This is a genomic window from Pedobacter mendelii (genome assembly GCF_014635725.1).
GTDB lineage: Bacteria > Bacteroidota > Bacteroidia > Sphingobacteriales > Sphingobacteriaceae > Pedobacter > Pedobacter mendelii.
Map to the genome: position 1 here is coordinate 1 of NZ_BMDJ01000011.1, position 57,671 is coordinate 57,671.

Below are 57,671 nucleotides of genomic sequence, written 5' to 3' on the forward strand. Positions count from 1 at the left end.
GACTTAAAAGATCGATTCTAAAAAGCCTTTTTGCACAACAACTTCTGCTTTTTTCAAGCAACAACTCTGGGGGTCAATTTAAAATTGGCGAAAGGGGGTCAAATTTATTGGTATATGCACATTACCCCATTTTCAATCATTTCGGCATCTTCCCAATACTCTTTTTTGTCTTGGTTAAAATTGTCAGAATACACAAAATCTTTACCTGTATTATAAGGCGGATCTATATAAATACACTTAATTTGCTCTCTATAACTTTGGCTTAATAATTTTAGAACCGCCAAGTTTTCACCCTCAATAATTAAGTTTTCGCTTTTATCAGGATTTAGACTTAAGTTTTCATCAAAAACCAAAGTTGCATCAGTTGGTGTAAAAGCTTCTCTTTTGGCGTTGCTTTTACCAAACCAACGAAATTCATAACGCTCAATTTCATTTACGCTTTCAGGATCAACTACCTTTTTCAGTTCACTTAGATTCAATTTACCATCATTGGTAAACAAATCCGGCATCAACATTTTCAGTTTTTCCAATCGTTCTTTATTCCAATCGTGAGATTGTACATTTTCTAATGGATTTTCTTTATAGTCTTGATCACTCATTATTTTTCTGTTAGGGCATTAATATCTTTTACAGCTTCATTCTTAAAGTATTGGTATTCCTTTATTGGGGCTTTGTACTGCACCTCTACGCCAAGCGTCCGGAAGTGTTTTACTGCACATTGTATTTTATAGACTTCACTTTCCTTTAAAGCTTTTTTATCATCGATGCTGTTTGTCCCCTTAGTTTCTACCACGAAATAAAATTCACTTTCCTTGCCGTCTCGCAATTGTTTTCTCTTCATTACAATACCAAAATCTGGCTCGTAATCTCCAATTGGAGTAGGTATTTTATAATAGCTGGGCAATTTTAGAAAACATATCAGCTCATCATCTAAATCGGCACCTATAGCAAATTTCCGTTCTACATCGCTATCTATCAATTGTTTGTCAAAAACTCCTCTATTTGGTGTAGTCACATAACCACTTTCATCTATATTTCTCACAAAATCACCAAAGTCAAAAGGAAATGTTTCGCTTGTTAAATGGTAATCTAACCCTCTTAGCATTTCTTCTAGCTCTATATTTTTAATCAATGCAGCAGCTTGATGAATGTATTGGGGTGGATTTTTTGCAAAAGCATTTATACTGCCAATATTTTCAATTATTCTAAAAGTGGTTATATAAGATAATCCTGTATTTTCACTTAGTTCTTCTAATAAATCTAGGGCTGAATAATTTGCTTTTAATTTATATGATTCCGTTCCTCCAAACTCATCGACAATGCCACTTTCGCTTATCGAACCAATAGATCGGCTAGTTACATCGGCTTGATAAGCTGCTATTTTTATAGTATTTAGTGCCTCTTTACTTCTTTCGATCAAAGCCTCTTCATCAAAAGCAACAGAAAAGCTGGTTTTTTTGGACAATGCTTTCCAAAACCGCTTAAATGCTTGATTGACTGTTTCATTTTGGTTACGTTTAAAACTGACTTGGTTCTGTGGCTTTCCTTTGTGTGTGTGGGTCATTCCTGCACCTGCAGAAGTAGTGCCGTACACCTCCTTAATTTCTTCCTGATACTGTGTTACAAATGTTTCATAGGTTTCATTAGGGATAACGGTAAGTTGATTAATACGTTCATCATCTGTAATTTCCAAACTGTCATAAACACGTTGCCCATTTTGATTAACGCAAATGCGTAAACCACGGCCGATTTCTTGCCGTTTTTTTATTTCTGAATATGAGTTATTTAATGTGGCTATATTGAAAATGTTCGGATTATCCCAACCCACACCCAGAGCAGAATGTGAAAATATAAATTCAATTCTATTGGCTACAGAGTTACCGTAGGATAATAATTCCTCCTTATCCTTTAAAATAGCATCAAAAACATCTGAGTTTTTACGCATTGAAGTTTCATTGTCGGTGAACTCTCCTTTACCTGTCTTAGCGAAATAGAATCCTTGTATGGCTTCAATATCGCTAGCCGATGGTGTTTGCCCATCATGAAACTCGGCATAAATGCTTTTGCATTTTTCGATGAAGAGATTTTTGATAATTGGATTGTCACTTACATAATTCGCAACCTTATCAATAAATATAAGAGAGAGGCATTTGATACCTTTTTCTTGTAATTTTTGCTTTTTGGTGAAGTGGCGAATCATCAACCACTCTAGCTGTAATGCCCAGATACTTTCTATATTGCCCGATGTTTGTTTTTCAAAAATCTGTGTTCCGTTGGTAAACGTAACCGACCATTTACCTGTGCGCAAACTTTTGTTAATTCGTTCAATATTATAATTAAGATAACTTGGATTATTAGTTAATTCGCCTAAATTATCTCCATCTTTTAACCATTTGGTTTCTTTAAAATCTATACTTCCATTTGCAGATTGATGCCAAGCTTTAATTTTTGCACGAATTGGATTTTTACCATTTTGTATTTCCGTCAATTCCAGCTTAAGGGTCGCTTCATCATTTTTTTCGGTAACGGTTAATACTTCAATTTTTTTAACCAACCCTTGTTTATAGCTGTCGTAAGGTGTCAAACGATAAATCAAATTTTTAACCACTTTGTGTGTAGCAGAATATCTAAATTTGAACAATGGATTAAGTTTTGCAATTTGCTTTACAGAATTTACCGTATCCATTCCCTCTTGTGGTTCGTCCATCACAACAATAGGATTCGTTCTGCCAATAGCATCTATAAATGGGATATTTGCAAATAAATCTTCCCTTTTTGCCTGATTTAGGATTTTATCTTCCGAATTAAAAGAGGCTAAAGTCATCACCATGATTTGAGGATATTGCTCTTCTATGAAGTTGGTTACCTTGTTTAATTTCTTACTGCTGTATTCAAAAGACTTGGGAACAAAGCCGTAAATATCTTCTAATTGCCTTTCAAATGTCTTTAGCGTTTTTAATACACCCTGACGAATAGCAACGGATGGGACAAGAATAATAAACTTTGTAAAACCATAATGTTTAAATAGTTCGCAAATGGTTTTAATGTAAACAAGGGTTTTACCAGTACCTGTTTCCATCTCGATAGTAAGCTCGTTTTCACCAGTAATTTTTGCCGTATGATGATCAATTGCATTTCCATTTGCAACCGCACTAATATTTTCAGCTATTTGCTCAACTGACAACGTACAATTATTTGATCGAATGCCCTCAAAACAGGCATTATCAAAAGTATTTTTAATATTACCATCAAATACATCAATAACCGACTGAATTGCAACCTCTTGGTATTGTAATTCTTCTAACTTAATTTCCATTACTTGTTATCAACCGTTTTTAAGTATGTAATTTCTTGTTCAACTGCTAACAATATTTCTTTAATATATTTTTCATCTACCAGTTGATTCGCGACATGTTTACTCATAAATTTCACAATAAGCTCCTTTTCGTCTATATTGAAAGTGTTTGCTATAATTGGCAACATTTGTCGAGCTATTGGTCTTTCTCCACGTTCCAATTTGCTTAATGTACTTTGATCTATATCGAGTATAGCAGACAGCTTCCGTAAAGGCATATTTTCCCTTTCTCTCAATTGCCTGATATACACACCTAAATTTTCTTCTTTCATCTTGATTGTATTTTCTGGACAACTATGTCAAATATAAATAATATGCGATGGTAAAAGACTTTTAGATTATGAAAATTTACTAACATTAGAATGGTTTAAACTTAACACCTAGAAGCGTAATAACATACCGACCGACACAGGCATGAGTACCAGCCTTTAAATAAATCTTAAAACTGTTTTTTGAAACCCTAATAGTATTTCGACCGATACAGGTATAAGTGATAACCTCAGAACGATGTTAAACTCAATTTACAAAGTATTGCTATATTTTTATAGCAAAAGCGAGCTAAAATATAGCAAAACTATATATTAGGAAGAGTGGTATGGATAAGTAATTACAGCAAAAGAAAAAGATGAGCTACAGAAAATGAGTAGCATTTGGATTTGATATCCAAAGTCTATACCCCCCTCGCTGGCGCACGCGTGTTGCGTATGCATTTACCCCAACTAAAATCCAAATAAAACAAGGCAATACTTTGTTTAAAAAGACAATTTCTAACGTACTTTTCTAAGCATCTTCACCAACAAGATTACCTAAGGTAAAATAAAAACTGGCAAGCTATTACCTGTAAACTAAAATGCCTGCGTACATCCTGATTTATATTGATTATAATAATCTGTCGAATTTGGATATTGAGCAATAAGATCATTTATGTAAGCAATTTTGGCATTAAGATAATTTACATTTGCTTGCCTAATTTGAAAATCTGAACCACCCTGCGACTTAACTATTATATAGCAGGTACTCGTTTTACATTTATCTGCTGTGGTTTCAGTTAAATCAACCCCCCTCGCTGCCGCGTGTGAATAAATTGCAAAAAAAAGAAATCATAATATTAGTAAGTACAAATTCTAAATGAAGAAGATATAGTTTGTAAGTTCAGCAAAATATAATAGATAGGTACTTACCTGCTGTATGGGGATTCAATACTACTAGCTTAAAATTTAACTAATACTTTATACTGTATCGGGTATCTTTCGTATATCTATCTTCTCTAGATTTCAAGAAACGCCAGAAAACCTTGCAACCATTTATCGTGCGTTCTAAACCCTTTACAATAGCCTTGAGCAATGTTAGAAGTAGAGTTATTCTTAAAATCTGTATCTCAGTCAAAGTACCCAACCATGATTCCGGACTTCCAACAAAGACATCATAAAAATTTTTCCTGCTATTAACTATGGAATCCCTGACGTTCTGCGCTTCCAATTCTTTAATCTTCAGTTGCTTTTTTAATAATATATTTTCTTCCCGAAGATTTTTAACCATGCTAACATTTTTATTTTTAGTTAGATTTTTATTACCTCTAATTTTTGCATTTATTTTAACCACGGCAGAAACAGAGTTTATGAAGTTAGTTAGCTTCTTTTTATTAAATTCAGAACAATACATATCAATATACCCCGAAGTCCATATACCTCGTTTATTTTGAAATGCAAGTAGTTGTGCTTCTTTTTCAAGTTTATCTGTTTTAGAAGAAATTTGGTCTAGCCATACAATTCCATTTACTAAAAGTGTTCTGCGTATTACTGACTCTGACAGTTCGATATTACCCAATATTGTAATTCTTTGAAACATTTTCAGATCCGCTATACGCATTCCTTTTATCGATGTTTCATATTGAATTCCAGATACATCATCAATATAATATGCAACCATTTTATCAGTTACTAAATTAGAAAGCCTTAGCTCAGTATCTGCTTTACTTAGGTCTACAAAGCCAAACAATAACACATTAAATACAAATAAAAAAACAATACAAGAGATTGGTTTTTTCGCTTGGTTTTCTTTCGAACAATAGATTCTAGATTTCAACATACATTTAGTTTTAGGAAGAGTTAGGAAAAACTATCATTATCAACCGAGGTCAATAATTTAAAAAAGCTAACATTAAGAGCGAAATATGGATGATATTCTAAAGAAAAACAGATCAGTTTTTCTTTTTCTAAATCTAAATAGAATAATTAATAATCAAAAAAATTATTTAACATTTTTTAACAAAATCGGTAACATTTAAATTACAGTTTAGAGTTTAAGTGTCTGGTCCGCAAAACTAATATATCGCATTGCTGTAACCTTATATTAATTGCTCAAAAAATCTTTTTCCCCTCGCTGGCGCACGCGTGTCGCGTGTGAGAAAAACATCACTAGCCAATACTAGCGCACGGTTGGATTTTTGCACCCGGCAGCAACCGAAAAGTAGTAAGCAGAACATTTTAGCCCCGATTGACGCGTAAAGCCCGCAACGCAGTGAGGACTTGAAGCAAAAGCGGGACTGGAGCTTGCCTAAGAATTGCCAGCCATTGCGCTTCAAATAAAAATATAACTGCATCATATTTGGAATCGGCAGCAGCCTCAAATATCCCTCGCTGGCGCACGCGTGCCGCGTGTGCATTTACCCCAACTAAAATCTAAATAAAACAAGGCAATATATTTTGTTTAAAAAGACAATTTCTAAAGTACTTTTCTAAGCATCTTCCCTACCGCTAGCGCACGTGTTTAACGTGTTTACCAGAAATCTTATCTTACTATTAAATAGCTATTAATTGACAAATATCCCCAGAAGCAACTTTTATAGATTTGTCCACGATGATTATGCTCCCTTTAAGTATTCCAAAATAGCGCATTTGATTATCATCCGACTCGAAATAAAATGTATTATTAGGATCCTTAATAATTTTTTGAGCGATATGAAGCCTTCGTTGCTTGAAATCTTCTGCAGGCGATATAAATCCAGAAACCCTTCCAGGATTATCTAATGTATCTAAAACATAGTTTTTTGGTATTTCTAATTCCCTTATCATAATGAAAATTTTATACACAAAATTACTAATATTTTTAGCAAATCAATATTGAATTATCAACTCTCCTATTACTAGTAAGGGAACGTCATTTATATGCTTTCATTCAGGCTTCTGCCTTATTGATTTGTCATAACACTCATAATGAACAAAATGATAAATGAATATGTGGATGTGCCGCGGTTCTTTTAATGAAGAAAGATATTTATTAATTTTAGAAAAGCTAAAACTTAGTGAAATGAAAAAACTTTTAATTCTATTTTGTACCCTTTCTATTTTTACAACATGTAAAAAGGATACTGTGGATGGTGACAAACTTTTCGGTAGATGGGAATTAATTTCTACTACCGAAGGATTATCTGGCAAAACAACTACGTATGCATCCGGCCAAGGCAATATATTAACGCTTACAGATAATGCTTATACAGAAACTAGAAGCAATATAGTTATCCGTGAAGGGAAATACTCCACCATTCGCAAAGAATCTATGCTTACCAAGCAAAAAGAAGATTTCTTAATTTATGAAAATTCGGGTGGAAATACTTTTTTCACAATTGCTGACGGTAAATTATCATTAAATCTGGATGCATTTGATAGTGGGGGCTATTCCTACAAGAGAGTAAAGTAATAATTCCTTACAGTCTTTCGAAAGCATCTAGATTTAAACTTACAATATATTAAAAAACTAAATACCAATTAATTATATAACGGTCAAATGCCTGCTGACGTGTCGATTATGGCCATCTTTTTTACAAGTAACTAAATTAATATAGCCAGTAATTTGTTCTTTATTTTCAAACATCTTGGATTTCCATATTGTTTAATTTACGAAAGACATAAAAAAAACGGCTGCACATGTATGCACAGCCGTTAAAAATTTGAATTAAGATTATTAATTTTATTAAAATAGTTTCATTCAAATGAAAAATGACATCTTCACCAATACCCCAATTAAATGGCATTAGTTAATTCAAATTTAAAAGAAGACAACCCGTTTTAACTGGCTTATAATAGATTAATTTTGTTAATACACCCAACCAATTATGCCTTCATATTGCCAATCTTTATTGCCAGTGCCAAGTTCGTTAAAGTCTTTTGTATACAGCCTATCAAAAGTTCCTGTCTTTTTAAAATATGAATGTAGTGGAGAACTTAACAATACCTGAGTAGCTGACATATAGCCCATGATACCTTCAGGCACATAATATAAAGGAGCATTAGGACTATTTGAGTAATAATGATCGCCTGTGTTTCTGTAATATCTGTATAGTGGTACTGTAAAAGTACCTGTTGGTCTAAACTCTAACCTACATACCTCACCTTCAAGGGACCAGTTATTTACAGGAAAAGGTCCTATATCTGTTCTCATTTGGGCAAGCAAAATATTTGCTTCTGCGCCAAGCGTAAAGAAATGCTTTGCTTCATAGATTGAAAATAAACGATAAAAAGGGACCAAACCATTAACGGTTCCAGTAGGAACCGTTACGGCAAGCCTGTTCTTTTTTGCACTGTCAAGTGAAAAGCGATTAAGGCTATCCGAAGTAATGCCAGTTTTTTCTTTTCCGATTGTAGATTCATCTGAGATTGATGCATCTTTTTTACAACTTGCGAGAGCGCCAATAAATAATAGCGCAAAAATTAGATTTTTGATTTTCATAAAAATTAAGATTTTTTTTAAATTTCCTAAATATACGGTTACGTAAATTAAATTAATATTAATATAGTAATAAATATATTATATATCTGTATATGTTTGTTTTACATATATATAAACTTAATAACACACATCGAATGCTGATTATTTAAAACTTGATACTGTAATTTGATTATGATAAAAATAATCCAATTTTGAAATTATAAGGTAGGGTTGTAAGGATTATTGAGCTTACTTTGCTAGCGCAAGCATGAAGCCATTCATTTAGTCGCCTAAACTATTTATTTTTAATTTAATTGCAAGGCCATAAAAAAAACGGCTGTACATATATGCACAGCCGTTAACAAATTTTAATAAAAGTTACTAATCTTGTCTAAAAAGTAATTGCAATATTTTGCTAACTAAAAAGCTCACCGCAGCACCTAAAGCTGCTAACAGTATAGTTTGTAAAATACTACTCTGTACCTGTCCGATCATGCTAAAAGAAATCCCACTTAGCACGCCCATTTTAGTTTCTGAACTATTCATCTGCCTTCATATCTGTAGCTTTTATAATCCCGGCGGCTAATGCTACGTACCTTGCAACAATAAGCAGCTTGTTAGGCAGTTTTAGGGGTGCAGCTAAAATGATACCGGCTGCACTGCTTGCAACACTTAAATACTTCTTAATTGTTGGCATCCAACAGTTTTGGTCTGGCTTCAATTGAATAGCTTTCTTTTCAGTTTTCATGATGATGACTTAACAGATGTAATTAATAAAAATACTTCTTCACCCTTTTCAAGCACCGGGTAAACCAGGTCTTCTAACCGTTCTAGCGCAATCCTGCTGTAATTTCCCTCACCCTCACCAATACACTTTGTAACAGGCGCTATACATCCCTGAAGTTCTCTCAATGCAAAATTGGCTGGATGAATTAAAATCCCTTCGCGATTCGGAACAATGCTTAATGCCAACTGCAATCCATGTTTGGTATGATGCCTTTTAATAAGTCTGTACCTTCCTTCAGGAATACAACTAACATTTCGCTTATTATTTCTCCAAGGCAACTCTATACTTTCACAAACAAGCTTACCATCAAAAAATATTTTACCATTTGTGCCACCCTTAAAATAGGTTCGGCTAAGAAAAAGCTGCATTACAAACCTTGTATTTGTACTAGCGATAAACCATTAAATGCGCCATTGCTTAAAGGATAATCGAAATTATTTACACGTTGGTAAAAGTTAATGCCTAAAAGCAAAAATAAAGGGCTTGTTGCAGGTTGCTGCAATTGACAACTAAAAGCGATTGCAGGGATAGCGATTTCCTTTACATCTAGTACGGCACTTTCACTTGTACTTAATTCAAAAACTTCATTTTCAAAATTTACTGAGGCAAAAGCGGCGCTCAGTTTGAAATGAGTAGAACCTTGTGGTGAATTAATCATATCCCTTGCGCTAAAAGCTGGCAAATTTACAGTTGCAACACCAGCCGCCCTATCGATTGCCGTTATGTACTGCACATTTACAGTGGTACCTACATTTGCATTGGCATTAAATTCGAAACCAGTTAGCAGTTCTGTTTCAGCATCCAACACCATTCTTAACCCACGCTCATTAATAGAATCTGCCTGAATCACTTTTAACATTCTTGGCATCAATCTATTGCTCACATTTTTATCAGCAATTTGACTGGTTAGTGCCTTAAATGCAATGCGCAAAAATTTACTTGCTTTTGTGGCTCTGCCGAATTCCGCCATGTTTTCGCGTGTTCGCTGATACCTTGGGTCACTTGCAATTCTGCTGGCATCAACGCCACCTTTTTCCCTTGCTAAATACCCGTTTCTTGTTTTGTAAAACGTCAAATCCCCGATTCGTCCGTTTAATTTAATTATTCCTTCCTGACGTGCCATAATATATGTCTTACATCTGGATACAAAATTGCACCTTATCTAAAAACATGGTTTCGCAAAAGGAAGGTATTGCACGATTTACTGCTATTATCTATTTTTTGCACCTTTTAGTACTTTTTGTCACTTGTAAAAAAAGCTATTTTTTCAGATATTAGACTTATTAATTATCGTTCATTGAATCACTGCTCGGGTAGGATAGCTTTTCTTTTGCTTTTGCTTTAGTCTCCATCGGTAGATGAAGCGTAGTTGAAGCGTAGATGATCCGCTGTTAAGGGCTTAACTCGGTAAATCAAATTGTATAGCTATGGCACCTCCCAATCTGTTGCGGTTTAATTAAACAACACATGAAAAGAGTATGTATTTATCCGAAAGATGTTAGTATCTTAACTGGAAAAAGCTTAGCGCAAGCACAAAGAGTGCTTAGAAATTTAAGATTTGTACTCAATAAGCGTAAAGATCAATACATTACATTTGATGAATACGCCAATTTTTCTGGAATTGATGTAGAATTGATTCAGAAAATATGTTTGATGCTGTCTTTGGCTTGTACGATAGCCCTCAGTTAAAAAACAAAACCCGCCCCACGTCCCCGGGTTTTGTTATTACTATCCACAATGGTTTTCTACCTTAAAAAGCCTTGCATTTAATAAATGATTTTGAATAGGTAAAATAAATCAATGATGAATCATTCACAACAGTAGAATAACCCCCCTCGCTGGCGCACGCGTGCCGCGTGTGAGAAAAACATCACTAGCAAATACTAGCGCACGCTAAGATTTTTGCACCCGGCAGCAACCGAAAAGTAGTAAGCAGAACATTTTAGCCCCGATTGACGCATAAAGCCCGCAACGCAGTGAGGACTTGAAGCAAAAGCGGGACTGGATCTTGCCTAAGAATTGCCAACCATTGCGCTTCAAATAAAAATATAACTGCATCATATTTGGAATCGGCAGCAGCCCATGCTGGCGCACGCGTGCCGCGTGTGAGAAAAAATCACTAGCCAATACTAGCGCACGGTTGGATTTTTGCACCCGGCAGCAACCGAAAAGTAGTAAGCAGAACATTTTAGCCCCGATTGACGCGTAAAGCCCGCAACGCAGTGAGGACTTGAAGCAAAAGCGGGACTGGATCTTGCCTAAGAATTGCCAACCATTGCGCTTCAAATAAAAATATACCAGCATCATATTTGGAATCGACAGCAGCCACAAAAACCTAGGATAAAATAAAAAATCGTAAGCCATTACCTGTAAACCAAAGCCCCTGCTTATATCATGATTTATATTGATTATATCCTCGTTATAGCCGATGCCAAATTTATCAGTATATCAGTATAAATGTGGATGATTTACTTCCCAATACAGAACTTGGTAAATATATTTTCCAACAAATCATCAGTAGTAACAGTTCCGGTAATCTCCCCCAGATAATGTAACGCCTGTTTAATATCCATCGCTAAAAAATCAGAAGTAACAGGATTACCTACATTAGCCAATACCCGTTGCAAAGCATTTTCCGTTTGCTTCAGTGCTTCAACATGGCGGATATTAGTAACTAAAGTTTCGCTGGTATTAATATGATGCAGATTTACCTGTTCCAAAAGTGTATCTTTCAACTCGTCGATACCCATTTTATCCTTTGCAGAAATAAAAAAAACATGCAGTTGAGCAAATGCCTCACGTTGCTGTGGCGATAACAAATCGGCCTTATTTACTAAAATTAGATACGGTATTTCAAGTTTCGCCAATCCCCTCACCTGCTCCTCTATTTCCGAAACAGTCTGCGCAGCATCCGCCATGTAAATGATAAGCTTAGCCTGCTTCATTTTTTCAAGTGTTCTTTCTACACCCAAAGCTTCAATTATATCTGCAGTATCACGAATGCCTGCCGTATCAATGAAGCGGAAAACAATTCCACCTATGGTGAGCTCATCTTCAATCGTATCACGCGTGGTTCCGGCAATATCCGAAACAATCGCCCGCTCCTCATTGAGCAATGCATTTAACAAAGTCGATTTACCCACATTTGGTTTCCCGGCAATTACAATTGGTACACCATTTTTAATTACGTTACCCATCTCGAATGATGAAATCAGCCGGTTTAAAACATGGTTTATTTTATTTACCAGGTTGCGCAACTGATCGCGATTCGCAAACTCAACATCCTCTTCAGCAAAATCCAGTTCTAGCTCAATCATCGATGCAAAATGTATCAATTGCTCCCGCAACGCTTTAAGCTCATTGGCAAAACCTCCACGCATCTGTTGCATAGCCACATCATGCGAAGCTTTACTATTCGAAGCAATCAAATCGGCAACAGCTTCAGCCTGACTTAAATCGAAAGCACCATTTAAAAAGGCACGCAACGTAAATTCACCAGGTTTGGCAGCCCTCGCACCCTTACCAATTAACAAACTGATAATCTGCTGAATAATATAATTAGAACCATGGCACGAAATCTCGACAACATTTTCTTTAGTGTATGATTTTGGTTCTACAAACAATCCCGCAACCACTTCATCAATAATTCGATCTCCATCCTTTATCAATCCAAAGTGCAAAGTATGACTTTCCTGCTTTTCCAAATCCTTTCCACTAAAAACCGAATTGGCTAAGCTTATAGCATCAGGGCCCGATAAACGTATAACGCCAATAGCGCCCGAGCCCTGCGGAGTAGATAATGCAATGATGGTATCTTGATGATTCATATAAATAATGTGAAAACGCAAAAATAACGCTAATCTGCCACTATATTAGTAAATGTTGCTTTTTATCTCAAAACCTCAACCTCAATCTCAACCTCAACCTCATCCCTCAACCTCACATTTTCTTCTTATCTTAAAACATTTCCTAGGCAATCATGTTTAATCACAAAACCGTAAAACTATGACGAATAATTTACCACTTACCGCAAAAAGATCCATAGAATTATTAGGCCTGATTTGCCTGGTAGCTGTAATGGTGATAGCAAGGGATATCATTATGCCGATTTTAATGGCCTTTTTCATCAGCATTATGCTACTTCCTTTATACCGCTTTCTTAAAAAGAAAAAAGTCCCTGAAAGTTTAGCAATCGTTCTCCCGATACTTGTAGTAGCACTTTTTGTGGGTCTGGTGGTTTGGTTTTTCTCTCACCAGATTGGCCTCTTGGTTAATGACTTTCCACGCATTAAAAGCAATGTAACCCAACACATCAATTCCCTTAGCGATTGGATTAGCCGCATTACCCACTACGATGATAGACAGCAAAGAGCCTTTATTAAGGATAAAAGCGACGATTTAATGAACATGGGAACATCCATGGCCGGCGGTGCAGCGGTAACGCTGAGTGGTATTTTTGTATTTATTGGCCTGCTTCCAATATACATCTACCTGATGCTTTTTTACAAAGACATTCTATTAAAATTTATTTTCATGTGGTTCAAAACAGATGATCATCCTAAAGTGAAAGAAGCCATATACGAAACCGAATCTATCATTAAAAGTTATCTGATTGGCTTATTAATTCAAATCACCTACATGACCATCCTTTTAGGTGGGATTTTAATGCTTATTGGTATTAAACATGCTTTATTAATCGGTGTCATCTTCGCCATTTTAAACCTGATACCTTATGTTGGTGCGCTGATGGGTAATTTAATTGGTGTGCTTTTAACCTTAACTTCATCGCAAGAATTATGGCCGGTAATAACGGTTCTTGGTGTTATTGCTTTCGTTCAGTTTTTGGATAACAACATTCTGATGCCTCGTATTGTAGGCTCTAAAGTAAAAATTAATGCATTATTCGCTATCCTAGGGGTATTTATTGGCGGAAGCATAGCAGGTGTATCCGGCATGTTCCTCGCTTTGCCAATAGTAGCAGTACTAAAAGTTATCTTCGACCGTACCGAGATGTTTAAACAATGGGGTGTTTTATTGGGTGATGAAAAACCTGCCCGTAGCCCAATGAGCTTTCCAAACTTTAGAAGAAGAAAAGCACTTATAAGCAAATCCGAATAACCACATTAAATCTAAACCTTATGAAAAAATTAATTCCCATACTTGGTCTTTGCGCAATAATATTTGCAGCCTGCGGTTCATCAAATGATAAGAAAGATGCAAACGCAGCCAGCGATACCACATTACTTTCCGAAGCCAAAGCAAACAAGGAAAGCGATCCCGTAACCGGAAAAATGAGTTTGATTGGAGCTGCGAAACTAGGGCAACCAATTAACATCAAATTCGCTGTTTACAACAATACTGATACAGTTACAAAATTTTGTAAATGGCATACACCATTTGAAAAATTAATGAGTAAATACCTGGATGTGGCTTTAGAAGATCATACAGACATTGATTACAAAGGACCTATGGCAAAAAGAATGATGCCACCTCCTGCTGATAGTTATACCATGCTAAAAAAAGGAGATAGTACAAGTACCAATTTTAATTTGAACGAAGGATATGCGATCACCAAAGCCGGTAGTTATACGATTAAATACAATGCTGCAACCATAAGTGGTATCATAGTTACAGATAGTTTAAAAATTACAGTAAGCAAATAGCATTAATTTAAAACCATCACAGCATTTAACTGTTACTATATTATATAAAATTGATAAGAAATGGGACTAATAAAAACAGCAGTTATAGGCGCTGCAATTTACGCAGGCGTTAAATACATTACTAAAAAAGATCCAATTACTGGTAAATCCGTAGTTGATGATATTAAGGATAAAGCACCTGAATGGATAGAAAAAGCTAAAGATTATAAAAGAGAATTTGAAAACAAGTCAACTTATGCCCAGGAAGATTTGGGTATCTAAATAATTATTTATTTAAAATTAAAAATGCATCAATACTAACATTGATGCATTTTTTTATAAGTAAAATTTTAACGCTTCCGTTCTTCTAAATAAAAATGCCAAAGTAGCATGGTTGCCAAAGAAGAATAAGGTTTCCAATTTAATGTTGTTGAAATAATTTGTTCCGGGCTTGATGTCTTACCTAAACCTTTAACTTTTTTAAGCGCATTTGCCGCAGCTAAATCTCCCATTGGAAATACATCCAAACGATGCAAAATGAAAATCAGATAGATATCTACCGTCCAATTGCCAATACCCTTTATCTTCATAAGTTCAGCCCTGATTTCTTCATCAGTCTTGTCAACTAAAGCATCTAAATCAAGTGCTTTACTAATAAGATTTTGAGCCAAATCTCTAACATAACTTGTCTTTTGCCGACTAAAATAACAGTCTTTTAATTCTTTATCGGATAAGGATAAGAAGTTTTCTGGTGTGATGTTTATTATTCTATCCTTCAGCTTATTTAAAGTAGCCAGTGCAGAAGCTAGCGATACTTGTTGCTCTAATATGATGTGAACAATAGATTCGAAAGTGTTGAGTCTGGACCAGTATGGCGGATAACCAAACCGATTTATAATTCCTTTCAAATCAACATCTTGCAACGCAACTACATCGCAAAACTGATGGAAATTCTGCTGATTGAAGGTTTGTATCATATTTTCTTAGATGACTTACGAAGTTTAATCTGCTCATCGCCTGTCAAACTTCGTAAGTTTAGCGAGGAGACCTTTACATCTTAAACTTCATAAATCTAGATAGAAGGTCAATTTTATAGATATGAATGCATTCCATTTTCCACACTACCATTTTCCATAAACCCCTACATCCTCTCTGGCGATGTAATGCCTAAAATTAGCATGCCAGCATTGAGAATATCGGCTGTTTTTTTACATAAGTTTAAACGAAACTGTTTAGCATCACCCGCTTCCGTTTTAACAATCGGCGGAACCTCGTGATAAAATTTATTAAACAGTTTAGCCAACTCATATAAATAATTAGCCAAACTTGCAGGACTATGCGCTTTAGCGGCAATTTCAATCTCCAAAGGATATTTTGCCAATTGCATAATCATATCAAGCTCTACTGCCGAAATTCCTGAAAACTGTGGTGTGTTAACAGAGAACCGATAATCAGCTTTGCTCAATAATGACTTTATGCGGGCATGTGTATATTGAATAAACGGACCTGTGTTTCCTTGAAAATCAATACTTTCATTTGGGTCGAACAATAATCGCTTTTTCGGTTCTACTTTTAATAAGAAATATTTCAAAGCACCTAAGCCAATGTTTTTATACAACTCCGATTTTTCATCCTCCGTAAAATCATTAATCTTACCTAAATCTTCTGTTTTTTCCTGCGCAGTTGCTACCATATCTGCAATCAGTTCATCTGCATCAACAACAGTTCCCTCTCTGCTTTTCATTTTACCATTTGGTAAATCCACCATACCGTATGATAAATGATAAAGCCCTGTTGCCCAGCTTTTACCAAGCTTCTCAAGAATTAAAAACAAAACCTTAAAGTGATAATCTTGCTCGTTTCCAACCACGTAAATCGACTCATCCATTCCGAAATCGTCGAATTTCATCTTCGCCGTCCCTAAATCCTGTGTAATATAAACGGAAGTTCCATCAGCTCGTAGAACCAATTTCTGGTCTAGGCCATCGGCAGTTAAATCTATCCAAACCGAACCATCTTCCTTCTTAAAGAAAACACCTTTTGCCAATCCCTCCTCAACCGTATCTTTGCCCAATAGATAAGTATTACTTTCGTAATAAAACTTATCAAAATCTACACCCAAATTTTTATAGGTTACATTAAAGCCTGCGTAAACCCATTCGTTCATGGTTTTCCAAAGCGAAACTACTGCCTCATCGCCTTGCTCCCAAGCCAATAACATTTGTTGCGCTTCCTTAATTAAAGCTGCATTTTTCTTTGCCTCTTCTTCAGTTTGACCATCTGCTTTTAAAGCCTCTATTTCCTTTTTATATTCTTTATCGAAAATCACATAGTATTTTCCAACTAAATGATCGCCTTTTAAACCTGAACTTTCAGGCGTTTCACCATTACCCCATTTCTGCCAGGCTAGCATCGATTTGCAAATGTGTATTCCCCTATCATTTACCAGATTTACTTTAAAAACCTCATAACCGTAAGCTTTAAGCAATTCAGCAACAGAATATCCCAATAAATTATTACGAACGTGACCTAAGTGTAGCGGTTTATTTGTGTTAGGCGAAGAATATTCTACCATAACCTTTTTACCATTAGGCGCATAAGAACCAAAAGCTTCATTTATTACTTCCTCATTAAATTGTTTAAGGAAATAACTTTCAGATATGCTTAGGTTTAAAAAACCTTTAACAACATTAAAAGCGGTTACATTTTCAACGTTTTCAACTAAGTATTCGCCAATAGCTTGTGCCGTCTGTTCAGGAGATTTCTTAGAAATCTTAGTAATCGGAAAAACAACCAGCGTTACCTGCCCTTCAAATTCTTTACGGGTTTCTTGTATATTAATCACACTTTCAGCTACTTCTTCATTATAAAGTTCTTTAATAGCATCAAGCGTTGCGGAAATAATAAAATTCATGGCCAAAAATAGCGATTAAAGCGGAAAGCTGAAAGACCAAACAATATGACTTATCTTAATACTTGCTACTTGCTACTTGCTACTTGATACTTGCTACTTGATACTTGATACTACATTAAATTCTAATAGCTTTGTAACACTAACTAATGTATGAGCAAATCAAATCAAAATTTTCAAGTGAACGTAAAAACCGAAATCGGTCGATTACGCAAATTATTAATTCATAGTCCTGATAGTGGTTTAGGCAAAGTGGTTCCATCGAAAGCACAAGATTGGCTTTTCGAAGATATTGTTCATTTAGATACCATTCGTAAAGGTGAATACGATTACTACATTAAATTACTAATGTATTTTCTAGACCCTGAAAAGATAAAGGGAAAACTTGGAAAAATAGATTCTGAAGAAGATAACCGTAATTTCTACAAACCCAATCACCCTGATTTTCACAGCTCTACCTCTGTAATTGAGATTCAAAATCTTTTAAGTGAAATGCTTGAAAATGAATCCATCCGTAAAAAATTAGTTGCCGCCATTTGCGCAATTGAAGGCTGTACGTATAAAGTTCAAATGGAATTAACAAATACCGACCCAAGAGAATTGGCTGAGATTTTAATTTCCGGAACATTACCAAACGACACCATGATTTTTGCACCAATCCCAAATCTAATTTTTACCAGAGATGTCGGCATAACAATAAATAATTATATCCTATTAAACAAACCGGCAAAAAAAGCCCGTGTTCGAGAAACGCTTTTAATGCGCTATATTTTCTTTAACCACCCGCTTTTTGAAGCCTATCAAAAAAACATACTGGAAATTCCTGATGTTACCATGCATTTCTTGCGCCCCGGAGATGAACCTGCATTCAGCACAACATTAGAAGGCGGTGATGTGATGATGGTAAGTCCAACGCATGTGCTAATAGGCTGTAGCGAAAGAACCTCAGAACATGGCGCTAATGAAGCGATAAAATTATTGTTTGATAATAATGTTGTAGAAAAGGTAACCGTTGTTAAAATACCGAGCAAGAGAGATTACATGCACCTAGATACCGTATTTACGCAAGTTAAACGCAATACCTGGGTAATTCTGAATTCTATTGCGCATTCGCCAAAATATAACCCTCACGAACCAATTAACTTTTTAAAAGAGCCTGAGCAACTGGAGGCAACAACTGCAATTCAATTTACAAAAACCAATCCAGGCGAACCTAAATACTTCGAACATGTAGAAGCTTTGCTTAATGATATTAGTCAGAATGATTTAAAAAGTACCGAACCAACTAAAATTATTTACAGCGGAAATAATCAGTTCCCTTATGATTCCAGAGAGCAATGGACAGATTCCTGTAACCTCTTAGCCATTAAAGAAGGTGTAGTTTTAGGTTACGATAGAAACGATAAAACAGTTGATGCCTTTAAAGCAGCAGGTTTTGATGTTGTTGATGTTAAAGACTTAATTCAGGATTTGGAAAGCGGAAAAGCAAATGCAGAAACCATAACAGATACATTAATTTTAATGCCTTCGGCAGAATTATCCCGTGCCCGTGGCGGTTTCCACTGTATGAGCCTACCAATTTTAAGAGACGATTTATAGATATAAAACGTTAGATGGATGATGGATAATGGCGGATTGACCACATTATCTTGATACCCGATACTCGCTACTTGATACTTAATACTCAATACTTATCACTCATTACTAAAATGCAAACCACCAACCACATACTAATGATTCGCCCTGTTGATTTTAAATTTAACGAGCAAACCGCAGGCAATAATAAATTTCAAATCGCATCTACCGAAAGCGATGTACAAACCTTAGCTTTAAAAGAGTTTGATGGTTTTGTTACTTTACTTAGAGAAAAAGGCGTTGATGTTACCGTTATTGATGATACCTTGCAGCCCGAAACACCCGATTCTATTTTCCCTAATAATTGGGTTTCTTTTCACGATGATGGTTCTGTTTTTCTTTATCCGATGTTTTCAGAGAACCGAAGATTAGAGCGTAGAAGTGAAATTCTGGACGGATTGAAAGAAAAATTTGAGGTAAACCATATTAGCGATATAAGTTTCTACGAAAAGCAGTATGCCTTTTTAGAGGGTACAGGCAGTATGGTTTTAGATAGAACCAACAAAATAGCCTATGCCTGTTTAAGCGTTCGCACAGATGAAGAAGTTTTAAATAACTTTTGCTTGCTTACGGGTTATCAACATATTGCATTTCAAGCGGTTGATAACTCTAACTTTCCTATCTATCACACGAATGTGATGATGTGCATTGGTGATAAATTTGCTGTTTTATGTTTAGATAGTATTAAAAACCCGGAGGAAAAAAAGCAACTGGCTTTGAGCGTGATTGACAGTGGAAAAGAAATAATAGAAATCAGTCTGGAACAGATGAACCATTTCGCAGGTAATATGTTGCAGGTCTCAAACGCGAGTAATGAAAGCTTATTAGTTATGTCAGAACAGGCATTTTTATCCCTAAAGAAAGAGCAGATAAGCAAATTGGAAACATTCAGCAGAATAATTTATGCCCCACTATACACCATCGAGAAAAATGGTGGCGGTAGTGCTAGATGTATGCTGGCTGAGATCCACTTACCTGTTAAATAAAATTTAATTAGTTACCTTTTTTTGCCTGGTAATTGCCATTCTAATTCAAATCTGCGGGAATCAACAAAATCTGCAGGAAATAAAACCATAAGTCTTACCTTTAAAGCGTTTCCCAACAGTAAAAATTTTTTCAATAAAGATTAATTCTCAATTTAAAATTACATTTTTGCAAAAATTATTTAAAAGTAAATGCAGAGTTACTCAGAATTTCTCGATCTAAGCGTTGGCTTTCCACAGGATGGCTTTGATGTTATAGATGATGAATTGTATTTTCAGGATTTAAACCTGATGGAAATGATTGAAACTTATGGCACTCCCCTACGTTTCACATATTTACCCATGGTGAGTAAAAAGATTCAGCAAGCAAAGATTCTTTTCCAAACTGCCATTTTAAAAAACAATTATCGTGGCGATTATAAGTATTGTTACTGTACAAAAAGTTCGCATTTTCGCCATATTGTAGAAGAAGCACTGAAGAACAACATTCACCTGGAAACTTCTTCGGCTTTTGATATGCCCATGGTTGATGCTTTAGAGAAAAAAGGACATTTAACTAAAGATACAACCATCATCTGCAACGGTTTTAAAACATATCAATACAAGCAATACATTATCGATATGTTGCATGATGGTTATACTAACATCATCCCGGTTTTGGATAACAAAGAGGAATTTAATCTTTTTGATGATGAGGTTGATATTGATACACCTTGTAATTTAGGTATTCGCATTGCAGCTGAAGAGCAACCTGATTCGCAGTTTTATACTTCGCGTTTAGGCGTTCGTATGGAAGATATTATCGATTTCTACAACAATAAAATCGTTCATAATCCAAATTTCCGTGTTAAGTTACTACACTTTTTTATCAACTCTGGTATTACCGATTCTCCTTATTACTGGAATGAATTAGAAAAATATGTAACGCTTTATTGTAAGTTTAAAAAGATAAATCCCGATTTAGATACTTTAGACATTGGCGGCGGAATGCCATTTAAAGATTCATTGGTTTTCGATTTCGATTACGAATACATGGTAAACGAGATTGTAAAAAGGATTAAAGAAATCTGTGCCATACATGATGTTATGGAGCCGGATATTATTACTGAATTTGGTAAATATACAGTTGCTGAGGCTTCTGGTATTTTGTACAAAGTTTTAGGCCGTAAACAACAAAACGACCGCGAGCGTTGGTTAATGTTAGATGGTTCTTTTATTACCAATTTACCAGATGTTTGGGCACTTAACCAAAAATATATTTTATTACCAATTAACAACTGGGATGCTGAATATGAGCGTGTTAACTTAGGCGGAATAACCTGCGATGGGCAAGATTACTATAACCAGGAAGCGCACATGAATAGCGTATTTATGCCGAAAACCCGTAAAGTTCAGTATTTAGGTTTCTTCCATACCGGTGCTTACCAGGAAGTATTGAGTGGTTATGGAGGAATTCACCATTGTTTATTGCCAAGCCCGAAACATGTATTAATTCGCAGAAACCGCGATGAAAGTTTCAATTTTGAGGTTTTTGGTGAAGAACAAAATAGTAAACAGGTTCTGAAGATTTTAGGTTATTAGTTTCTAGTTTTAACCGCAAAGGACGCTAAGAATATTTTTACCACTAAGGCGCAAAGAACACTAAGTTAGCCCTTTCAGTAGAAATATTAATTCCCTCTCTTCAAGGAGAGGGATAGTACATAATTTGCCCAAACTTCAAACTTTAATAGGCTGAGGTTTTACAACGAATGCTAAGAAATAAAGTAAAATGAAAAATTTCTTAGCATTTTTTTAAATTACCATCGTAAGGCAAGAATCAATCCTACAACCTAAGGGTTACAGCGACCATTCCATTGCAAAATATTTTCTTTGTGTTTCTTTGCGCAACTTTCTTTGCTAACTTAGCGGTTACTTAAAAACCTCAACATGCAATTCGGTAAAGTAGACGACCCATCAATTATAGATTTCACGCTTCCTGCAGATGCTCCTCAAACAGCAGCTATTTTAAAAGCAAACAAGCCTAAGCAAAAATTCGAAGCTTTTGTAGGTTGCGCCAAATGGAATAAAGCAGATTTAAAAGGCTTTTATCCTAAAGGAACGAAAGATGAGCTAACCTACTACTCTACCCAGTTTAATTCAATAGAACTGAATGCAACTTTCTACGGAATGCCAAGCAGCGAACAAGTTATAACCTGGACGCAAAAAACGCCTTCTGATTTTAAGTTTTTTCCGAAGCTCACAAACACGATAAGCCATTTTAAAAGACTAATCAACGTTAAAGAACCAGTAGAACAATACTGCGATGCGATAAGTAATTTTGAGGATAAACTCGGCATGGCATTTCTTCAACTTCATGACAACTTTAAACCAAAAGATTTTGATAGGCTCAAAACCGTAGTCCAGGAATTCCCAAAAGTAATACCTTTAAGTGTTGAAGTTAGAAACGGCGAGTGGTTTTCGAATACCGCTGTTGCAGATGAATTTGCCCAATTGTTTGAGGAAAATGGAATTACAAATATTATTGTTGATACAGCAGGAAGAAGAGATATGCTTCACATGCGGTTAACAACACCTACAGCTTTTGTTCGATATGTTGGCGCAAATCATGAAAGCGATTACACCCGTTTAGATGAATGGATCGAGAGAATTGTTGACTGGAAAAAACAAGGTTTACAAAATCTTTATTTTTTCGTTCACCAAAATGTAGAATTGGCTTCTCCCCTTTTATCTTCCTATTTTATTGAAAAATTAAATAAAGCTGTTGGAACGGATTTGAAAATACCTGTGATGGCCAATGGATCTGCACCAGCACCTACTTTATTTTAATAATAATTGTAATTCTGAGCTTGTCGAAGAACTCAAACAAGATGTTTCGACAAGCTCAACATGTTGCTTTAGCTTCTTCACCTTCGGGCGAAATGTTAAAGCAAAAATTGTAATTTCATTGCTATTTACAGTTTCAAATTCCGTTCTCTATCCCCAAAGTTAGTCACCATATTCAAGACTCCCATAAGTTCCCAAAACAGAAAAAACCTTTTCGATAGCAGCTCACTCAAGAGCATAATTTGTGTTCCCATATGAAAGCTATCAATCCAACTGCTTATAAATTAGTTGTACGGAATATTAAAACCGATAAACATTTTACCTTCAAAAAATTTACCTTTTAAAGTCCCCTCATAATTGTAATAAATAAATCGATTGCCTAAAATTGAACTAATTTGGCCAACAATACTTAATTCATCTGGAAGCACATCTTTTTCAAACCAGGTTTTAGTATTTCCCTTCAATCTCCCAACAAATCAGAAAGGATTTTATGAGCACTATTTTCCAACGAATGTTTAAATTTAGTTTTAGCAATATTCAAATTTAACAAATTGTAGAACTGATGAATTAATTTATCGTTAGACTAGCCTTGAGAACTGAAAAATAATTTGTTATCTTGTTTTATGCTAAAAACAGTTGATCTGAATCAGGTTATGGTTATCGATATTGAAACTGTACCTCAATATGCCTCTTATGATGATGTTCCACCTCATTTACAAGATTTATGGGAGCAAAAAACACATTATCAGAGAAAGCCTGAGCAAACACCTGATGAGTTTTATGAGAAAGCAGGAATATTAGCTGAGTTTGGGAAAATAGTTTGCATTAGCTTAGGAATATTTTATACACAAAATAAAATACAACACCTCCGCATAAAATCTATTTTTAATGATAATGAAACCGAATTACTTCAAGATTTTTCAACTTTATTAGAAAAGCAAATTCCAACATTAATGTTTTGTGCACATAATGGAAAAGAATTCGATTACCCATATTTATGTAGACGATTATTGGTTAACAGCATAGAAATTCCTGTCCAACTTCAAATTTCTGGCAAAAAGCCTTGGGAGGTAAATCATATTGATACCATGGAACTTTGGAAATTTGGCGACTATAAACATTATACATCCTTAAATTTACTTGCAGCAATATTAAATGTTCTAACGCCTAAAGATGATATTGATGGCAGTATGGTTCGGCAAGTTTATTATGAAGAAAAGAATCTGCCACAGATTGTTACGTATTGCCAGAAAGATGTAATTACAACAGCCCAGGTACTTTTAAAATTTAAAGGCATGAATATAATTCCACCAGAAAACATTACAATTGTAACCTGATGTTAAACGTAGAAAATTTAAGTATTGATTTCTTTAATCAGGATGAAAAAAACTGGTTTAAAGCTGTAAAGGAAATTAGTTTTAATGTTAAAAAAGGAACTGTATTAGGTATTGTAGGAGAATCAGGCTCTGGAAAATCAGTAACTTCATTTTCTATTATGCGTTTACATGATGAACGCTTAACTAAAATTAGGGGCGATATAGATTTCAATAGCGTTAGTTTACTAAGCCTAAATTCAAACGAAATCAGAGCGTATCGTGGAAATAAAATCTCTATGATTTTTCAGGAACCCATGACCTCCTTAAATCCTGTTTTTACCTGTGGCTATCAGGTTGCTGAAGCAATTATTCTACATAGAAAGGTAACAAAAGCAGAAGCCAGGAAGCATACCAATGCTCTTTTTGAAGAAGTTCAGCTTCCCAGACCTGAAAAAATATTTGAAAGTTATCCCCACCAAATTTCTGGCGGACAAAAACAGAGGGTTATGATTGCAATGGCTTTAAGTTGCAATCCGCAACTTTTAATCGCCGATGAACCTACAACTGCACTTGATGTAACCGTTCAAAAAACAATTCTGCAGTTGCTATTGAAACTTAAAGAAGAACGCCAAATGGCGATGATTTTCATTTCGCATGATTTAGGTGTAGTACATGAAATTGCAGATGAAGTTGCGGTAATGTATAAAGGCGAAATTGTTGAACAAGGAGCTGCAAAAGACATATTTCTTAATCCACAACATCCTTACACAAAAGGATTACTGGCTTGCAAGCCTTCGCCGGCACTTCAACTAAAGAAACTGCCTGTTGTTGCCGATTTTTTGACGGGAATTGTTGAAGATGCATCAGCACATTTAAATCCATCTAATCAAATAACTAAAAAAGAAATACAAGTTAGACGTGCTGAAATTTACGCAAAAAAACCATTACTTGAAGTTAAAGATTTATCAACTTGGTACCCGATAAATAATGGATTTTTTAATAAAAATAAAGAATATGTTAAAGCTGTAGATAAGATAAATTTCAATGTTTTCCCGGGAGAAACATTGGGTTTGGTTGGTGAATCTGGCTGTGGAAAAACCACATTAGGAAGAAGTATTTTAAGATTAATTCAACCAACTTCGGGCAGTATAATTTTTGAAGGAAAAGACATTACTCATGTCAGCAAAACTGAAATGAGGAAATTGAGAAAAGATATTCAAATCATTTTTCAAGATCCTTATGCTTCACTAAATCCAAAATTAACTATTGGCCAATCTGTTTTGGAACCTTTAACAGTTCACAATCTTTATAAAAATGAAACTGAACGGAAGTTAAAGGTTTTAGAGTTATTAGATAAAGTTGGTTTAAAACAAGAACACTATAATCGCTATCCACACGAATTTAGTGGCGGACAAAGGCAGCGTGTTGTTATCGCAAGAGCTTTGGCTTTAGAACCAAAATTTATTATTTGCGATGAATCTGTTTCTGCATTAGATGTATCTGTACAGGCACAAGTTTTAAATCTGATTAAAGATTTGCAAAGAGAGTTTGGTTTAACCTATATCTTTATTTCTCATGATTTAGCCGTCGTTAAGCATATTTCCGATAGAATTTTGGTAATGAATAAAGGTAAAATTGAGGAAGAAGGCTTTCCAGAAGAAATATTTAATTCACCCAAAGCCGCTTACACTAAAAAATTAATTGATGCAATTCCAGGCACATAATATGGAAGATGTAAGATGGATGATGTTGTACGACCTTCCATCATCCATTTCCCATTTTCCATTTCACATTTTCCATCAATTTTGGTCATTCATCATCCATTTTCCATCCTACATTATCATTCATTTCCATCTTTTCTGTATCTTCGATAAAATACGATTAGCACATGGCAAAGAAAAAATCTGCAAATATAAAATTCGTTCTGAATCAACTGGTTAGTGATGTCTTTGAAAAAAACAGTAATCAGCCACTTAATTACAAGCAGGTTTCTGCCAAATTAAATCTTGATGATCAAGAATCACGAGAAACCATACTAGAAGTTTTAAAAGAAGGTAAAAGCGCAGGAATTTTTCTGGAGCCTGAAAAAGGAAAATTTAAACTTAAAGAATTACAAAACTTCATTACAGGTCGTGTAGATATGACGGCTGACGGTTCTGCTTATATTGTACCTGATGATGAACTGGAAAAAGATGTATTTGTTGCTCCCCGTAAATTAAGAAATGCCTTACATGGCGATTTGGTAAAGGTTTATGTCTTTGCTAAAAAGAATGGAAGAAAAAATGATGGTGAAGTAGTCGAAATTATCAAAAGAGCGAAATCAGACTTCACTGGTGTTATTAAAATATCCGAACGATTTGCATTTGTAATTGCAGACGATAAAAAAATGATGCACGATATTTTTGTACCACTCACTGATACTCTTGGAGCGAAAAATGGTCAGAGAGTTTTAGTTAGCCTAACCGATTGGCCAGAAGGTGCAAAAAATCCGATAGGAACAGTTAAGCATGTGCTTGGCGACCAGGGCGAGAATAACACAGAAATGAATGCCATTTTAGCACAATATGGTTTTCCGCTATCATTCCCTCCTGCTGTAGAAAAAGAGGCAAATGCCATTCCAGAAGAAATTTTAGAAGCTGAAATTGTAAAACGTAAAGACTTTAGAAAAACATTAACTTTTACAATCGACCCAGCCGATGCCAAGGATTTTGATGATGCTATTTCTTATCAGAAACTACCTAATGGAAATCATGAAATTGGTATTCACATTGCCGATGTTTCTCATTATGTAATCCAGGGAACAGAATTAGATAAAGAAGCTTACAGTCGAGCTACATCAGTTTATTTAGTTGATAGAGTGATACCAATGCTTCCTGAAAGACTAAGCAATGGTGTATGCTCTTTGCGCCCACATGAAGACAAACTGTGCTTTGCAGCTGTTTTCGAATTAGATAATGAGGCAAATATTAAATCTGAATGGTTTGGCAAAACAGTAATTCATTCTGACAGACGTTTTAGCTATGAAGAAGCACAGGAAGTTATCGAAAATAAAGAAGGAGATTATGCTGAAGAAATCCTCAAACTGAATGAGCTTGCCTACATCCTTCGCGATAAAAAGTTTAAAAATGGTGCAATCAGTTTTGAAAGTACCGAAGTGAAATTTAAACTGGATGAAAACGGTAAGCCAATTGGTGTTTATGTTAAAGAACGCAAAGATGCTCATAAACTTATCGAAGATTATATGCTTTTAGCCAATAGAAAAGTAGCCGAGTTTATCGCTACAAAACTAAAGGGAAAAAATAAATTAACGTTCGTTTACCGTGTCCACGATTCTCCGAACATGGAAACACTAAATACATTTGCAAATTTCGCATCACGTTTTGGATATAAAATCAACACAAAATCTGATAAGGAGATTGCGAAATCATTAAATCATTTAATGGCCGATGTTGAAGGCAAGAAAGAACAAAATGTACTTACTTCTTTAGCTATTCGTTCGATGGCTAAAGCAATTTACACAACAAAAAAGACGAGTCATTATGGCCTGGCGTTTGAATATTATACGCACTTCACTTCTCCTATTCGCCGCTATCCAGATGTAATGGTTCACCGTTTATTGGAAGATTATCTTGCTAACGGTAAATCGGCAGATGCTGAATTTTACGAAGTTGCAAGTGTACATTCTTCCGCTATGGAAAAAAGAGCAGCAGAAGCGGAACGTGCTTCAATAAAATACAAGCAGGCAGAATATTTGGAAGGAAATGTAGGTAATGTTTATCAAGGCATTATTACAGGTGTAACCGAGTGGGGTATGTATGTCGAAATTGAAGAAAATAAATGCGAAGGAATGGTTCGCTTACGCGAAATATCTGATGATTTTTATGTACTTGACGAAAAAAACTACTGTATTATTGGGCAACGCAAAAAGAAAAAGTATCAATTAGGTGATGAAGTGATAATAAAAGTTAAAAAAGTAGACCTCGCTAAACGACAGATAGATTTTTCATTAGTTTTATAAATGCTAAAAAATATTATTCTATTTCTACTTTTTTCCTATGCTGTAAAAAGCTATTCACAAACCATACAGGGCAAGGTTATTGACGAGGTTTCCGGTGAGCCAATACCTTTTGTTTCGTTAATGATTATTGGTAGTCAGGCAACTTCGATTAGTAATGAAAACGGAGATTTTGTAATTAAAGCTAAGGGCTTTCCTTTAAAATTAAAGTTTAGCCATGTGAGTTATCTGATTTCAGAATTTGAAATTAAAAGTTCTTCAGATAATTTAATAATTAAGCTAAAGCAGGCAGCAATAAATTTAGCTGAAGTAACAATTGATCCTTATCGCGGAAAAAAATTATTAAAAAGTGCTTTTGAAAAAGCCACAAAATATAAAGACGAGAACTACTACTTAAAAGCCTTTTACAGGCAGTTAACTTCTGTAAACAACAACCCAACTAAAATCCACGAAATATTTTACGATATTAAATGGAATGTTAGCAAAACTACAGGTTGGATAGCCAGGCAAACCCGATTTGCAGAAAGTAAAAACCAATCTGCATTCAATTTAAGTAACCAATCTTATTTTACTTTTAGCTCAAGCGGCTACCTCACGCAACCCAATTCAGGCACTTTTGTTACCGAAAAAACACTAGATAAATATACTATTGAAATTGAACGATACATAGAACAGGCAGACCAGGATATTGCTGTAATTACATGTACAATTAACAAAGCTGGCAAAAATCAATTTTATGCGAATTCTACTTTTTACGTAGGAACAGAAGATTTCAAAATATACAGAGTGGAGAATAATATCCTAAATCTTCCGATGGATTTAGATAATGGAGCGGGTTTCAAATATCCACCAATTGTAAAAACAATCGCAACATTTAAAAGCAATTCAGCAGAGGTAAATATTTTAGAAAGTATATCCACAAAAATGTATTTGTCAATAATTTATGCAGACAGAATGCGCTCTACCGATTTAAGTGCTACTGTAAGTTCGCTCTTAACCGTATATCAGGAAGATAATAATATAAAGAATGAAAGTTTCCAAAATGTAAGAAGAGATACTAAAGATAAAAATGTTGTAGAATCTATAAAATATAATGCCGATTTTTGGCAAAATAATCCAATTGTTAAGCAAACATCTCTTGAAGATAAATTCAGCAAGTTGATGGAAGGTCAAAATGCCTTTGGAACAATGATTAACCCTTAAAACCACGAATGTCCAGCATATTACAGTTACAAGAGATTTTAGAAACGGCAATTAAAAATTTAAAGTTTCCAGAAAATCCAAAACAACTTTACGATCCGATAACTTACATTATCAATTTAGGCGGTAAAAGAATACGTCCGCTTTTGGTGTTAATGTCGGCAGAATTATTTAGCAAAAACCCCAATGATGCCATTCATGCAGCAATGGCAGTAGAAGTGTTTCATAACTTCACTTTAGTTCATGACGACATAATGGATAATGCTCCTTTAAGACGAGGAAAAGCTACTGTTCATGAAAAGTGGAGTACCAACACCGCAATATTAAGTGGCGATGTAATGATGGTTGAGGCCAATAAAAACCTGGCAAAAGTAAATCCTGTTTATTTGAAAGATGTGCTCGATACCTTTAATGCAACTGCACAAGGTGTTTGCGAAGGACAGCAGCTGGACATGGAATTTGAAAATCGTGATGATGTAAGTATTGAAGAATACATCAATATGATTAGACTGAAAACAGCAGTTTTACTAGCGGGTGCTTTAAAGCTTGGGGCAATTATAGCAGAAGCTTCAGAAAAAGATGCAGATTTAATCTATCAGTTTGGCGAAAATATTGGCATTGCTTTTCAACTTCAGGATGATATTTTAGATGTTTATGCAGACCCTGAAAAATTCGGAAAACAAGTTGGTGGAGACATTATTGCTAATAAAAAAACATTCCTTTTATTAAAGGCATTTGAGCTTGCAGAAACTGAGAATCTGCAGTCGCTTCAAACCTGGACTGGTTACCAAGAATTTGATGCAAAGGAAAAGGTTGAGGCAATTAAGCAAGTTTATGATGTTTTAGACATTCAGAACATTGCTAAAGAAACTTTGGATAATTACCTGAATAAAGCATTATCTTATATGGCACAAATTAATGCTACCAATGAAGCTAAAGCTAATATTTTGGACTTGACTAAACAGTTAATGGCTAGGCAATATTAAAAAAGTCGGCATTATAACCGACTTTTTTAATTGTATTTTTATAGGGATTAAGCTCTTACAAGTTTATATTTTATCCAAAAATCAGATTTCTTAGAATCCGAACCTTCCAAACCTTGGCCCGTAGGTCGTTGTCCACCACCACCCATTTTCCCTCCATTCATACCACCTCGGCCGCCTCCACCACCCATTCCACCGCCGCCCATTCCACCTTTTCTTCCGCCAGCGCCTTCAGGCATCCCTTGTTTTTTAAACTCTTGTTTACCGGGTTGATTAAGTTTAATGTTGTAAATAAGTGGTTTGTTTAGATTTAAACTAACATCTAATTGAGCCAAAGGGATAATCAATTCATAGATAAGGTCTCTATTAGGATGAATACTCATTCCTGTTTCAATACCATGCTCATTTACAACCGGCAGGTTACCATCTTTAATATTTTTAAAACCAGAGACTTTAATTCTTTTATTTATTGTGGCCTGATCATGACCACGTTCATCATTTTCGCGAGGTGGGATAAGTTCATCTTTTCCTTCGGACAATGTTCCATCTTTAGAAATTTGCGGTCTATCCATCAATGGAAACGTTAATTTAATACCATCCCTCTTTTTACCTTGAGTATTAATATTTAAAGTTATTCCCCCTCTTAAAATGTTAAATGTGGTTTGAGGATCTAGCGATTCTATGATAATGTAAAGATTTTTATCATCATTAGCTAAGGCGAAAGCTAGTTTCGTAGCATCATTGTATTGGTTAAGCGGTTCATCCCATTCATTTGATATTCCATCAGCCTTAAAGGGTTTAACCATTCTAATATTCTCTTCAACATCCTGCGCTTTTAAAGATAAGTTTGCAAAAAAAATGGCTAATGCTAAAAAGCTTGTAATTTTAAAATTCATCACGATATATTTTCAGCTAATTTATATCGGCAAATTGTTAAAAAGTGTTATTTAACACAGTTTAACTTTCTGAAAAAAGCTATAACGCAAAAAAGCTCCCGAAAAATTCGAGAGCTTTTTAATATAAGTTAATTACTAATTATTCTGCAGGAGCAGCTTCTTCAGTAGATTCTTCTTTTTTGACTGCTGCTTTTTTAGCAGGCGCTTTTTTTACTGGTGCTTCTTCAATAACGGTTTCAGCTACAACCTCTTTTTTTGCAACTTCTTTTTTAGCAATAGGTGCTTTCGCAATTGCAGCTTCAATTTCAGCTTCTGTAATAGGAAGTATAGAAACGTATGATTTGTTATCTTGTTTCTTTTTGAAAATAACAGTTCCATCAACTAAAGCAAATAAAGTATGATCTCTACCAATACCAACGCCTTTATCAGGGTGATGTTTTGTACCACGTTGACGTACTAAAATGTTTCCAGCGATAGCCAATTGCCCACCGAAAATTTTAATACCTAAACGCTTGCTATGCGATTCACGTCCGTTTTTCGAACTACCGGCTCCTTTTTTGTGTGCCATGATTTTATATTTTGTAACTCGCTAAAAAGCGAATTATTGGGTTAACAATTAATTATAGAGTGATGTCAGAAATCTGAATCTTAGTGAAAAACTGGCGGTGACCATTTTTCTTTTTATAACCTTTTCTACGTTTTTTATGGAAAATAATTACTTTATCACCTTTTAAATGAGATACGATAGTAGCTGAAACTTTAGCACCTTTAACCGCAGGAGCACCTACAGTAATTGCACCACCATTATCAACCAACAATACGTTATCAAATTCAATACTAGCGCCTTCATCTCCTTGTAATCTGTGTACAAAAAGGTGCTGGTCTTTAGCAACCTTAAATTGCTGTCCTGCTATATTTACTATTGCGTACATTGTTTAAATATTAGTTTTTTAATTTTTATTTAACGAGGTGCAAATATAGAACAAATTCAATTAACACACAAACAGATATCGAAAATATTTTTAGTATAACTTTTATGGTCAACTAAATAAACAAATAAATATTTACCATATTTATTTTCCACTTCTTTTTTCTGCCTGATTTATTGTTTCTTCGATAATTTTTCTCATTTGCATAGCAGCATCTAAAAGTTTTGGATTTCCGTCAAAATCTCCATAAACAACAACATGTTTTGCCTTTTCTTTATACTGAAAAAGCATATCATAACGCGGTACAGACATTGATTTCGCACTCTTCACCCCTATTGTATCAGGAAAATTCCATAAACCTAATTCATTTGCTTTGCTATGGATGTACAAAATATCATCACTTTTCAATAGCACCTTTTTTGTTATTATAGAATCGCGACTATTTACATATTGATATGCACCAGTTTTAGAATTGTATTGGTTTTCTAAAGTATCTTTAATTCCCCATTTATAATCCATATAAACAAAATCGTTTTTCCTGAACGGAGCATTTTGTATAATGGGTTTATAATAGATGTAGCAGTAAATTATCATCGGGAGGATGATGGTTAGCGCTAAAAATATTTTCTTTCCTTTGTTTGACACAGTTGTAAATGATTGAATTATTGAATGAATGAATTATTGAATGAGTGAATTTTGAATAACTAAATGATTAAACCTTTTTCAATTTAAAAATTGAAACAAATTTCAAAATTTTCATCGGTTATCATGACATATTAAAATCAAAATAAATCTTTGATTTACCCGCAATAATCTTGAAATCCTAAAATCCTGTAAATCCTAGCTATCCTTAAGCTCGCCTTCCCACTTACTAACAACAGCGGTAGCAATACTATTACCTACAACATTTGTTGCAGAACGGCCCATATCTAATAATGGATCTATACCAATTAATAAGGCTAAACCAGCTTCAGGAATATTAAAGCTTGCAATTGTGCCTGCAATTACAACCAGTGATGCTCTTGGTACACCTGCAATTCCTTTACTGGTTAACATTAAAATTAAAAGCATAGAGATTTGTTGTTCGAAACCTAAATGTATTCCATAAGCTTGAGCAATAAATAAAGATGCAAAGGTCATATACATCATCGAACCATCCAAATTGAAGGAATAACCCAATGGCAAAACGAAACTTACAATTTTATCTTTGCAGCCAAAACGTTCTAAAAGCATCATCGTTTTAGGGTAAGCAGCTTCGCTGCTTGCGGTACTAAATGCTAGAATTGCAGGTTCTTTCATATCGTTAACCAAACGAAAGACCCTTTTCTTAAGGATTAAAAATCCAAGAAAAATAAGGAGTGTCCAAAGAACAGCAAGACCAAAATAGAACTCACCTATAAAAATAGCATAGGTATTTAAAACATTTAAGCCCTGTTTAGCCACAATAGCAGTCATGGCTCCGAAAACGGCAAGTGGTGCAAAATTCATTACATAACCTGTCATTTTTAAAATTACATGAGCAATTGCATCAAAAGCTTTAATCACAACCTGACCTAAATCACCGATTGCGGCCGTAGCAACACCAAAAAATAAAGAGAATACTACAATCTGCAGAATTTCATTTGTCGCCATAGATTCGGCAATACTTTTTGGAAAAACGTGCGCAATAAAATCTTTTACACTCATTGATGCTTTCTGGATACCTGTGTTAACCAATTGATCAGGCAACGTCAGTTTCATGTGTTTACCGGGCTCGAAAAGATTTACAAGTATTAACCCCAAAACCAACGACATTAATGACATGGCTAAAAACCAACCAAGCGTTTTACCGCCAATCCGTCCAACAGCTTTAATATCACCAACCTTTGCTACACCAACAACAAGTGTTGTAAATACTAAAGGCGCAACAATCATTTTTATCAAACGAAGAAAAATATCACTTAATAAAGTAAAATACTCCAGTTTTTTTTCTCTTATTTCTTCGTTTTCTCTTTTGATTTTTGAGTTAGCCTTTTTATCCGCTTTTAATTGAGTAAAAACTGCAGAAGTTGTATCTGTCGTTTTTGCTATACTAACTTCAATACTTTTAACTTTTGCATCGGCGTTAAGTATTTTTTGATTGTAAACATCAATTGAGTTAACATTTAAAATGTAGCCTAAAGCAATTCCTGCAATCAGCGCTATAAAAATGAAAAGCGTGAGTCTGTTTTTCTTCATGAATAATTATTTTGTGGCGCTGTTAATTTGGTAAAACTACGATATTTACGCTTCGTAACAAATTTTGATTTCGGCATAGCAGGAAAATTATTCTATTTTTGAATTTCCCTGTAACAAAAATTTAATCGCACCATCTAAAAAGTAATTATAACCCTTAAATGGAACAAAAAGACAAGTTATTTAAAGAGATCTTCGATTCGAATTCCAAAAAAATATTCCATTTATGTTATGGTTATACGGGCGACACCGATGCCGCTAACGATCTTTTACAAGAAACATTTTTAAAAGTTTGGCAAAACCTGGATAAGTTTAGAAACAAATCTTTAATCTCTACCTGGATATATAGAATTGCTGTAAACACATGCTTAACTTATTTACGCTCAGAAAAACGTCAGGCAAAAGATGAACTGACGGATAATATAATTGAAAATAAAATTGAAGAATTTTCTGAGAAAAATGAGCAGGTAGCATTGCTTTACACATGTATTTCTAAACTCGAAGAAAACGATCGTTTAATTATTACTATGGTTTTGGATGAATTACCATACCATGAAATTGCAGATATTTCGGGCATAAGCGAAGGCAATTTGAGGGTTAAAATTCACCGCATTAAACAAAAATTAACAGAACTATATAACCAGTATGCAAGCGTTTGATCAAATACAGGAGTTGTGGCAAAAGCACGAGGTAGAAGTTAAAGTTTCTGCTGATGAAATGTTGCAACAAGCTAAAAAGGAGGTGAATGGTTTAAAGCTTAAATCTGCTTTAAATATTTTAGGTATGGTTGCTTCTTTTTTAGCAATTGCAATAATGTGGGCACTATTTCATTTTGAATCGTGGACAACACATGTTGGAATTAGTATCACTTTGATTGCAATTGGCGTTTATACTTTACTTCTATATCGCGACCACAAATTAATATCGAAAAGCGATTATACGGTGCATCCAAATGAATATTTAAACAGTTTAAAAACTTATCAATTAAATAGATACAAGCTTTACAATACACTTTACTGGTTCTATGTTATCGCACTTTCTTTAGGCATGATATTTTATTTTGTAGAAATACTTTCACATTTTAACACTATTCAAAAATCATTAGCAATTGGATTTACAGCAATATGGATTATTTTTTGCTCCACAATTTTAAGAAAAGCAGTAATTAAACGTGAAAAAGAAAGAATAGCCTTACTCATTGAAAAATTCGAGCGTATAAGCGCACAGTTTTCGGCATCAGAATAATTTAGGCACGGTTTTTACAATAGCCTTTATCTATGAAAAACCTTTTAGTTACTTTATCTCTTTTGGTGTTTTTACCGCTTATGTCTAGGCAGGATTATGGTGAGCCCGAACAATTGGATTGGAACATTCATTTTAAAGGTAAGCCTGATACTAATTCTCCATTTTATGCACTAACAGCCATGACCTGGAAATACAGTTATGGCTCAACCGTTTACCGAAATAGGGTTGAAATAAAATTGAAAAATGAAATTACCATTGATAAAAATAGGTCATGGGTTAAACTAGATAAAGTCAAATCTGAAGAAGGAAGAGAAAATCTTCTTCACCATGAACAAGGGCACGTAAATATTCAATATGTACTGCTTATGGAAGCCGATAGAGTTTTAAAAAATCGGTCGTATTCGGTTAAAAATTATAAAATACAAATTGCCGATTTGGCCAATGAGATTAGTGATTATTTCGACACGATGCAGAAAAATTATGATGAAGAAACCGAACACGGAAGCAATCATAAAATGCAGGCCAGGTGGGATGAAATTATCAGCGATAAAATGGAAGAATCGAAAGCGGCAAGCAGTTCAAAATAGTTTTGGTAAAAAAATAATTGCCCCAACTGCTAATGCTAATATTGCCGCAATTAAAACCGCAGCAGCAGCCATATCTTTAACTAACTTAATTTGAGAATTAATTTCTGGCGAAACCACATCAGCAAGTTTTTCTATGCATGAGTTAAAGATTTCAGCAATAAAAACAATAACAACTACTGTAAAAATTGCAATCCATTCTGTTGTAGAAATATTTAAATAAAACGATATTACAATTGCAAAAGCCGCAGCTACAAGGTGAATCCTTGCGTTATGCTCGACTATAAAAAAATGCCTTAAACCATTAAATGCATATTTAAAACTTTTAAATCGGGCTGTAATTGTGAATTTGTCTTTTTCATTCTCCATTTCTGTATAAATTACAACAAGAATTTTTCGGCTTTAAAATTGATTCTTTTATCTGAAAATCAATTAATGCTACTCTGGTTTTAACTCGATCGTAGAAAAGCTATTCCCACTTAATTTGTATTGATATGTTTTAGTTACAGTTTTGGCAGAATCTGCCTCATCTCTTGCAGGAAATGACCGAAATAAGTCTCCATTTTTTATAAAGAATTTATCGTTGCCTACATACACCCTCTTTTGCGATGAATTTAAAGAAGGAAAACTTATTTTATTAAAATTACCACCTGAATATTCAAACACATTTAAATCGGATACGTTTTTCTTACTTAATAATTGAATGTATAGTTCAGGATTACCATCATTATCTAAATCCATATTCCAAACATCAGTTATAATACCTTTGCGCTCTACCGCTGTAGATTTGTAGTTATTCCGAACCGAATCAGACATCAAAATTTGATAACCACCTATTGAATCTACCCCTTTCCCCCAGCTGAGCACCTCAAAGTTCAATCCAGGTTTAACTTCAATATCCTTGTAAAACCGAAAAGGATTTTTTTGAACTTTAACGGCTTCCGTTTTTATCTCTGCAGGTTTTTCTTCTGTACAAGCAAAACAGAACAGCATCCCTGCTAAAAGCAAAAGATGCTGTAAAGTATAATTTTTTATTATCATTCTTTTTTGAGATGTTTTATATTTCCCCAAATTAAGTAAATAGCATTTTAAAACAAAGTGATTTATTTTTTCGCTTCAGGTTTAACATCTAGAGCACCATTATTTAAAATCGTTTCTGTTGTAACACTTCTTCTACCGCTTGCTGCTATTACAATAGTTTTTAAAGTTCTTTTTTCACCTTGTGGAACAATTACCTTAACTGGTGAATTATATAGGAAGGCATTTTCGGAAGGTCGGGATCCATCCAGCGAATAATAAATTTTTCCATTAGTAATTGGTACTTTTAAATCGATGGAGAAATCTCCTCCGGTAAGTGTTTTATCACTTTGACCAATTGGCGTTGGAATCCAGAGATTAATACCCAATTTATCTAAACGTGCTAAGTGTATAGGTAAACGCTCTTCTGTAAAATTCTTTAAATCTTTTCGCTCAACCGGACTCCAGGCGATTTCAGCTAGTGCCAATAACCTTGGAAAAGCATGATTTTCTGCTTTTTCAGGTGTTTTAATATATTCAGACCACATATTTGCCTGAACTCCTTTTATATATTTTCTTTGGTCGGCAGTTAAAATTTTCGGGATTGGGTCATATCCATAAATCTTTTGGTAGGGTGCAAAACCACCGATTGTTACAGGCTCATCGGGAGAATTTGATTGTTTATGATCGATATACAACCCCATAGAACCTGGAGTCATAATTACATCATGATTTTGTTGCGCCGCAGCAATACCACCATCTTCACCCCTCCAACTCATTACTGTAGCATTTGGTGCTAAACCGCCTTCTAAAATTTCATCCCAACCAATAATTGATCGGCCCTTATCATTAACATGTTTTTCAATGGTTTGAATAAAATAGCTTTGCAATTCGTGTTCATCTTTTAAGCCTTTTTCTTTCATTAAAGCCTGGCAAAATGGTGATTCCTTCCAGTAAGTTTTTGGTGCTTCATCACCACCAATATGGATGTATTTTGAGGGGAAAATTGCAATAACTTCATCAAGGATGTTATTTAGCATATTAAATGTATTTTCTGAGGGAACAAAAATATCATCAAAAACTCCCCAGGTTTGTTGTACTTGCTTTCCTTTTCTACTGCCAGACCATGGCGTTTTATCTCCAATAAAAGTATCTCTATTGGGAAAACAACTCAGCTCTGGATAAGATGCAATTGCTGCAGAAGCATGACCAGGTAGTTCAATCTCAGGAATTACAGTTATATATCTATCTGCTGCATATTTTACAATTTCTTTAGCTTCATTTTGAGTATAAAAACCTTTTACTTCTGTTAAGTAATTTCCATTTCCAGGATAGTTGCCAATAATGGTTCCATTTCTTGATGAACCTATTGAGGTTAATTTTGGATATTTTTTAATTTCCAATCGCCAGCCTTGGTCATCCGTTAAGTGCCAATGAAAAGTATTGATTTTATAATAGGCTAACTGATCAAGATATTTTTTTATAAATGAAATTGGGAAGAAATGACGACTTACGTCCAACATCGTTCCCCGATATCCGAAACGCGGGTAATCGTTAATATCAACTGCAGGAATTATAATGTTATCTGAAACTTTATCAGGCATCATTTGCATAATTGACTGCACAGCATAAAATAAACCTGCGCCCTTACCTGTCAATATGATTTGAGCAGGCGTAACTTTTATGGTATAACCTTCAGCAGGTAATTTATCTGCTCCAACTGATGTTAGTAGAATGCTTTTTTGATTAGGCGATACTGCTTTTGTTTCTCTTAATGCGAAGCCAGCTTTTGTTACAATAAAAGCATTTATTAAATCAGTTGATTTTTCACCATCAATACTTTTATTAATTAAAACTGTTGTTTTATCTAAAATGAAATTTCCATTTGCCCGAGTTATGGATACAGGCGCAGGAATGATTCCAAGATTAGGATCAGTTTGTGCAGAGACACTGGTACTAATTAATACACCAATAAAAATCGATAATGCTTTGTTCATGATTTTGTTTGTGGTTAGGATAATTTTTCTATTTAAATCAAACCAAGATAGATATTATGAGCAATTATAAATCCCACATTTCTGTTACAATTTCTATCAAACGTTTGTTCACTAATATTAAAGCACAAAAAAATCTCTCTTAAACTAATAAAAGAGATTTTAAAAATTGTTTAAATTAAAATTAAGCTTCTACCGGATGTTCTTTAGCCGCTAAATACCTTTCGGCATCTAATGCGGCCATGCAACCAGAACCTGCAGCTGTAACTGCCTGACGGTAATACATATCCTGAACGTCGCCACAAGCAAAAACACCTTCGGCATTGGTTAGGGTAGAACCTGGTTTGGTAAGTAAATAGCCAGTTTCATCCATATCAAGCTGACCTTTAAAAATATCGGTATTTGGTTTATGCCCAATGGCTACGAAAAAGCCTTCGACAGCGATGTCGGTTTCTTCACCAGTTTTGTTATTTAATACTTTAACGGCAGTAACATTTTTACCGTTACCTAAAATTTCTTGCGTTTCGGTATTGTAGTGTACAATAATATTTGGCGTAGCTAATACGCGTGCTACCATTGTTTTTGATGCTCTGAATTCATCCCTACGAACTAATAAATGTACAGTTTTACACAATTTTGCTAAGTAAGTTGCTTCTTCAGCAGCAGTATCTCCAGCACCTACAATGGCAACATCTTGTCCTTTAAAAAAGAAACCATCGCAAACAGCACATGCAGAAACACCAAAACCATTATATTGTTGTTCGCTTGGTAAGCCCAACCATTTGGCAGTTGCACCTGTTGCAATAATAACTGTATCTGCTGTTATGGTTTTAATTTCATCAACAACAACTTTGTGAGGTGTAGATGAAAAATCAACAGAACTTATATAACCGAAGCGAATATCTGTTCCAAAACGTTCTGCTTGCTTGCGGAAATCTTCCATCATTTCTGGCCCCATAATTCCTTGTGGGTAACCAGGGAAATTTTCTACATCAGTAGTTTGTGTTAATTGACCACCCGCCTGCATACCTGTATACATAATTGGTTTTAAATCAGCTCTGGCTGCATAAATTGCTGCTGTGTAACCCGCCGGACCTGAACCTATAATTAAACACTGAACGTGTTCGTTTTCTTGTGACATTATAATATTTGTTTGAAATTCGTTTTGTTACGCAAATTTAATGCTTTAAATAATTGTTGGCAAGTGCACATTGTCAACATAGTTTACTTATTAACATCGCTTTTAATACAGCGCTTAATGTTTTCACCGTCTAAAACACCTTAGGAATTTAAGTATACCTAAGGTGTCTTAAATTGTTATTATCCTATGTTTGTATAATACCAACATTAAATTTTCTTGTAATTGGCGATTGATTTGCTGCTTCAATACCAATAGAAATTACTTTTCGTGTTTCTAACGGATCGATTATACCATCTACCCAAAGACGAGAAGCAGCATAATATGGAGTTGTTTGGCTATTGTATCTATCCGTTATTTCATTTAATAATTCTGCTTCTTTTTCGGCCGTAATTACTTCACCTTTCGCTTTCAGCGATGCTTCCTGTATTTGTAGTAAGGTTTTAGCAGCTTGTGAACCGCCCATTACTGCAATTTTTGCTGTTGGCCAGGCATAAATTAATCTTGGGTCGTAAGCTTTACCACACATGGCATAGTTACCTGCACCATAAGAATTTCCTATAACAATTGTAAATTTCGGTACAACCGAATTGGCAACCGCATTAACCATTTTGGCACCGTCTTTTATAATTCCACCGTGCTCTGAACGACTACCAACCATGAAACCCGTAACATCTTGTAAAAATACCAGTGGAATTTTTTTCTGATTACAATTCATAATAAAACGTGCTGCTTTATCGGCACTGTCAGAATAAATTACACCACCAAACTGCATTTCCCCTTTTTTCGATTTTACAACTTTACGTTGGTTTGCAACAATACCAACTGCCCAACCATCTATCCGACCCAAGCCACAAACTATACTTTGTCCGTAACCTTGTTTATATTCTTCAAATTCAGAATTATCAACCAATCGGCTAATGATATCCATAATTTCGTACTGCTTATCCCTATTCTCTGGAATAATTCCATACAATTCCTGTTCTTTTTCTTTAGGCTTTGCAGGCTTAATTCTATCAAAACCAGCATTTAGTGGTGCTCCCAACATGCTCATAATATTACGGATGCTATCCAGACAAGCCTCATCGTTTGGATGTTTATAATCGGTAACGCCAGATATTTCACAATGTGTAGTTGCACCGCCCAAAGTTTCGTTATCAACTTCCTCGCCAATGGCCGATTTTACCAAGTAAGAACCCGCCAAAAACACCGAACCTGTTTTATCAACAATCATTGCTTCATCGCTCATAATTGGTAAATATGCGCCACCAGCAACGCAAGCACCCATAATTGCAGAGATTTGAACAATTCCTTCAGCCGACATTATTGCATTGTTGCGAAACATTCTACCAAAGTGCTCCTTATCAGGAAAAATTTCATCCTGCATTGGTAAATAAACGCCGGCACTATCTACTAAGTAAATTACTGGCAATCGGTTTTCCATGGCAATTTCCTGCGCACGAAGATTTTTCTTAGCGGTCATCGGAAACCACGCACCAGCTTTTACGGTTGCGTCATTTGCTACAATCATACATTGTCTTCCGCTTACATAGCCGATTCCGCACACAACTCCTGCAGACGGGCAGCCTCCTTGATCTGCATACATTCCATCGGCTGTAAAAGCACCGATTTCTAAAAAATCAGAACCATCATCAATTAAATAAGATACACGTTCACGAGCTAATAACTTACCTTTTTCTTTTTGTTTGGCTGCATTTTTTTCGCCGCCACCTAAATATATTTTTTTGAGTTTGATTTTCAGCTCATATACAAGCTGTTTATTTACATCCTCATTTTTATTGAATTCGATATTCATGGAGGCAATTTAAATTTATTTTTAGAAAAAGATGTGGAGACTGAAATGGTTTCCGGTCTACAAGTTTGATTAACCGCAAAGTACCAAGAGAAATTTTAATCACAGAGGATACAAAAAAGAGATTTTGCACTAAACTAAAACCTTTTCCTATCAACATTAGAACGGCTTGTTCTTAATTAAGCTTCTGATAAACTTTGTGCATCTCTATGAAAGCTTGTTATTCTCTGTGCCTAAATTCCAGATAATCTGCGAATCTGTGGCTAAAATTAATCACCTAACTTTGCGTTCTTAGCGAAAAACTTAGCCTCCTTTGCGGTTAAATAAACAGATATCCATTTAAAACAATATTTTTGAGCAAACACAGCTAAATGGAACTAACCGTAAACATCCCTGCATTATTATTTCCTGCTATCAGTTTAATTATGCTGGCTTACACCAATCGATTCCTTGCTTTAGCCGCACTCGTACGAAGTTTAAAAGCAAAGTATGAAGAAAGCGAGAAAAACATCGGCTTGCAAAATCAGATTAAAAATCTCCGTTATCGGTTAAAACTTATCAAAAACATGCAGGCTTTCGGCGTTTTAAGTTTTTGTACATGTTTATTTTGCATGTTCTTTATCTACCTAAAATGGAATACTATTGCGGAAGTTCTATTTGCAATCAGTTTAATATTCTTTACAATTTCGCTGATAATTTCATTAATTGAAATTCAAATCAGCACGAAAGCACTTGAGTTAGAATTAAGCACTTTAGAAGATTTGGAAGATCAATCGCTAGGTGGATTTATTAAAAAGAAATTTAAAAAAGATTAAATATAAAAAAGGCGGATAAAATTAAGCCGTAATAAAATGATATAGGAAAACAACCTCACCCGTAAAAGCAGGCTTCTTTTGATCTTCAATTTCCATTTCGATTCCCATGTGTACCTTAGTAACACCCCGTAAATTAATAATTGAGGCCAGTTTAGCTTTCAATCTTATTTTACTGTTTACCTTTACAGGCTGTGCAAATCGTAAACTTTCAATACCATAATTAATCTCCATTTTAAGGTTTTGGATATCAACAATCTCTTTCCAGAGATATGGAATTAACGAAAGTGTTAAATAACCGTGAGCAATTGTAGTGCCGAATGGACCATCGTTTTTTGCTTTTTCTTCATCAACGTGTATCCATTGATAATCTAAAGTAGCATCTGCAAATTTATTTATCTGTTGCTGTGTAATTGTATGCCATGATGAAACGCCAAGCTCTTTACCTAACTGTTGTTCAAATTCTGCGTGAGAAGTAATGATTTGCATTTTATGAATTGTTTATTGCCAAAATTGTTCTATTGTTAATTCGAAAGTTGTATAAAAAATTTACTAATTAGCTATTAGATTAAGTTTCTTTCTTTAAACCAAACTTCATCAGGCACAGCCGAAAAATTATCCATTTTAGCGATTAAAATTTCAGCATCTGCTTCGTTAAAAACTAAATCGCGGTTGGCAGGCTTTAAGAATTTGCTTTGAACCATCACTTCCATTTGAGTAAATAAGGGATCGTAAAAACCATTAACATTTAAAACGCCTATTGGTTTACTGTGTAAACCAAGTTGCAACCAGGTTAGAACTTCAAAAAATTCTTCAAGGGTACCGAAACCACCAGGCAAAATAATAAAACCATCGCATAAATCAGCCATTTTTTGTTTACGCTGGTGCATATTTTCGGTAACAATCATTTCGGTAATGCCTTTATGCCCAACTTCTTTATCCATCAAAAACTGAGGGATTACTCCTGTTACTAAACCACCAAGTTCTAAAACATCGTTGGCTAAAACACCCATTACTCCAACACCTCCACCACCGTAAATTAATCTAATTTCTTGTTTAACCAGTGTTTCTGCAAGTTGTTTAATTGCATTTCGTAATTGTACATCGCCATTAAAGTTTGAACCGCAATACACGCAAACCGACTTAAGCTTATTCATTTCGATAAAATTTTTCGAAGTTAAGACTTTAAAGGCTTTCTATAAATTTTAATTCTGCACAAACCTGTTACAGTTATATTCTTTATGGTTTGGAAAGCAATAACAGTAGTTTATTTTAAGGTCAGTCCTTTTATCTTTTTAAGTCTACGTCCGGTAAAATAACCGGAAAATTGGGCTTTCCGTTCGATAAGTTTAGTAATTTGCCTGGCAAAAGAATTAATGGTTGCTGTAAAACAAAATGCGCCGAATGAATCCGACGCATTTAACCAAATATATAAGAGAAAAAATAATTTAGAAAGAAAATCTTAGCGTTGCACCATAAGTTCTTGGATCACCAAGTACACCTGCATATAAGCCAGAGTTACCCGCGGCGGCTTGTAACTGCTCGTAGTAATTTTTGTTTCCAATGTTTCTACTCCAAACAAATGCCGAGAATTTTTCAGACCTAAAACCTAATCTTGCATTAAACAAAGAGTAGCCTTGTACATTTAACACGCTTGAAGGTGTTGCATTTGATGAATATTCTGAACGGTAACTCGCATCGCCAGCAATAAAATACCTACCTGGTTTTGTAGCTAAATTGCCCGATGTGCTAAATTCTGCACCACCAGAAATATTCCATTTAGATATACCAGGCAATCTACCACCAGAGGCATCTTTAAACGCTACTTGTGTAGCCACACCATTAACAAGTTCTGTATGTCCTGTTTCTTCTAAAGGTAAAGGCGCATTTGTAAAAGTTACATATTTACCATCAAGATAAGCTAGGGCTGCATTCAAAGTCAAGAATCTTTCTAGTTGGTAAGTTCCATCAATTTCTAAACCTTTTACCTTAACTTTTTCTGCATTAGCCAAATAACCTCTATTTACACCCAGTTGTGGAGATTGAACATTGGTTTGGTAGTCTTTTATATCGGTATTAAAAGCCGTTACATTTAATATTGCGCCTTTAAAAGGTTTTGTTTTAATGCCTAATTCATAATGCTCAACATATTCTGGTTTTACAACTGCTAAAGATAAATCTGCCTGTCCGTTTGCTAAAGTTGGCAAACCACCAACGTTTACGCCAACAGGCTTATATGCTGTAGAAAAAGTTGCAAAAGCATTTAATCTTGGTGTCGGACGGTATGAAACCGTAAAATTTCCTGATAAATTATTGTTTTCTACATTGGTTGAAAATTGTTGATTTGCATAAACAGCCGCTTTAAGCATCAACAAGGTAGCATCAGTTGTTTGCAAACCGCCATAAGTTGCTCTGTCGTAAACCACATCCTTTTTATCATAAGTGTACCTTAAACCAGGTAAAATGTGTAAATTTTTTAAAACTTCCCAATCTACCTGACCGAAAACAGCTGCACTTAATGATTTAATTGTCGAATTGGTTTTAATTCCGAAACCATCTAATAAGCCTGGGGTTGAATATAATGCCTGAGCACCTGTGGCACTTGTTTGTACAAATCTCCATTGGTCTTTACCAACCTCTTCGGTTTGATCCAATCCCTGCAAATTCTGGCCAAGTAAGAACACGCCTACAACCCCACTTAATTTTTCAGTGATGTTGCCAGCATATCTAACCTCCTGAGAATATTGGTCGTGGCGAGAGTTACCCTGAGATTTTGTAAGCGCAGATAATTCAGAGAAATCTCGATCATTAGTTGGGTCCCAATTCCAGAATCTCCATGCCGTTGTTGAAGTTAAAGTTCCGTTTCCAATTTTATAATCAACATTTATCGAAACTCCACCGATGGATTGATTGTGTCTCCAAGGAGTATTTGTATTTATTTCTCTGGAAAAAGGATCTATTTTAGGTTGTTGATATCCCAAATCGGAAACGATTCTTGCGTATTGGCGATAAGCACTTCTTTCTGTTTGAGTTACACCAGCGATAACCAATGGATAACCTGCCGGATGTTGAACACTTACATCGCCGCTTAATAATATTTTTAACCTATCAGATGGTGTATAATAAAGCTGACCTTTAAAACCAAGGTTGTTTTGCCCGCTATAACGGCGCTCTTCTCTAGTATTATAGATTGTACCATCGCGTTGAGTTCCTGATAATGATATTTTAGCAGCCAGATTTTTCGCCAAGCCACCCGAAACTGAGGCTTTTGCCTGTAAAAAATTATAATTACCTACACTCATTTCAACTTTAGCAGTTGGTGTTTGTGTTGGTTTTGTAGTTGTAATATTGAAAGCACCGGCAGTTGTATTTTTACCAAACAAGGTACCTTGCGGACCGCGAATAACTTCAATTTGTTCAATATCAAGAAAATCGGTAGAGGTAGCAGCCGGACGAGCGTGATAAACACCATCTACATAAAAACCTACTCCAGGATCTATACCATCATTAGTTAGCCCAAATGTAGAACCTAGACCACGGATATTAAGTGTTGTGTTTCTGGCATTTGAGGCATACAACTGAACAGATGGAACCAATTCTTTTAATCGGTTAACGTTAAAAGCACCTGCATTTTCTGCCGCTTGCCCGCCAATAACGGTAATTGGAATTGGCACATCTTGTAAAACTTCCGAACGTCTTCTTGAGGTTACCACGATTTCATCAAGCTGTGTATCTTCAACTAAAGTGAGTTCAATTGGCGTATCTTGAAATTTTAGAACCTGGAAATCCTGAGGTTTATAGCCAACATAACTGACGCGAATATAAAATGGGGGTTGTTGTTTTGCATCTACAGCAAAAGTACCGTTAACATATGCAACAACTGCAATATTAGTGCCTCTAACTATTACGGTAGCACCTGGTATTGTAACGCCATTGGCTCCTTTCACAATACCTTTTATTGGATTTTGAGCAAATACAGCGCCGGCTGAAAGTATTAAAGAAAATAAAATAAGTAATCTTTTTTTCATGATTATATTAATGTGTTTGAGTTAGATTTTTAGTAATTGTTGTGTGTTCGAAACTGTTTTAATTGAGCGAATGAGTAACAACAATAATAATTTGATAGGTTTCGAGTGCTTCATTTCATTTTTAATTATATAAATCCTATAGATTAAGTAGACAAATATATTAAAAAAAAGGAATCGCCAAATTTTATTTTGTATAATTTATTTTTAAACTCAAAAGTTAGATTTAATTTTACACAGAAGCACAGCTTACTACCGTGGGTAGTAATTGACACAGAAGATTTAAAGCGAAATAATGAATGTAGTAATCTGCATTTTAGGTAAATACGCTTTTTCCCTCAAACTCGTCTTTCCCATGCAGATGGGAATCTTAATGCAATACACGTATAACACCACCTAACGAATTAGGATTTCTTGCAAATTAGGGAATGACGAAACGCTAAAACCAAACGCAAAACACCTCAAACTATTTTTCCTCAACTTGTCTTCTCCGTACAGGCGTGAATCTTAATACAAAAAAAGCGAGGCTATCTTTTCAGATGCATCGCTTTTTAAACTTTTTTTATTAAAATGGCTTCGTTCCTCGCAATCACAAGTGATTGAATTACCTTGTATAATTTGGTGCTTCTTTAGTAATTGTAATATCATGTGGATGACTTTCACGCATACCAGCAGCAGTAATTTGAACAAATTGAGCCTCTTGCAGAGCTTCGATGTTTGCTGCACCACAGTAACCCATACTTGCACGTAAACCACCAATGTATTGATACATTACTTCGGCTAATGTGCCTTTAAAAGGTACTCGACCAACAATTCCTTCAGGAACTAATTTTTTAATATCATCTTCTACATCCTGGAAATAGCGGTCTTTAGAACCTTGCTCCATTGCTTCGATAGAACCCATTCCACGGTAAGATTTAAATTTACGTCCTTCGTAAATGATGGTTTCACCCGGAGATTCTTCAACACCAGCGAATAATGAACCAGCCATAACCGTACTTGCACCCGATGCAATTGCTTTAGCGATATCGCCTGTATGTTTGATGCCTCCATCTGCAATAACCGGAACGCCAGTGCCTTTCAATGCTTTTGCGCATTCGTAAACGGCATACAATTGAGGAACCCCAACACCTGCAATAATTCTAGTGGTACAAATTGAACCCGGACCAATACCAACTTTAACGGCATCTGCACCAGCATCTGCCAAAAATTTAGCCGCAGAACCAGTTGCTATATTACCAACAATAATCTGTAAATCAGGGTATTTAGCTTTAACTTCTTTTAATTTATCTACAACACCTTTCGAATGTCCATGGGCTGTATCGATTGTGATTACATCCACTCCTGCATGAACTAAAGCATCCACACGTTGAAGTGTATCTGCAGTTACACCAACCGCGGCGCCTACACGTAAACGCCCACGCTCATCTTTACAGGCAGCAGGATAATCTTTAACTTTTGAAATATCTTTGAAAGTGATTAGACCGCTTAAATAACCATCTTTACTTACAACAGGTAATTTTTCTATTTTATAATTTTGTAGAATTTCTTCTGCCTGAACAAGTGTTGTACCTTCTGGTGCAATGATTAAATTTTCTTTAGTCATTACTTCGGCAATCGGTCTTTTCATATCCTTTTGGAAACGCAAATCGCGATTAGTAATTATGCCAACTAATTTATTATCGCTGCTTACTACCGGAATACCACCAATTTTGTGTTCCTTCATTATTTTAAAAGCATCGGCTACAACCGCAGTTTCTAGCAAAGTAACAGGATCTTGAATCATACCACTTTCGGAGCGCTTAACTTTTCGCACTTCTTCAGCTTGTCTTTCGATAGTCATGTTTTTATGTAACATGCCAATACCGCCGTTTTGTGCAATAGCAATAGCAAGTTCAGCTTCGGTTACTGTATCCATGGCTGCAGAAATCAATGGAACGTTAAGCTTAATTTTTTTTGTTAAGAAAGTGGCTGTATTTACATCGCGAGGCAGAATTTCTGAATATGCCGGTACCAAAAGTACGTCGTCATAAGTTAAACCTGTAGCAATAAATTTTGTGGAGTCGAGTTGCATAGCAAATAAATTACGATTTATTATTTGCCAGGCAAAGATAAGAAAATATGCTGGAAATAAAAGCTTAAAATATATTATAGATAAATATTAAGGTTTGTTGACAAAGCATTAAGTAAAATTTAAATAATGTTTTCTGATTCTAAAATTTCCGAAATTTCTTTACCTGAGATAGAATCCCTTACACCTTTACTATAAATGTTAACTAAAAAAACAGTCTTTTCAACAATTTTTACAAATGAGATTATTCTAACAACTCCACTTTTACCTTTATTTTTTGATGAAATCGCAATTCGAATTTTATAGACATCATTACCCAAAGATGTTCATTTAGTTTGATTTTCTTGAAGTTCTTTACCCAAATCACTTAGCTCATTGTATAAAGAGGGGTATTTTTTGATTAACTTTTTTGCTTCCTTTTTGAAGGTAGCCGTAAGAACGATATCATACTTCATTCAGAAAATCTTCTAAAGATATACCACTCATCTTTCCTTTTTGAATGAACGCTACTTCCTTAAAACCTTGTTTAAGATCTTCATATACTTGAGTGTTTTTAGATTTTGCTATCTTCTTACTTAAATCTTTCTTGATTTCAAACTTAACATTAAAAGCCTTAACAACAGCCTTTAGTGCCTCTATTTAGTCAGTAGTTGTAGGATGTGCTATAAAAATACTATCCGTTTGCATAATCGTTTATTCTTCTCTTGATTTAATATACAAATTAACAATTACAATTAAATAATTGGTATGGAGGAAAACTATTTTATATTAACATTCTTGTTATAACTCTCCCTACTTCTTCCCTACTACAACCTCGGTAAAAGTTTCTGTTGTTAAATATTTATTTGCTAAATCTTTGATTTCTTTAGCTGTAATGGTTTTAACTTTGTTAATGTAGTTTTCGTAATAACTGTAATCCAAGCCGGAAAAGTAGATGTTTTTAAACTTATCAGCATGAGAAAATACATTTTCTAAACTGCCTAGCATAGAACCTAACATATAATTTCTTACTAAGCCAAGCTCTTCATCTTCCACCAATTCGTTTTTTAATAAATCAATTTCTTTGTAAATTTCTCTTAATGCAGCAGAACAAACATCAGCACCAACTTCTGTTGCTACAAAAAAGTAACCTGCATTTTTTAAAGAAACAATTCCAGACCCAATGCCATAAGTATAGCCTTTATCCTCACGGATATTATTCATCAAACGTGAACCGAAATAACCACCCAAAACGCAATTTAAAATTTGCAAACCTGCAAAATCTTCATGCTTACGGTTTATTGCCAACTGACCAATGCGAATGGCAGATTGTAATGATTCAGGCTTTTCTTTATAAACATCGCTTTTTTTGGCCAAATCGAAAATGAAGTTATTTTTAACTGAATCACTTTTTTCCCAATCTTTTCCAAACTCTTCGTTCAACAGAGAAAAACTTTGATCATCGAATTTACCTGCAACAACAATTGTACAGTTATTAGGTGTATATGCAGCTTTAAAATAATCAATCAAGTCATCACGTTTTAAAGCATCGTAATGTTTTAATTGAATATCAACTCCATAAGCCGTATCGCCAAATAAAGCATGCGAAAACTCTTTACGAGAGAGAATATCGTTCTTTTGTAAGTTAACCTGTAATTTTTGTTTTTGATTTTGGATATAAATATCTAGCTCCTTTTGCGGGAACTGACTATCTGAAAGCACATCTTTAAAAATAGGTAAAACTGAAGCTAAATGTTTATTCAGCGTATAAAGTGTAACAGTAGAGTGGTCTTGTCCGTATTCAGTTTGAAAAAATGCACCATAAAAATCTATTTGCTCTGCAATTTCTTTTGCCGAAAGTTTACCTGTTCCATTGTTTAGCAATGCGTTAACCGCAATTGCCTGTAAAGGTTTTTCACGATTCCAGTTAACATTATCAAAGATAAATTCAATTCGAACCAAATCCTGCTCCCCTGAATAAACCGTGAAAACAGGCGTTCCATTATCTAAAATACTTTGCTTAGGATGGATAAAATTTATGATTGACACCTGCTTAAAATCAGGTGCTTGAGTACGATTAAGCATTTTTATTTGATATTATTTGTTTTTTAATTGCTATGAAGCTTGCATAATCTTATGCGTTAATATTGGTAGCTGGTAAGCTTACAAAGGTTTCTTCAGTTAAGTAATATAATGTTGATGCTGAATTTTTATCGAAAGTTTCACCAGATATTCTTTTGATATCTTCTGCCTCGACTTTCAAATATTGAGCTGCTTCCTTATTTAAAATATCAGCATCGCCAAGTAGTTCATAATAAGCTAAATTCATTGCTTTATCCAACAAGCTCATCTCTGAGAAGACTAAAACAGACTCTACTTTATTTTTTACTTTGGTTAACTCGTTAGCTGCAACCAGTTCGGTTTTTATTTTTTCGAGCTCTTCCCAAATTGCAGCCTCTGCCCTTTCAATTGAAACGCCTTCAATAAGCTTTCCTTCTACAATAAATAAGCCCGGGTCTAAACTACTTGATATGTAAGCATTGATATCACTGAAAAGCTGTTGCTCTTTAAGCAAGCTATTATGCAACCTTGATGATTTTCCTCCAGATAGTATATCAGAAAGTAAATCGTAAGCATAATAGTCATCACTCAATCTTCCAGGGGTTTTAAATGCAATGTAAATTGCATTAAGTGGAACATTAGCCTTAACAGTTTCAAATCTTGCTTCTATTTGCTTATCTTCCTGTGGTATATTTCTATTGTATTTTTCTCCGGATGGAATTGGTTCAAACCATTTTTCGGCAAGCTTTTTAACATCTTCAGTTTTAACATTTCCACCAATAACTAAAATTGCATTTTGAGGATTGTAGTGTTTTTGAAAAAAGGCCTTTACATCAGTAATTTTAGCATCTTCGATATGCGAAAGTTCTTTACCAATTGTCGCCCAGCGATAAGAATGTTTTTTATAAGCCAGCGGACGTAACTTCAACCATATATCGCCATAGGGCTGGTTAAGATAGCGTTGTTTAAACTCTTCGCTAACCACGTTAATTTGCGTTTCTAAACTTTTTTCAGAAAAAGCAAGATTTAACATCCTGTCGCTTTCTAACCAAAAAGCCGTTTCAATGTTTTCTGCCGGTAAAGTGATGTAATAATTTGTAATATCATTACTAGTGAACGCATTATTTTCGCCGCCTACACGCTGCAAAGGCTCATCGTAATTGGGAATATTTACCGACCCACCAAACATTAAATGTTCGAATAAATGTGCAAAACCTGTTTTTTCCGGATCCTCATCTCGAGCTCCAACGTCATATAAAATATTTAAAACTGCCATTGGAGTTGTAGCATCTTCATGTACCAAAACTTTTAAACCATTTGCCAGTGTAAAGCGATTAAAATCTACCATTATCTAATTTTAGAAGTGTAAAGATATTATTTTAGATTGTTAGTTTTTTAGTTGGTTTGTTTTTTGGTGAGTTAGTTTGTTTAGGTTTTTAACTTTTCAGGTGGTTAGTTGTTTGGATAATTGGCTGGCAATTGATATAATAAAGCTTTCAAATTATAAATTATTAATGAGATATGAAATTTACAAAGCGAAACACCAAAAAACTAAACTATCAATAGAGTCGTTACTTTAACAAAAACAAAAAAATAACTAACCTCGCAGCGCTAACAAACCAAAAAACCATTTAACTAACCATCTAATCAGATTTGACATCTAACAAACCAAAAAACCAATTAACTAACTAACCAATTCTTATCTTTGTACTATGAATACAGCCGATTTACTACAAAGGGCACTACATTTCGAATTTTTAAGTCAGGAAGAAGGGGTGCATCTGTACCACCATGCCGACACAGCATCACTAATGTTTGTAGCCAACGAACTTAGAAAAATCCAGGTTCCAAGCGGTAAGGTAACCTGGCAAATTGATAGAAATGTAAATACGACGAACGTTTGTATTGCCAATTGTAAATTCTGTAATTTTTTTCGCAGGCCCGGTCATGATGAAAGTTATATTACCGATATTGAAACTTACAAAGTTAAAATTGAGGAAACCTTCCGTTTGGGTGGCGATCAATTGCTTTTACAAGGCGGCCATCACCCCGATTTGGGTTTAGCTTTTTATGCTGATTTATTTAGAAAACTAAAAGAATTATATCCTGATTTAAAGCTTCATGCTTTAGGTCCGCCGGAAATTGCACACATTGCAAAATTAGAAGGCATAAGCCATACCGAAGTTTTAAAAGCTTTAAAAGAAGCAGGTATGGATTCTTTACCTGGTGCAGGAGCTGAAATTTTAAATGATCGGGTTAGGCGCTTAATATCTAAAGGTAAGTGTGGTGGCCAAGAATGGCTTGATGTAATGAGGGCTTGCCATCAATTGGACATTACCACATCTGCCACGATGATGTTTGGCCATGTTGAAACCATTGAAGAACGTTTTGAACATTTGGTTTGGATTAGACAGGTACAAAGTGAAAAACCTGCAGATGCAAATGGATTTTTAGCATTTATTCCATGGCCTTTTCAGGATGATGGAACTTTATTAAAAAGATTAAGAGGCATTACTAACGATGTTACTGCTGATGAATATATCCGCATGATTGCATTGAGCAGAATTATGCTGCCTAATATTAAAAACATACAGGCAAGTTGGTTAACTGTTGGTAAAGCAACCGCACAATTGTGTTTACACGCAGGCGCTAACGATTTTGGTTCGATTATGATTGAAGAAAACGTAGTTTCTGCTGCAGGTGCACCACATAGGTTTACGTCAAATGGTATTCAGCAATCAATTAAGGCAGCAGGTTTTGAGCCGCAACTTCGCGGACAAAAATATAACTACAGAGATTTGCCAGAACATTTGGAAGAACAAGTGATAACTTATTAAGATTGGAATTATTGAATGAGTGAATTTTGAATGAGTGATTTATTGAATGATTGGATGAGTGATTTACTGTATGACAGAATAATTTTAATATCTAGAATTTAAATCTCCAAAAACACAAATAGACAAAATTCTTTTTTTATTAAACTTGCAAAACAGGCCCAAATTTCTTCCAATTACCAAAGTAAACTAAACCCTTTTGAAGCGGCATCCTTTTTTGCTTTTTCGGCTAAAAAGATATAGCGGAAAGAGGGGGTGCCGTAAATTGAAAACCTGAGCTTGCTTTTCAAAAAAATAAATAATTGATATTATTGAAAATCCTTAAATCTTGTAAATTCTACCCAACAAATTAAGGTAAGTAATCCTAAGCCACACCTTAATGATATAATCTTGAAAATTCTTTAATCATTTAAATCTTCGCCAAAAAAAAGGGAAGTAAAACCTAAGTTCTACCTCCTTACCTTAAACCAAACATTACCTAATCAATAATGTAACTATTTTATTTTATGATAATTTTTTTCCTGGCATTAAGAATAAATTCGCGATAGTAATAACTGCCGCTCTATCTAATGGTTCATCAAAACATTCTACAGCTGCAGCTTTAGTAACTGCTGTTCCATTAATACCAACAATATTGATACCTGCTTGAACTGTTAAATCTTCACCTGCGTAAACTGCATCTACTTGAGGCACACCAGAATCATTTGCTTGTCCGCTTGCTCCTAAACTAACGTAAGGCTTGTATACTGCAGAACCTGCTGCTAGAGCTGTACGCATACCACGAATATGTGCCGCATGACGAGCCTCTACTGAGTGGATTTGCAAAGCTGTTGTTAAAGCTGCATTTTTTACTAAAAAGCCTGCTTGTCCTTTATAAGCTCTTACGCCAGTATCTTCAAATCCTTGAGCTACAGCTAAAAATGTTCCGTAATCACTAAATACAGTTGGGAAAGTTCCTCCCGCAGTAAAATCAGTATCTGAATAAGGAATCGGTGCTCTCGCAGAAGCTCCTAATGCACCTTTTAGTAAATTTACGTGAGCTAATTCGTGATCACGAATTAATGTAATTGCTGCTAACGGAGCACCCGATGGAATTGGTGTTGGTACTGGAGCTGCTAAAGCGTGATTATAAAAGTTGTATTCTAAATACTCTAATGATAAAGCAAAGTTTAATACATCTGTTACAGAAGTTGGTGTGGTTTGACCATATGCTTTTTGAAATAAAGATCCCATTGCTAATGGTAATGCAGCTAAAGATATTTTTTTACCCATGTTAAAAAAATCTTTCATAGCTGTTCTACGTGGACTTAATCTTTCATAGATCTCGCCATCCACTTTTTCAATTTCTTCTAATATATTTACGATATTCATGTTTTCTTAGTTTAGGAGATTATAAATTAATTACGTTAATTTTTGTTTTGATGTATTTACCAGCGGCAGCTAGTACAACATCTGGTGCAAGCGCCATATCTAATGCAGTTGCTGTTGCAACCTGTGGGGCTGTTGCAAATGATCCTGGAGAAACCAAATCGCGAATATATGCCGCGTGACGAGCCTCTACTGATACAATTTTACCCGCAAGCAATAAATAAGTTGTATTAGAAATTCTTATACCAGCACCATTGTATGCACCAACTCCTAAATCTTCAAAAGCCATCGCAGCGCCTAATACACTCGCTCTATCTGTAAAGTTAATACTAGAAAAATCGACTTCTAAGCTACCAATTGCAGCGGTACTTAATGCATTTTTAAAAAATTCTCTGTGTGCAATTTCGTGAAACTGAATGTCTTGGAAATATGCTTTTTCTGCTGCTGAAAAACTAGCTGGAGGTGCTGAAGCAACTTTAATGTAAAAAGCAGCTTCTAATTGCTCTAAAGCATAAGCATAATTTAATACACCAAAATCATCTTTAAAATCTAACGTTGCACCTGAATTCATATCAGTATAACCACGATCTTTTTTACAACCTGCGGCAACTAATGCTAATCCGGCAGCACTTACTCCGGCATACTGTAGAAAAGACCTGCGGCCTAAACTACCATTAAATAAACTTTCTTCCTGAAGTTCATCTTTAATTTTTAGTTCAGTGTTTTTCATAATTTTTTTTATGTTTAGGGGTTTTTATTCCTGTTTTGCTGATATATACGTGACAATTATATAGACGGTTTTTTAATTATACATTTTTTTTTATAAGCCGTTTTTAATACATTCACAAACCTATTGCTATGACTACACTAAAAGCTATAATTGTTGATGATGAAGAGTTTGCACGCTCATCTCTTTTTTTCCTGATACAGCAAAACTGTCCGGCAATAGAAATTACGGGTATAGCCCGCTCAGTTGCCGAAGCGAAAGATATTTTGGCCCATCATCCTATTAATTTAATTTTTTTAGATATTGCTATGCCTGGCGGAAATGGCTTCGAACTAATACCCGATGCACAACAGCACAACGCTGCTGTAATATTTACAACAGCCTTTGATCAGTATGCATTAAAAGCGATAAAAGCCAACGCCTTAGATTATCTGTTAAAACCAATTGATATTGATGAATTAGAAACCGCCGTAGATAAAGTTTTAGAATATACAAGATTGCACCAAACTATCGATAAAAAAGATGAACGCATTACAAATCTGGCATCCAGCTTAATGAACCGTACGGAAATACGAAAGTTAACACTTCCTTATGGCCAGGGATTCAAAATGATTGATGTTGATGATATAATTTATATTGAGGCAGACAGTAATTATTCTGTTTTTCATTTAAGCAACCATGATAAAATAACCGTTTCGAAAGTATTAAGAGAGTTTGAAGAACTTTTACCTTCCGATCAATTTGTTAGAATACATAAATCGAGCATTATAAATTTGAATCATTTAAAAGAATACAATTCGAAAAATGGTTTGCAGGCTTTTCTTAAAAATGGAGAAAGCATTAGCGTATCAAGAAGAAGAGCCAGTGATTTTTTCGAAAAAATAAAACTTTTTACCAAATCCAATGGTGAGCATTAGTAGAACTGATTCTGGATTTCTTTCGGCTTTTATCCGATATTTTAATACAAAAAATGTATTCCGGCTTAGTTTGATTTTTATTTTATTTTTCAAATCAGGTGTTTTAGAAGCAACTGCACAAACAACTTATTTACCACATTATACCTCTAAAAACGGACTTCCAAGTAATAACTGCTTTTATATTTTACAAGATAAAAAAGGTTTCATCTGGATTGCAACCGATGCAGGCCTAAGTCGTTTTGATGGTACAAACTTCCAAAATTTTACAATTGATGATGGTTTGCCCGACACTCAAATTCTACAGATTAAGGAAGACAAAGAAGGAAGACTTTGGTTTTTAGCACTTAACGGCCAGTTAAGCTACTTAGAGGATGGAAAATTTTACAACCGAAACAACAACAAACTTTTAAAAGAATTAAATTCTAATACGGTTATTGTTTCATTTCTTGAGGATGGGAAGGGAAGAATCTGGCTTGGAACAAATTCTAATCTAATAATATTTTGGGATGGAAAATCAGTTAAAAAATTTATTTCATCAAAAATAAACAAACAATTTACCAACGCTTTTCTTCATGAAGATGAACAAGGAAATATTTACGCTTACAGTGATTTAAGCACTCAAATATACAATGGAAAGGGTTTTTCGATAGTAAATAATATGGTAAATCCTTTATCGTATATGACTGCGTT

Annotated in this window: 55 protein-coding genes (1 of these 55 running past the window's edge); 21 read left to right on the forward strand and 34 right to left on the reverse strand. The window is 34.8% G+C overall.

The features are described 5' to 3' along the window. Positions 1-104: 104 nt before the first annotated feature. The 5 genes from IEV50_RS16470 to IEV50_RS16490 all read right to left on the reverse strand — a co-directional run bounded on the left by IEV50_RS16470 (position 105) and on the right by IEV50_RS16490 (position 6,429). The gene (locus IEV50_RS16470) at positions 105-599 is read right to left on the reverse strand and encodes a hypothetical protein (protein ID WP_188416435.1); all 495 of its coding nucleotides are present in this window, start codon (positions 597-599) and stop codon (positions 105-107) included. After that, a complete protein-coding gene (locus tag IEV50_RS16475; RefSeq protein WP_188416436.1) occupies positions 599-3,316 on the reverse strand; it encodes a restriction endonuclease in 2,718 nt (905 codons plus the stop codon). Before IEV50_RS16475 ends, IEV50_RS16470 begins: the two co-directional genes overlap by 1 nt. Further along, the gene (locus IEV50_RS16480) at positions 3,316-3,627 is read right to left on the reverse strand and encodes a helix-turn-helix domain-containing protein (protein WP_188416437.1); all 312 of its coding nucleotides are present in this window, start codon (positions 3,625-3,627) and stop codon (positions 3,316-3,318) included. Before IEV50_RS16480 ends, IEV50_RS16475 begins: the two co-directional genes overlap by 1 nt. 949 nt (positions 3,628-4,576) lie before the next feature. Continuing rightward, positions 4,577-5,443: a hypothetical protein gene (locus tag IEV50_RS16485; RefSeq protein ID WP_188416438.1), complete on the reverse strand. Its 867-nt coding sequence runs from the start codon at positions 5,441-5,443 to the stop codon at positions 4,577-4,579. A gap of 713 nt (positions 5,444-6,156) precedes the next feature. Continuing rightward, on the reverse strand, positions 6,157-6,429 hold the full coding sequence (locus tag IEV50_RS16490) for a LexA family protein (RefSeq protein ID WP_188416440.1): 273 nt from the start codon (positions 6,427-6,429) through the stop codon (positions 6,157-6,159). A 157-nt stretch (positions 6,430-6,586) separates the two neighbouring features. On the opposite strand from IEV50_RS16490, the gene IEV50_RS16495 reads away from it, so the two are divergent. Next, positions 6,587-7,054 carry a hypothetical protein gene (locus IEV50_RS16495; RefSeq protein WP_188416442.1) on the forward strand — a complete coding sequence of 156 codons (468 nt, stop codon included), beginning with the start codon at positions 6,587-6,589 and terminating at the stop codon, positions 7,052-7,054. Between the two features lie 396 nt (positions 7,055-7,450). On the opposite strand, the gene IEV50_RS16500 is transcribed toward IEV50_RS16495, so the two are convergent. From IEV50_RS16500 to IEV50_RS16520, 5 genes are all read right to left on the reverse strand, one after another. Next, positions 7,451-8,083, reverse strand: a complete 633-nt coding sequence (locus tag IEV50_RS16500; RefSeq protein ID WP_188416444.1) for a hypothetical protein — start codon at positions 8,081-8,083, stop codon at positions 7,451-7,453. Between the two features lie 360 nt (positions 8,084-8,443). Then, positions 8,444-8,608, reverse strand: a complete 165-nt coding sequence (locus tag IEV50_RS16505; RefSeq protein ID WP_188416446.1) for a hypothetical protein — start codon at positions 8,606-8,608, stop codon at positions 8,444-8,446. After that, positions 8,601-8,810, reverse strand: coding sequence for a hypothetical protein (locus IEV50_RS16510; protein ID WP_188416450.1), 210 nt, complete (start codon positions 8,808-8,810; stop codon positions 8,601-8,603). Before IEV50_RS16510 ends, IEV50_RS16505 begins: the two co-directional genes overlap by 8 nt. Next, positions 8,807-9,217, reverse strand: coding sequence for a DUF5675 family protein (locus tag IEV50_RS16515; protein ID WP_188416452.1), 411 nt, complete (start codon positions 9,215-9,217; stop codon positions 8,807-8,809). Before IEV50_RS16515 ends, IEV50_RS16510 begins: the two co-directional genes overlap by 4 nt. Then, positions 9,217-9,972: a hypothetical protein gene (locus tag IEV50_RS16520; RefSeq protein WP_188416454.1), complete on the reverse strand. Its 756-nt coding sequence runs from the start codon at positions 9,970-9,972 to the stop codon at positions 9,217-9,219. The genes IEV50_RS16515 and IEV50_RS16520 overlap by 1 nt, the downstream gene beginning before the upstream one ends. A gap of 344 nt (positions 9,973-10,316) precedes the next feature. On the opposite strand from IEV50_RS16520, the gene IEV50_RS16525 reads away from it, so the two are divergent. After that, positions 10,317-10,538: a hypothetical protein gene (locus IEV50_RS16525; protein ID WP_188416456.1), complete on the forward strand. Its 222-nt coding sequence runs from the start codon at positions 10,317-10,319 to the stop codon at positions 10,536-10,538. Positions 10,539-10,742: 204 nt separating this feature from the next. Here the strand turns inward: IEV50_RS16525 and IEV50_RS16530 are convergent, their stop codons facing one another. Both IEV50_RS16530 and mnmE read right to left on the reverse strand, forming a co-directional pair. Continuing rightward, complete coding sequence (locus IEV50_RS16530; protein WP_188416458.1) at positions 10,743-11,213, reverse strand: hypothetical protein; 471 nt, start codon at positions 11,211-11,213, stop codon at positions 10,743-10,745. A 104-nt stretch (positions 11,214-11,317) separates the two neighbouring features. Then, the gene (gene mnmE / locus IEV50_RS16535) at positions 11,318-12,676 is read right to left on the reverse strand and encodes a tRNA uridine-5-carboxymethylaminomethyl(34) synthesis GTPase MnmE (protein ID WP_188416460.1); all 1,359 of its coding nucleotides are present in this window, start codon (positions 12,674-12,676) and stop codon (positions 11,318-11,320) included. A gap of 178 nt (positions 12,677-12,854) precedes the next feature. Here mnmE and IEV50_RS16540 point away from each other — a divergent pair, with 178 nt between their 5' ends. Genes IEV50_RS16540 through IEV50_RS16550 form a run of 3 tightly spaced genes read left to right on the forward strand, consistent with a single transcriptional unit; the run spans position 12,855 to position 14,773 of the window. Beyond that, a complete protein-coding gene (locus tag IEV50_RS16540; protein WP_188416462.1) occupies positions 12,855-13,967 on the forward strand; it encodes an AI-2E family transporter in 1,113 nt (370 codons plus the stop codon). A gap of 20 nt (positions 13,968-13,987) precedes the next feature. Continuing rightward, on the forward strand, positions 13,988-14,512 hold the full coding sequence (locus IEV50_RS16545) for a protease (protein ID WP_188416464.1): 525 nt from the start codon (positions 13,988-13,990) through the stop codon (positions 14,510-14,512). A gap of 60 nt (positions 14,513-14,572) precedes the next feature. Next, on the forward strand, positions 14,573-14,773 hold the full coding sequence (locus IEV50_RS16550; RefSeq protein ID WP_188416466.1) for a YtxH domain-containing protein: 201 nt from the start codon (positions 14,573-14,575) through the stop codon (positions 14,771-14,773). Between the two features lie 68 nt (positions 14,774-14,841). Here IEV50_RS16550 and IEV50_RS16555 read toward each other — a convergent pair whose 3' ends face one another. Together IEV50_RS16555 and argS are read right to left on the reverse strand one after the other, a co-directional pair. Further along, positions 14,842-15,468: a DNA-3-methyladenine glycosylase family protein gene (locus tag IEV50_RS16555; RefSeq protein ID WP_188416468.1), complete on the reverse strand. Its 627-nt coding sequence runs from the start codon at positions 15,466-15,468 to the stop codon at positions 14,842-14,844. A gap of 164 nt (positions 15,469-15,632) precedes the next feature. Continuing rightward, on the reverse strand, positions 15,633-17,405 hold the full coding sequence (argS, locus tag IEV50_RS16560) for an arginine--tRNA ligase (RefSeq protein ID WP_188416470.1): 1,773 nt from the start codon (positions 17,403-17,405) through the stop codon (positions 15,633-15,635). 150 nt (positions 17,406-17,555) lie between these two features. Between argS and IEV50_RS16565 the strand changes: the two genes are divergently transcribed. The 4 genes from IEV50_RS16565 (at position 17,556) to IEV50_RS16580 (ending at position 22,846) form a co-directional block, all read left to right on the forward strand. Beyond that, positions 17,556-19,001, forward strand: coding sequence for an arginine deiminase family protein (locus IEV50_RS16565; protein WP_188416472.1), 1,446 nt, complete (start codon positions 17,556-17,558; stop codon positions 18,999-19,001). Between the two features lie 110 nt (positions 19,002-19,111). Continuing rightward, on the forward strand, positions 19,112-20,023 hold the full coding sequence (gene ctlX / locus IEV50_RS16570) for a citrulline utilization hydrolase CtlX (protein WP_188416474.1): 912 nt from the start codon (positions 19,112-19,114) through the stop codon (positions 20,021-20,023). A gap of 189 nt (positions 20,024-20,212) precedes the next feature. Further along, the gene (locus tag IEV50_RS16575; protein WP_188416477.1) at positions 20,213-21,601 is read left to right on the forward strand and encodes an arginine decarboxylase; all 1,389 of its coding nucleotides are present in this window, start codon (positions 20,213-20,215) and stop codon (positions 21,599-21,601) included. 345 nt (positions 21,602-21,946) lie between these two features. Then, positions 21,947-22,846 carry a DUF72 domain-containing protein gene (locus IEV50_RS16580; RefSeq protein ID WP_188416479.1) on the forward strand — a complete coding sequence of 300 codons (900 nt, stop codon included), beginning with the start codon at positions 21,947-21,949 and terminating at the stop codon, positions 22,844-22,846. Positions 22,847-23,127: 281 nt separating this feature from the next. On the opposite strand, the gene IEV50_RS19685 is transcribed toward IEV50_RS16580, so the two are convergent. After that, positions 23,128-23,307, reverse strand: coding sequence for a DUF1579 family protein (locus IEV50_RS19685; protein ID WP_229746775.1), 180 nt, complete (start codon positions 23,305-23,307; stop codon positions 23,128-23,130). A 159-nt stretch (positions 23,308-23,466) separates the two neighbouring features. On the opposite strand from IEV50_RS19685, the gene IEV50_RS16590 reads away from it, so the two are divergent. The 5 genes from IEV50_RS16590 to IEV50_RS16610 all read left to right on the forward strand — a co-directional run bounded on the left by IEV50_RS16590 (position 23,467) and on the right by IEV50_RS16610 (position 30,360). Next, the gene (locus tag IEV50_RS16590; RefSeq protein WP_188416481.1) at positions 23,467-24,180 is read left to right on the forward strand and encodes a 3'-5' exonuclease; all 714 of its coding nucleotides are present in this window, start codon (positions 23,467-23,469) and stop codon (positions 24,178-24,180) included. After that, positions 24,180-25,883, forward strand: coding sequence for an ABC transporter ATP-binding protein (locus IEV50_RS16595; protein WP_188416483.1), 1,704 nt, complete (start codon positions 24,180-24,182; stop codon positions 25,881-25,883). Before IEV50_RS16590 ends, IEV50_RS16595 begins: the two co-directional genes overlap by 1 nt. 164 nt (positions 25,884-26,047) lie before the next feature. After that, entirely contained in the window at positions 26,048-28,177 is a 2,130-nt protein-coding gene (gene rnr / locus IEV50_RS16600) for a ribonuclease R (protein WP_188416486.1), read from the forward strand. Further along, positions 28,178-29,377, forward strand: coding sequence for a carboxypeptidase-like regulatory domain-containing protein (locus tag IEV50_RS16605; protein ID WP_188416488.1), 1,200 nt, complete (start codon positions 28,178-28,180; stop codon positions 29,375-29,377). An 8-nt stretch (positions 29,378-29,385) separates the two neighbouring features. Beyond that, positions 29,386-30,360 (forward strand): polyprenyl synthetase family protein, encoded by a 975-nt coding sequence (locus IEV50_RS16610; RefSeq protein ID WP_188416491.1) that lies wholly within the window; start codon positions 29,386-29,388, stop codon positions 30,358-30,360. A 47-nt stretch (positions 30,361-30,407) separates the two neighbouring features. Here the strand turns inward: IEV50_RS16610 and IEV50_RS16615 are convergent, their stop codons facing one another. The 5 genes from IEV50_RS16615 to IEV50_RS16635 all read right to left on the reverse strand — a co-directional run bounded on the left by IEV50_RS16615 (position 30,408) and on the right by IEV50_RS16635 (position 34,399). Continuing rightward, complete coding sequence (locus IEV50_RS16615; protein ID WP_188416493.1) at positions 30,408-31,253, reverse strand: hypothetical protein; 846 nt, start codon at positions 31,251-31,253, stop codon at positions 30,408-30,410. 139 nt (positions 31,254-31,392) lie between these two features. After that, positions 31,393-31,821 carry a 50S ribosomal protein L27 gene (gene rpmA / locus IEV50_RS16620; protein WP_188416495.1) on the reverse strand — a complete coding sequence of 143 codons (429 nt, stop codon included), beginning with the start codon at positions 31,819-31,821 and terminating at the stop codon, positions 31,393-31,395. A gap of 52 nt (positions 31,822-31,873) precedes the next feature. Then, positions 31,874-32,185: a 50S ribosomal protein L21 gene (gene rplU, locus IEV50_RS16625; RefSeq protein WP_056090270.1), complete on the reverse strand. Its 312-nt coding sequence runs from the start codon at positions 32,183-32,185 to the stop codon at positions 31,874-31,876. A gap of 141 nt (positions 32,186-32,326) precedes the next feature. After that, a complete protein-coding gene (locus IEV50_RS16630) occupies positions 32,327-32,827 on the reverse strand; it encodes a hypothetical protein (protein WP_188416498.1) in 501 nt (166 codons plus the stop codon). A gap of 195 nt (positions 32,828-33,022) precedes the next feature. Beyond that, the gene (locus IEV50_RS16635; RefSeq protein WP_188416500.1) at positions 33,023-34,399 is read right to left on the reverse strand and encodes a dicarboxylate/amino acid:cation symporter; all 1,377 of its coding nucleotides are present in this window, start codon (positions 34,397-34,399) and stop codon (positions 33,023-33,025) included. A 158-nt stretch (positions 34,400-34,557) separates the two neighbouring features. Between IEV50_RS16635 and IEV50_RS16640 the strand changes: the two genes are divergently transcribed. From IEV50_RS16640 to IEV50_RS16650, 3 genes are read left to right on the forward strand one after another with little or no spacing between them, the layout of a single operon-like run. After that, the gene (locus IEV50_RS16640; RefSeq protein WP_109924789.1) at positions 34,558-35,055 is read left to right on the forward strand and encodes an RNA polymerase sigma factor; all 498 of its coding nucleotides are present in this window, start codon (positions 34,558-34,560) and stop codon (positions 35,053-35,055) included. Further along, positions 35,042-35,641 (forward strand): hypothetical protein, encoded by a 600-nt coding sequence (locus tag IEV50_RS16645; RefSeq protein WP_188416502.1) that lies wholly within the window; start codon positions 35,042-35,044, stop codon positions 35,639-35,641. The genes IEV50_RS16640 and IEV50_RS16645 overlap by 14 nt, the downstream gene beginning before the upstream one ends. Positions 35,642-35,673: 32 nt before the next feature. Beyond that, positions 35,674-36,228: a DUF922 domain-containing protein gene (locus IEV50_RS16650; RefSeq protein ID WP_188416504.1), complete on the forward strand. Its 555-nt coding sequence runs from the start codon at positions 35,674-35,676 to the stop codon at positions 36,226-36,228. On the opposite strand, the gene IEV50_RS16655 is transcribed toward IEV50_RS16650, so the two are convergent. From IEV50_RS16655 to IEV50_RS16675, 5 genes are all read right to left on the reverse strand, one after another. Further along, complete coding sequence (locus IEV50_RS16655) at positions 36,220-36,594, reverse strand: diacylglycerol kinase (protein WP_188416506.1); 375 nt, start codon at positions 36,592-36,594, stop codon at positions 36,220-36,222. The two genes, IEV50_RS16650 and IEV50_RS16655, sit on opposite strands and share 9 nt — an antisense overlap. Before the next feature lie 69 nt (positions 36,595-36,663). Continuing rightward, positions 36,664-37,266 (reverse strand): hypothetical protein, encoded by a 603-nt coding sequence (locus IEV50_RS16660; protein ID WP_188416508.1) that lies wholly within the window; start codon positions 37,264-37,266, stop codon positions 36,664-36,666. Between the two features lie 62 nt (positions 37,267-37,328). Further along, positions 37,329-39,239, reverse strand: coding sequence for a beta-N-acetylhexosaminidase (locus tag IEV50_RS16665; protein WP_188416510.1), 1,911 nt, complete (start codon positions 39,237-39,239; stop codon positions 37,329-37,331). A gap of 181 nt (positions 39,240-39,420) precedes the next feature. Beyond that, on the reverse strand, positions 39,421-40,377 hold the full coding sequence (gene trxB / locus IEV50_RS16670) for a thioredoxin-disulfide reductase (RefSeq protein ID WP_188416512.1): 957 nt from the start codon (positions 40,375-40,377) through the stop codon (positions 39,421-39,423). A 184-nt stretch (positions 40,378-40,561) separates the two neighbouring features. Further along, entirely contained in the window at positions 40,562-42,190 is a 1,629-nt protein-coding gene (locus IEV50_RS16675) for an acyl-CoA carboxylase subunit beta (RefSeq protein ID WP_188416513.1), read from the reverse strand. Positions 42,191-42,558: 368 nt separating this feature from the next. Here IEV50_RS16675 and IEV50_RS16680 point away from each other — a divergent pair, with 368 nt between their 5' ends. Continuing rightward, the gene (locus IEV50_RS16680; protein ID WP_188416514.1) at positions 42,559-43,002 is read left to right on the forward strand and encodes a DUF2721 domain-containing protein; all 444 of its coding nucleotides are present in this window, start codon (positions 42,559-42,561) and stop codon (positions 43,000-43,002) included. Between the two features lie 21 nt (positions 43,003-43,023). Here IEV50_RS16680 and IEV50_RS16685 read toward each other — a convergent pair whose 3' ends face one another. The 7 genes from IEV50_RS16685 to IEV50_RS16715 all read right to left on the reverse strand — a co-directional run bounded on the left by IEV50_RS16685 (position 43,024) and on the right by IEV50_RS16715 (position 52,483). Then, positions 43,024-43,488 carry a MaoC family dehydratase gene (locus IEV50_RS16685; protein WP_188416515.1) on the reverse strand — a complete coding sequence of 155 codons (465 nt, stop codon included), beginning with the start codon at positions 43,486-43,488 and terminating at the stop codon, positions 43,024-43,026. A 74-nt stretch (positions 43,489-43,562) separates the two neighbouring features. After that, complete coding sequence (locus IEV50_RS16690; RefSeq protein WP_188416516.1) at positions 43,563-44,156, reverse strand: LOG family protein; 594 nt, start codon at positions 44,154-44,156, stop codon at positions 43,563-43,565. Positions 44,157-44,447: 291 nt separating this feature from the next. After that, entirely contained in the window at positions 44,448-47,027 is a 2,580-nt protein-coding gene (locus IEV50_RS16695; RefSeq protein WP_188416518.1) for a TonB-dependent receptor, read from the reverse strand. A 601-nt stretch (positions 47,028-47,628) separates the two neighbouring features. Next, on the reverse strand, positions 47,629-49,098 hold the full coding sequence (gene guaB / locus IEV50_RS16700; RefSeq protein WP_188416520.1) for an IMP dehydrogenase: 1,470 nt from the start codon (positions 49,096-49,098) through the stop codon (positions 47,629-47,631). Positions 49,099-49,217: 119 nt separating this feature from the next. Beyond that, entirely contained in the window at positions 49,218-49,415 is a 198-nt protein-coding gene (locus IEV50_RS19955) for a type II toxin-antitoxin system RelE/ParE family toxin (protein ID WP_371870276.1), read from the reverse strand. Positions 49,416-49,887: 472 nt separating this feature from the next. Beyond that, on the reverse strand, positions 49,888-51,159 hold the full coding sequence (locus tag IEV50_RS16710) for a M16 family metallopeptidase (protein ID WP_188416522.1): 1,272 nt from the start codon (positions 51,157-51,159) through the stop codon (positions 49,888-49,890). A gap of 49 nt (positions 51,160-51,208) precedes the next feature. Next, on the reverse strand, positions 51,209-52,483 hold the full coding sequence (locus IEV50_RS16715; RefSeq protein ID WP_188416524.1) for a M16 family metallopeptidase: 1,275 nt from the start codon (positions 52,481-52,483) through the stop codon (positions 51,209-51,211). Between the two features lie 364 nt (positions 52,484-52,847). Between IEV50_RS16715 and mqnC the strand changes: the two genes are divergently transcribed. After that, the gene (mqnC, locus tag IEV50_RS16720) at positions 52,848-53,972 is read left to right on the forward strand and encodes a cyclic dehypoxanthinyl futalosine synthase (RefSeq protein WP_188416526.1); all 1,125 of its coding nucleotides are present in this window, start codon (positions 52,848-52,850) and stop codon (positions 53,970-53,972) included. A 501-nt stretch (positions 53,973-54,473) separates the two neighbouring features. On the opposite strand, the gene IEV50_RS16725 is transcribed toward mqnC, so the two are convergent. Next, positions 54,474-55,340: a ferritin-like domain-containing protein gene (locus IEV50_RS16725; RefSeq protein WP_188416528.1), complete on the reverse strand. Its 867-nt coding sequence runs from the start codon at positions 55,338-55,340 to the stop codon at positions 54,474-54,476. 19 nt (positions 55,341-55,359) lie between these two features. Continuing rightward, on the reverse strand, positions 55,360-56,067 hold the full coding sequence (locus IEV50_RS16730) for a ferritin-like domain-containing protein (protein WP_188416530.1): 708 nt from the start codon (positions 56,065-56,067) through the stop codon (positions 55,360-55,362). A 128-nt stretch (positions 56,068-56,195) separates the two neighbouring features. Here IEV50_RS16730 and IEV50_RS16735 point away from each other — a divergent pair, with 128 nt between their 5' ends. Next, a complete protein-coding gene (locus IEV50_RS16735) occupies positions 56,196-56,981 on the forward strand; it encodes a LytR/AlgR family response regulator transcription factor (protein WP_188416532.1) in 786 nt (261 codons plus the stop codon). Next, positions 56,968-57,671: the 5' end (the start) of a ligand-binding sensor domain-containing protein gene (locus IEV50_RS16740; RefSeq protein WP_188416534.1), read on the forward strand. Its footprint extends 2,299 nt past the window's final position; only the first 704 of its 3,003 coding nucleotides appear in the window; the start codon lies at positions 56,968-56,970; the stop codon falls past the right edge of the window. Before IEV50_RS16735 ends, IEV50_RS16740 begins: the two co-directional genes overlap by 14 nt.

What these genes read in the sequence shown, in the direction of transcription:
- IEV50_RS16470 (WP_188416435.1), bottom strand. Translation starts at nt 599, where the DNA reads ATGAGTGATCAAGACTATAAAGAAAATCCATTAGAAAATGTACAATCT.
- IEV50_RS16475 (WP_188416436.1), bottom strand. Translation starts at nt 3,316, where the DNA reads ATGGAAATTAAGTTAGAAGAATTACAATACCAAGAGGTTGCAATTCAG.
- IEV50_RS16480 (WP_188416437.1), bottom strand. Translation starts at nt 3,627, where the DNA reads ATGAAAGAAGAAAATTTAGGTGTGTATATCAGGCAATTGAGAGAAAGG.
- IEV50_RS16485 (WP_188416438.1), bottom strand. Translation starts at nt 5,443, where the DNA reads ATGTTGAAATCTAGAATCTATTGTTCGAAAGAAAACCAAGCGAAAAAA.
- IEV50_RS16490 (WP_188416440.1), bottom strand. Translation starts at nt 6,429, where the DNA reads ATGATAAGGGAATTAGAAATACCAAAAAACTATGTTTTAGATACATTA.
- IEV50_RS16495 (WP_188416442.1), top strand. Translation starts at nt 6,587, where the DNA reads ATGAATATGTGGATGTGCCGCGGTTCTTTTAATGAAGAAAGATATTTA.
- IEV50_RS16500 (WP_188416444.1), bottom strand. Translation starts at nt 8,083, where the DNA reads ATGAAAATCAAAAATCTAATTTTTGCGCTATTATTTATTGGCGCTCTC.
- IEV50_RS16505 (WP_188416446.1), bottom strand. Translation starts at nt 8,608, where the DNA reads ATGAATAGTTCAGAAACTAAAATGGGCGTGCTAAGTGGGATTTCTTTT.
- IEV50_RS16510 (WP_188416450.1), bottom strand. Translation starts at nt 8,810, where the DNA reads ATGAAAACTGAAAAGAAAGCTATTCAATTGAAGCCAGACCAAAACTGT.
- IEV50_RS16515 (WP_188416452.1), bottom strand. Translation starts at nt 9,217, where the DNA reads ATGCAGCTTTTTCTTAGCCGAACCTATTTTAAGGGTGGCACAAATGGT.
- IEV50_RS16520 (WP_188416454.1), bottom strand. Translation starts at nt 9,972, where the DNA reads ATGGCACGTCAGGAAGGAATAATTAAATTAAACGGACGAATCGGGGAT.
- IEV50_RS16525 (WP_188416456.1), top strand. Translation starts at nt 10,317, where the DNA reads ATGAAAAGAGTATGTATTTATCCGAAAGATGTTAGTATCTTAACTGGA.
- IEV50_RS16530 (WP_188416458.1), bottom strand. Translation starts at nt 11,213, where the DNA reads ATGGCTTACGATTTTTTATTTTATCCTAGGTTTTTGTGGCTGCTGTCG.
- mnmE (WP_188416460.1), bottom strand. Translation starts at nt 12,676, where the DNA reads ATGAATCATCAAGATACCATCATTGCATTATCTACTCCGCAGGGCTCG.
- IEV50_RS16540 (WP_188416462.1), top strand. Translation starts at nt 12,855, where the DNA reads ATGACGAATAATTTACCACTTACCGCAAAAAGATCCATAGAATTATTA.
- IEV50_RS16545 (WP_188416464.1), top strand. Translation starts at nt 13,988, where the DNA reads ATGAAAAAATTAATTCCCATACTTGGTCTTTGCGCAATAATATTTGCA.
- IEV50_RS16550 (WP_188416466.1), top strand. Translation starts at nt 14,573, where the DNA reads ATGGGACTAATAAAAACAGCAGTTATAGGCGCTGCAATTTACGCAGGC.
- IEV50_RS16555 (WP_188416468.1), bottom strand. Translation starts at nt 15,468, where the DNA reads ATGATACAAACCTTCAATCAGCAGAATTTCCATCAGTTTTGCGATGTA.
- argS (WP_188416470.1), bottom strand. Translation starts at nt 17,405, where the DNA reads ATGAATTTTATTATTTCCGCAACGCTTGATGCTATTAAAGAACTTTAT.
- IEV50_RS16565 (WP_188416472.1), top strand. Translation starts at nt 17,556, where the DNA reads ATGAGCAAATCAAATCAAAATTTTCAAGTGAACGTAAAAACCGAAATC.
- ctlX (WP_188416474.1), top strand. Translation starts at nt 19,112, where the DNA reads ATGCAAACCACCAACCACATACTAATGATTCGCCCTGTTGATTTTAAA.
- IEV50_RS16575 (WP_188416477.1), top strand. Translation starts at nt 20,213, where the DNA reads ATGCAGAGTTACTCAGAATTTCTCGATCTAAGCGTTGGCTTTCCACAG.
- IEV50_RS16580 (WP_188416479.1), top strand. Translation starts at nt 21,947, where the DNA reads ATGCAATTCGGTAAAGTAGACGACCCATCAATTATAGATTTCACGCTT.
- IEV50_RS16590 (WP_188416481.1), top strand. Translation starts at nt 23,467, where the DNA reads ATGCTAAAAACAGTTGATCTGAATCAGGTTATGGTTATCGATATTGAA.
- IEV50_RS16595 (WP_188416483.1), top strand. Translation starts at nt 24,180, where the DNA reads ATGTTAAACGTAGAAAATTTAAGTATTGATTTCTTTAATCAGGATGAA.
- rnr (WP_188416486.1), top strand. Translation starts at nt 26,048, where the DNA reads ATGGCAAAGAAAAAATCTGCAAATATAAAATTCGTTCTGAATCAACTG.
- IEV50_RS16605 (WP_188416488.1), top strand. Translation starts at nt 28,178, where the DNA reads ATGCTAAAAAATATTATTCTATTTCTACTTTTTTCCTATGCTGTAAAA.
- IEV50_RS16610 (WP_188416491.1), top strand. Translation starts at nt 29,386, where the DNA reads ATGTCCAGCATATTACAGTTACAAGAGATTTTAGAAACGGCAATTAAA.
- IEV50_RS16615 (WP_188416493.1), bottom strand. Translation starts at nt 31,253, where the DNA reads ATGAATTTTAAAATTACAAGCTTTTTAGCATTAGCCATTTTTTTTGCA.
- rpmA (WP_188416495.1), bottom strand. Translation starts at nt 31,821, where the DNA reads ATGGCACACAAAAAAGGAGCCGGTAGTTCGAAAAACGGACGTGAATCG.
- rplU (WP_056090270.1), bottom strand. Translation starts at nt 32,185, where the DNA reads ATGTACGCAATAGTAAATATAGCAGGACAGCAATTTAAGGTTGCTAAA.
- IEV50_RS16635 (WP_188416500.1), bottom strand. Translation starts at nt 34,399, where the DNA reads ATGAAGAAAAACAGACTCACGCTTTTCATTTTTATAGCGCTGATTGCA.
- IEV50_RS16640 (WP_109924789.1), top strand. Translation starts at nt 34,558, where the DNA reads ATGGAACAAAAAGACAAGTTATTTAAAGAGATCTTCGATTCGAATTCC.
- IEV50_RS16645 (WP_188416502.1), top strand. Translation starts at nt 35,042, where the DNA reads ATGCAAGCGTTTGATCAAATACAGGAGTTGTGGCAAAAGCACGAGGTA.
- IEV50_RS16650 (WP_188416504.1), top strand. Translation starts at nt 35,674, where the DNA reads ATGAAAAACCTTTTAGTTACTTTATCTCTTTTGGTGTTTTTACCGCTT.
- IEV50_RS16655 (WP_188416506.1), bottom strand. Translation starts at nt 36,594, where the DNA reads ATGGAGAATGAAAAAGACAAATTCACAATTACAGCCCGATTTAAAAGT.
- IEV50_RS16660 (WP_188416508.1), bottom strand. Translation starts at nt 37,266, where the DNA reads ATGATAATAAAAAATTATACTTTACAGCATCTTTTGCTTTTAGCAGGG.
- IEV50_RS16665 (WP_188416510.1), bottom strand. Translation starts at nt 39,239, where the DNA reads ATGAACAAAGCATTATCGATTTTTATTGGTGTATTAATTAGTACCAGT.
- trxB (WP_188416512.1), bottom strand. Translation starts at nt 40,377, where the DNA reads ATGTCACAAGAAAACGAACACGTTCAGTGTTTAATTATAGGTTCAGGT.
- IEV50_RS16675 (WP_188416513.1), bottom strand. Translation starts at nt 42,190, where the DNA reads ATGAATATCGAATTCAATAAAAATGAGGATGTAAATAAACAGCTTGTA.
- IEV50_RS16680 (WP_188416514.1), top strand. Translation starts at nt 42,559, where the DNA reads ATGGAACTAACCGTAAACATCCCTGCATTATTATTTCCTGCTATCAGT.
- IEV50_RS16685 (WP_188416515.1), bottom strand. Translation starts at nt 43,488, where the DNA reads ATGCAAATCATTACTTCTCACGCAGAATTTGAACAACAGTTAGGTAAA.
- IEV50_RS16690 (WP_188416516.1), bottom strand. Translation starts at nt 44,156, where the DNA reads ATGAATAAGCTTAAGTCGGTTTGCGTGTATTGCGGTTCAAACTTTAAT.
- IEV50_RS16695 (WP_188416518.1), bottom strand. Translation starts at nt 47,027, where the DNA reads ATGAAAAAAAGATTACTTATTTTATTTTCTTTAATACTTTCAGCCGGC.
- guaB (WP_188416520.1), bottom strand. Translation starts at nt 49,098, where the DNA reads ATGCAACTCGACTCCACAAAATTTATTGCTACAGGTTTAACTTATGAC.
- IEV50_RS16710 (WP_188416522.1), bottom strand. Translation starts at nt 51,159, where the DNA reads ATGCTTAATCGTACTCAAGCACCTGATTTTAAGCAGGTGTCAATCATA.
- IEV50_RS16715 (WP_188416524.1), bottom strand. Translation starts at nt 52,483, where the DNA reads ATGGTAGATTTTAATCGCTTTACACTGGCAAATGGTTTAAAAGTTTTG.
- mqnC (WP_188416526.1), top strand. Translation starts at nt 52,848, where the DNA reads ATGAATACAGCCGATTTACTACAAAGGGCACTACATTTCGAATTTTTA.
- IEV50_RS16725 (WP_188416528.1), bottom strand. Translation starts at nt 55,340, where the DNA reads ATGAATATCGTAAATATATTAGAAGAAATTGAAAAAGTGGATGGCGAG.
- IEV50_RS16730 (WP_188416530.1), bottom strand. Translation starts at nt 56,067, where the DNA reads ATGAAAAACACTGAACTAAAAATTAAAGATGAACTTCAGGAAGAAAGT.
- IEV50_RS16735 (WP_188416532.1), top strand. Translation starts at nt 56,196, where the DNA reads ATGACTACACTAAAAGCTATAATTGTTGATGATGAAGAGTTTGCACGC.